At 59.3% G+C, this 52,678-nt stretch carries 42 protein-coding genes and 1 tRNA gene (1 of these 43 only partly in view); 23 read left to right on the top strand and 20 right to left on the bottom strand.

Translation table 11 applies throughout. The features are described 5' to 3' along the window. Positions 1–633: 633 nt before the first annotated feature. Both ACR0L1_RS03490 and ACR0L1_RS03485 read right to left on the bottom strand, forming a co-directional pair. A complete protein-coding gene (locus ACR0L1_RS03490) occupies positions 634–1,536 on the bottom strand; it encodes a hypothetical protein (RefSeq protein WP_480857148.1) in 903 nt (300 codons plus the stop codon). Positions 1,537–1,749: 213 nt separating this feature from the next. Continuing rightward, positions 1,750–1,824, bottom strand: a tRNA-Gln gene (locus ACR0L1_RS03485). Between the two features lie 302 nt (positions 1,825–2,126). Between ACR0L1_RS03485 and ACR0L1_RS03480 the strand changes: the two genes are divergently transcribed. Continuing rightward, positions 2,127–3,035 (top strand): haloalkane dehalogenase, encoded by a 909-nt coding sequence (locus tag ACR0L1_RS03480; RefSeq protein ID WP_480857147.1) that lies wholly within the window; start codon positions 2,127–2,129, stop codon positions 3,033–3,035. A gap of 2 nt (positions 3,036–3,037) precedes the next feature. Here the strand turns inward: ACR0L1_RS03480 and ACR0L1_RS03475 are convergent, their stop codons facing one another. Next, positions 3,038–3,517 carry an SH3 domain-containing protein gene (locus ACR0L1_RS03475; protein WP_237217912.1) on the bottom strand — a complete coding sequence of 160 codons (480 nt, stop codon included), beginning with the start codon at positions 3,515–3,517 and terminating at the stop codon, positions 3,038–3,040. A 179-nt stretch (positions 3,518–3,696) separates the two neighbouring features. On the opposite strand from ACR0L1_RS03475, the gene ACR0L1_RS03470 reads away from it, so the two are divergent. From ACR0L1_RS03470 to ACR0L1_RS03455, 4 genes are all read left to right on the top strand, one after another. Continuing rightward, positions 3,697–4,683 (top strand): 2-hydroxyacid dehydrogenase, encoded by a 987-nt coding sequence (locus ACR0L1_RS03470; RefSeq protein ID WP_170787414.1) that lies wholly within the window; start codon positions 3,697–3,699, stop codon positions 4,681–4,683. A gap of 45 nt (positions 4,684–4,728) precedes the next feature. Further along, on the top strand, positions 4,729–6,522 hold the full coding sequence (gene ggt, locus ACR0L1_RS03465; RefSeq protein ID WP_480549117.1) for a gamma-glutamyltransferase: 1,794 nt from the start codon (positions 4,729–4,731) through the stop codon (positions 6,520–6,522). A 27-nt stretch (positions 6,523–6,549) separates the two neighbouring features. Next, positions 6,550–7,947, top strand: coding sequence for an FAD-binding oxidoreductase (locus ACR0L1_RS03460; RefSeq protein WP_170768962.1), 1,398 nt, complete (start codon positions 6,550–6,552; stop codon positions 7,945–7,947). Between the two features lie 137 nt (positions 7,948–8,084). Further along, positions 8,085–10,592 carry a GcvT family protein gene (locus tag ACR0L1_RS03455; protein ID WP_170768963.1) on the top strand — a complete coding sequence of 836 codons (2,508 nt, stop codon included), beginning with the start codon at positions 8,085–8,087 and terminating at the stop codon, positions 10,590–10,592. A 350-nt stretch (positions 10,593–10,942) separates the two neighbouring features. On the opposite strand, the gene ACR0L1_RS03450 is transcribed toward ACR0L1_RS03455, so the two are convergent. Together ACR0L1_RS03450 and ACR0L1_RS03445 are read right to left on the bottom strand one after the other, a co-directional pair. After that, complete coding sequence (locus ACR0L1_RS03450; protein ID WP_480857143.1) at positions 10,943–11,596, bottom strand: DUF938 domain-containing protein; 654 nt, start codon at positions 11,594–11,596, stop codon at positions 10,943–10,945. Further along, the gene (locus tag ACR0L1_RS03445; protein WP_480857142.1) at positions 11,593–12,666 is read right to left on the bottom strand and encodes an NAD(P)/FAD-dependent oxidoreductase; all 1,074 of its coding nucleotides are present in this window, start codon (positions 12,664–12,666) and stop codon (positions 11,593–11,595) included. The genes ACR0L1_RS03450 and ACR0L1_RS03445 overlap by 4 nt, the downstream gene beginning before the upstream one ends. 142 nt (positions 12,667–12,808) lie before the next feature. Here ACR0L1_RS03445 and ACR0L1_RS03440 point away from each other — a divergent pair, with 142 nt between their 5' ends. Then, on the top strand, positions 12,809–13,177 hold the full coding sequence (locus tag ACR0L1_RS03440) for a hypothetical protein (protein WP_170769817.1): 369 nt from the start codon (positions 12,809–12,811) through the stop codon (positions 13,175–13,177). Between the two features lie 3 nt (positions 13,178–13,180). After that, a complete protein-coding gene (locus ACR0L1_RS03435; RefSeq protein WP_480857140.1) occupies positions 13,181–14,413 on the top strand; it encodes an HlyD family secretion protein in 1,233 nt (410 codons plus the stop codon). A gap of 27 nt (positions 14,414–14,440) precedes the next feature. Here the strand turns inward: ACR0L1_RS03435 and ACR0L1_RS03430 are convergent, their stop codons facing one another. From ACR0L1_RS03430 to xdhA, 8 genes are all read right to left on the bottom strand, one after another. Continuing rightward, the gene (locus ACR0L1_RS03430) at positions 14,441–16,195 is read right to left on the bottom strand and encodes an adenylate/guanylate cyclase domain-containing protein (protein WP_480857139.1); all 1,755 of its coding nucleotides are present in this window, start codon (positions 16,193–16,195) and stop codon (positions 14,441–14,443) included. 117 nt (positions 16,196–16,312) lie between these two features. Then, positions 16,313–17,386 (bottom strand): BMP family ABC transporter substrate-binding protein, encoded by a 1,074-nt coding sequence (locus tag ACR0L1_RS03425; protein ID WP_170768968.1) that lies wholly within the window; start codon positions 17,384–17,386, stop codon positions 16,313–16,315. A 32-nt stretch (positions 17,387–17,418) separates the two neighbouring features. Then, complete coding sequence (locus tag ACR0L1_RS03420) at positions 17,419–18,339, bottom strand: ABC transporter permease (protein WP_170788141.1); 921 nt, start codon at positions 18,337–18,339, stop codon at positions 17,419–17,421. Position 18,340: 1 nt separating this feature from the next. Next, positions 18,341–19,423, bottom strand: coding sequence for an ABC transporter permease (locus ACR0L1_RS03415; protein ID WP_170788142.1), 1,083 nt, complete (start codon positions 19,421–19,423; stop codon positions 18,341–18,343). A 62-nt stretch (positions 19,424–19,485) separates the two neighbouring features. Then, positions 19,486–21,003 carry an ABC transporter ATP-binding protein gene (locus ACR0L1_RS03410; protein WP_170787403.1) on the bottom strand — a complete coding sequence of 506 codons (1,518 nt, stop codon included), beginning with the start codon at positions 21,001–21,003 and terminating at the stop codon, positions 19,486–19,488. Beyond that, positions 21,000–21,935 (bottom strand): xanthine dehydrogenase accessory protein XdhC, encoded by a 936-nt coding sequence (gene xdhC, locus ACR0L1_RS03405; protein ID WP_480857137.1) that lies wholly within the window; start codon positions 21,933–21,935, stop codon positions 21,000–21,002. Before xdhC ends, ACR0L1_RS03410 begins: the two co-directional genes overlap by 4 nt. After that, positions 21,935–24,337: a xanthine dehydrogenase molybdopterin binding subunit gene (gene xdhB, locus ACR0L1_RS03400; RefSeq protein WP_480857135.1), complete on the bottom strand. Its 2,403-nt coding sequence runs from the start codon at positions 24,335–24,337 to the stop codon at positions 21,935–21,937. Before xdhB ends, xdhC begins: the two co-directional genes overlap by 1 nt. Further along, entirely contained in the window at positions 24,334–25,731 is a 1,398-nt protein-coding gene (xdhA, locus tag ACR0L1_RS03395; RefSeq protein ID WP_480857133.1) for a xanthine dehydrogenase small subunit, read from the bottom strand. Before xdhA ends, xdhB begins: the two co-directional genes overlap by 4 nt. Before the next feature lie 344 nt (positions 25,732–26,075). On the opposite strand from xdhA, the gene dnaE reads away from it, so the two are divergent. Continuing rightward, entirely contained in the window at positions 26,076–29,576 is a 3,501-nt protein-coding gene (dnaE, locus tag ACR0L1_RS03390; RefSeq protein ID WP_480857131.1) for a DNA polymerase III subunit alpha, read from the top strand. Positions 29,577–29,786: 210 nt separating this feature from the next. Here dnaE and ACR0L1_RS03385 read toward each other — a convergent pair whose 3' ends face one another. Next, the gene (locus tag ACR0L1_RS03385; protein ID WP_170352274.1) at positions 29,787–29,981 is read right to left on the bottom strand and encodes a SlyX family protein; all 195 of its coding nucleotides are present in this window, start codon (positions 29,979–29,981) and stop codon (positions 29,787–29,789) included. Between the two features lie 124 nt (positions 29,982–30,105). On the opposite strand from ACR0L1_RS03385, the gene hisS reads away from it, so the two are divergent. The 3 genes from hisS to hisG are packed head-to-tail and all read left to right on the top strand — an operon-like array spanning position 30,106 to position 33,371. Continuing rightward, on the top strand, positions 30,106–31,593 hold the full coding sequence (gene hisS, locus ACR0L1_RS03380) for a histidine--tRNA ligase (RefSeq protein WP_480857129.1): 1,488 nt from the start codon (positions 30,106–30,108) through the stop codon (positions 31,591–31,593). 3 nt (positions 31,594–31,596) lie between these two features. Then, positions 31,597–32,685 (top strand): ATP phosphoribosyltransferase regulatory subunit, encoded by a 1,089-nt coding sequence (locus tag ACR0L1_RS03375; protein WP_170788148.1) that lies wholly within the window; start codon positions 31,597–31,599, stop codon positions 32,683–32,685. Beyond that, positions 32,682–33,371, top strand: a complete 690-nt coding sequence (gene hisG, locus ACR0L1_RS03370; RefSeq protein ID WP_480857127.1) for an ATP phosphoribosyltransferase — start codon at positions 32,682–32,684, stop codon at positions 33,369–33,371. The genes ACR0L1_RS03375 and hisG overlap by 4 nt, the downstream gene beginning before the upstream one ends. On the opposite strand, the gene ACR0L1_RS03365 is transcribed toward hisG, so the two are convergent. Further along, the gene (locus ACR0L1_RS03365; protein WP_170788150.1) at positions 33,368–33,799 is read right to left on the bottom strand and encodes a DUF1489 family protein; all 432 of its coding nucleotides are present in this window, start codon (positions 33,797–33,799) and stop codon (positions 33,368–33,370) included. The genes hisG and ACR0L1_RS03365 overlap by 4 nt on opposite strands. A 129-nt stretch (positions 33,800–33,928) precedes the next feature. Here ACR0L1_RS03365 and ACR0L1_RS03360 point away from each other — a divergent pair, with 129 nt between their 5' ends. The 4 genes from ACR0L1_RS03360 (at position 33,929) to ACR0L1_RS03345 (ending at position 38,342) form a co-directional block, all read left to right on the top strand. Then, a complete protein-coding gene (locus ACR0L1_RS03360) occupies positions 33,929–36,211 on the top strand; it encodes an adenosylcobalamin-dependent ribonucleoside-diphosphate reductase (RefSeq protein ID WP_480857125.1) in 2,283 nt (760 codons plus the stop codon). Between the two features lie 180 nt (positions 36,212–36,391). Beyond that, entirely contained in the window at positions 36,392–36,886 is a 495-nt protein-coding gene (locus ACR0L1_RS03355; protein WP_480857123.1) for a hypothetical protein, read from the top strand. Between the two features lie 200 nt (positions 36,887–37,086). Then, on the top strand, positions 37,087–37,707 hold the full coding sequence (gene rpsD / locus ACR0L1_RS03350; protein WP_170325974.1) for a 30S ribosomal protein S4: 621 nt from the start codon (positions 37,087–37,089) through the stop codon (positions 37,705–37,707). Between the two features lie 146 nt (positions 37,708–37,853). Continuing rightward, on the top strand, positions 37,854–38,342 hold the full coding sequence (locus tag ACR0L1_RS03345) for a hypothetical protein (protein ID WP_480857121.1): 489 nt from the start codon (positions 37,854–37,856) through the stop codon (positions 38,340–38,342). 5 nt (positions 38,343–38,347) lie between these two features. Here the strand turns inward: ACR0L1_RS03345 and ACR0L1_RS03340 are convergent, their stop codons facing one another. Further along, on the bottom strand, positions 38,348–38,809 hold the full coding sequence (locus ACR0L1_RS03340) for an Lrp/AsnC family transcriptional regulator (RefSeq protein ID WP_170788153.1): 462 nt from the start codon (positions 38,807–38,809) through the stop codon (positions 38,348–38,350). A 102-nt stretch (positions 38,810–38,911) separates the two neighbouring features. Between ACR0L1_RS03340 and ACR0L1_RS03335 the strand changes: the two genes are divergently transcribed. From ACR0L1_RS03335 to ACR0L1_RS03320, 4 genes are all read left to right on the top strand, one after another. Then, positions 38,912–40,327 (top strand): aminotransferase class V-fold PLP-dependent enzyme, encoded by a 1,416-nt coding sequence (locus tag ACR0L1_RS03335; protein ID WP_480857119.1) that lies wholly within the window; start codon positions 38,912–38,914, stop codon positions 40,325–40,327. Positions 40,328–40,392: 65 nt separating this feature from the next. After that, a complete protein-coding gene (hisC, locus tag ACR0L1_RS03330) occupies positions 40,393–41,478 on the top strand; it encodes a histidinol-phosphate transaminase (RefSeq protein WP_170768985.1) in 1,086 nt (361 codons plus the stop codon). Continuing rightward, positions 41,475–42,389: a prephenate/arogenate dehydrogenase family protein gene (locus tag ACR0L1_RS03325; protein WP_170768986.1), complete on the top strand. Its 915-nt coding sequence runs from the start codon at positions 41,475–41,477 to the stop codon at positions 42,387–42,389. Before hisC ends, ACR0L1_RS03325 begins: the two co-directional genes overlap by 4 nt. Before the next feature lie 2 nt (positions 42,390–42,391). Beyond that, complete coding sequence (locus ACR0L1_RS03320) at positions 42,392–43,201, top strand: extensin-like domain-containing protein (protein ID WP_480857117.1); 810 nt, start codon at positions 42,392–42,394, stop codon at positions 43,199–43,201. Here the strand turns inward: ACR0L1_RS03320 and ACR0L1_RS03315 are convergent. Beyond that, the gene (locus ACR0L1_RS03315) at positions 43,198–44,199 is read right to left on the bottom strand and encodes a DUF2125 domain-containing protein (RefSeq protein ID WP_480503312.1); all 1,002 of its coding nucleotides are present in this window, start codon (positions 44,197–44,199) and stop codon (positions 43,198–43,200) included. The two genes, ACR0L1_RS03320 and ACR0L1_RS03315, sit on opposite strands and share 4 nt — an antisense overlap. 67 nt (positions 44,200–44,266) lie before the next feature. Here ACR0L1_RS03315 and ACR0L1_RS03310 point away from each other — a divergent pair, with 67 nt between their 5' ends. From ACR0L1_RS03310 to ACR0L1_RS03300, 3 genes are all read left to right on the top strand, one after another. After that, on the top strand, positions 44,267–44,797 hold the full coding sequence (locus ACR0L1_RS03310; RefSeq protein WP_480857114.1) for a gamma-glutamylcyclotransferase: 531 nt from the start codon (positions 44,267–44,269) through the stop codon (positions 44,795–44,797). 70 nt (positions 44,798–44,867) lie between these two features. Then, the gene (locus ACR0L1_RS03305; protein WP_480857112.1) at positions 44,868–46,049 is read left to right on the top strand and encodes a biopolymer transporter ExbB; all 1,182 of its coding nucleotides are present in this window, start codon (positions 44,868–44,870) and stop codon (positions 46,047–46,049) included. A gap of 3 nt (positions 46,050–46,052) precedes the next feature. Beyond that, positions 46,053–47,774 carry a peptidoglycan -binding protein gene (locus ACR0L1_RS03300; RefSeq protein ID WP_480857110.1) on the top strand — a complete coding sequence of 574 codons (1,722 nt, stop codon included), beginning with the start codon at positions 46,053–46,055 and terminating at the stop codon, positions 47,772–47,774. A gap of 19 nt (positions 47,775–47,793) precedes the next feature. On the opposite strand, the gene ACR0L1_RS03295 is transcribed toward ACR0L1_RS03300, so the two are convergent. From ACR0L1_RS03295 to gloB, 3 genes are all read right to left on the bottom strand, one after another. After that, entirely contained in the window at positions 47,794–48,681 is an 888-nt protein-coding gene (locus ACR0L1_RS03295; RefSeq protein ID WP_480857108.1) for a YHYH protein, read from the bottom strand. A gap of 158 nt (positions 48,682–48,839) precedes the next feature. Continuing rightward, complete coding sequence (gene clpA / locus ACR0L1_RS03290) at positions 48,840–51,164, bottom strand: ATP-dependent Clp protease ATP-binding subunit ClpA (RefSeq protein WP_170783775.1); 2,325 nt, start codon at positions 51,162–51,164, stop codon at positions 48,840–48,842. Positions 51,165–51,339: 175 nt separating this feature from the next. Next, positions 51,340–52,107, bottom strand: coding sequence for a hydroxyacylglutathione hydrolase (gene gloB / locus ACR0L1_RS03285; protein WP_480857106.1), 768 nt, complete (start codon positions 52,105–52,107; stop codon positions 51,340–51,342). Positions 52,108–52,169: 62 nt separating this feature from the next. On the opposite strand from gloB, the gene ACR0L1_RS03280 reads away from it, so the two are divergent. Continuing rightward, positions 52,170–52,678, top strand: partial view of a class I SAM-dependent methyltransferase gene (locus tag ACR0L1_RS03280; protein WP_170768995.1) — the 5' portion only. It continues 226 nt past the right edge of the window; 509 of the gene's 735 nt are visible here — the first part of the coding sequence; the start codon lies at positions 52,170–52,172; its stop codon lies beyond the right edge, outside the window.

Raw genomic sequence — 52,678 nt, 5'->3', positions numbered from 1 at the left:
TCGTCAGCGGTCGTCTCAGCGCCAGTGAAGGTCCTCTAGCGGTCTCGTAAGCTTACCCCGTCAGCGGCCCCTCTATCGGCCAAAATGCCCCCGAAACCGCCCCAGTTTCTCGGGCTTCGCCAAAAAGCTGATTACAATCATCGGTTGGCAAGGATTGAGCACTAGGATTCCGGCGTCCCCGAGTGATTTTAGATCTCTAGTCGAGCAAGGAATTGACCAGAGCTATCCGGGTTTCCTCACACTAGATGGTGGCGTCAAAGCAGCAGTTATGTACTTTTCCACTGTTTGGGGAATATTTGAGTTTAAAGCACTGAGATTCAATGCAAACCGAACCAGTATCAGGCAGTTCGCAGAGCGGGCCGCACCGTCTCGCGAGCAGTTTCGGGAGTTCCAGCCAGCCTTTGATTACTTCGTGGAAAGATACAGGAACGGACACCAAACTAACCGGCTGTTCAGTACTATGGCTGGCAGGGACACCCTAATTCGGAATGAAATTAGCGATGCTCTGCTAGAAAACACGGCTTCCGACACTGACAAGTTAAACATGCTCCTGCTGATAGCTTATTGTTTTCGCAACAACCTATTTCATGGGAAAAAAATGGGCTTGGGGCTTGGAGGACCAGTATGACAACCTTACAACCGCCACTTTGGTTCTCGTCGAAGCTTTGAGAATTTTCGAAAACACCACCAATGATTAGAACGGCACCACCTCCCTGCCTCCAGACTGAGGAGGGAGACATGGAGACTGCGAAAGTCCACTTCGACGACTGGCGTATCATTTATGAAGATCTTCGACCTCCAGTCACTGTTAATCTGCTGCCACCAGCCGCCATGAAAGCGCCCATTCAGGTTGAAGTCAGAGCGACTGAATATCCGGCGGGTGAACTTATGATGATGATCGGTGGTGACATCATCGACCTTCGGCTCTTCCAAAACAGGGATGTCAATGAAAGCATCAGCGATGACTTGGTTATAGCGCTCAAGCTCAGCCCGCATTCTGATGATCTCGTCGGTATCCTCGTACTCGACCAGTGACTCAGCACTATCCCCTCTGAGAATGATGATTTCTTCACCTTCGACCCGACCAACGTCATCTCGTCGGAATGCCACTTCGGCGAACCATCCTTGCATCACCTCAGAGGCTCGTATCCTCGTCGTTCTGTTACCCCGAGCCAGAGGACCCGAGTAGCTGCCCTTGGCAACATCCAATAGTCCTGCTTCGATTAGAGTGTGAATGATCGGGATGATCTTCTTGGATATATGGATCGCGTTATAGCGGGAAGACGTGTCCCAGTAGTTCGAGGACATGGAGACGCCGATAGACAGTTCCGGGTCTTCCAGCCAAGCGACATAAAGGTCCAGAACCAGCACCCGGAGTTGATGTCTGAAAGCAGTCTTCGGCTTCGGTCCGGAAGTCTTATCACTCGGCAGATAGTCGTCCCAGATGCGGTCGACCAAGGCGGCGACCTCTAGGTGATCCGACCAGCGGTGAACGTCGATTGGCCGCGAGTGCCACGGGTCCTCTATCTCCCCCATAACCTCCTCCTCCCTCTATGTATTATAATCAGGAACGAGGATACTCAGGTCTCTCTATCCTCCGGTTTCTATTCATTACTTATACCTATTCCCCACCCCCATAGAACCCCCGCTAGAGGAGAGGTCAGAGGGCGTCAGAACACCGAAACCACAGGGGCATTTCTCGGAGGGTTTCGCCCCAAGAGCCTACAGTCGTTCCATGTTCTGATGATCTGGCTGGGGTGGTAGGATTCGAACCTACGATACACGGTACCAAAAACCGCTGCCTTACCACTTGGCTACACCCCAACGGTGAGGCGCTATCTACGATTGTTGTTTGGGGGGTTCAAGCCCTTTCCCGCAAAAATATGAACGCAGTCAAAAAAAAATTTGCCAAGATATGTAACCGCTGGAAACATAGCTTTGAGTTGCTTTTCCGTGCCGGTCATTTCGCGGTTTACCAAGAAAACGTCGGCGGCGCAGGTTGCTTGTTTCAAGTAGATGTCGTCGGTACGATTCTGCGGTAAGTTTCCCAGGGGGTATTGGCGCGCCGGGATCGCGAAGACTGGCACTCGGCCAGGCCAGTGAAATTGCAAAAGGATAGACCGGAAATGAAGTTTCTACGCACGCCGGACGAGCGGTTCCAATCTCTGGAAGGTTACGATTTCGAACCGCATTATTCGATGGTCGATGATACCGAAGGCGGAGAACTTCGGGTCCACCATGTGGACGAAGGTCCAGCGGACGCCAACCCTGTTCTGATGATGCATGGCGAACCAAGCTGGTCTTTCCTCTATCGTCACATGATCAAGGGCTTTGTCGCGCGCGGACATCGGGCGGTTGCGCCGGATTTGGTCGGGTTTGGTCGGTCTGACAAACCGACCGAGCGCTCGGATTACACCTATGCGCGCCACGTGTCGTGGATGGGGGACTGGCTGCGCGGGGTGGATCTGACGAATATCACTCTGGTCTGTCAGGATTGGGGCGGGTTGATCGGATTGCGCCTTTGGGCCGAGATGCCGGACCGCTTTGCCCGTATCGTGGTTGCCAACACGGCCCTGCCTACCGGCGATCAGCCGATGGGAGAGGCATTCGAAAACTGGCGTAAATTCAGCCAGGAGGTTCCCGTGTTCCCGGCGGGGGGGATCTTGAAAGGCGGTACGCAAAAGCCGATGTTAGACGACACGATTGCCGCCTATGACGCGCCATTCCCGGACGAAAGCTATAAGGCCGGGGCGCGGCAATTCCCGATGTTGGTGCCAGCATCGCAGGACGATCCTGAGGCTGAGCCAAACAGAAAAGCCTGGGCTCTTATCCGCACTTTGCAGACCCCGGTGTTGACGGCTTTTGGGGCGGATGACAAGGTCATGGCTGGGATAGATACGGTGTTTCAGCGGCTCTGTCCGGGGGCCAAGGGGCAGCCCCACACAATCCTGCCGGACGCCGGTCATTTTCTGCAGGAAGATGTCGGGGCGGAACTGGTCGATCTGACCTGCGATTTCATCGCCCGAACGTCCTGACGCTATTCCCGAACTTCTTCGGGGTCGACGCCCCAGAGGTTGGATTTCTGCGTCCAGCCACGGTGTCCTCCGGCCGAGACATGGCACCAGTCCAATGTGCAGCTGCCCAGGCGCGCAACTACGCCGGATTCGAATTGCGCGCTGATCTGAGCGCTGGAACTGGGGTTGGCATAGACCGGCAACATATCCGTTTCGATCAGAACGGTGCGCGCACCGGACAACAGGGCGTAGTGCACCCAGCCTCCAGCGCCGTCACGGTCCTGGACCCTGCGCCAGTTGCCATATTCGGCGGTGATTTGCAGCGGCATGCCGCGCCGCTTGAACACCCAGTCGATTCGATGAGTCAGGGAGGGCCCGCGCCGCACATTGCCCTCGGCCGCCTTCATCGAGACATAGCGTGGCAGCGGCAGATTCGTGACCGGACCGCGCTTGTCCTGCGCGCTGGCGGCCAGACCTCCGGTCCAGATCAGAAAAACGCTCAACACCGACGCTAAACGGCGCTTTTGGGGTAGAAAACCTCTCACGGACTGCCTGCTCTTGTGCCTGTTGATCTTGTTGCGAAAAAAGCTTGGTTCAATGCCATGGGGTTCTTGTGCCCCGCCTTTTCCTGCGCCACGATGACATGGCGCGCGCAGGTTTGCAAAGCAGTGGGAGTGCACAGGTGCCAAGAGAACGTCTGAGTGTTGTCGTAACGCGACGGTTGCCCGAGGCGGTGGAAACGCGGTTGAGCGAATTGTTCGATGTAAAGCTGCGCGACGATGACGCCCCAATGACGCGAGATGAGCTGGTCGCAGCGGTCAAAACGGCGGATGTTCTGGTTCCCACCGTTACCGATACGATTGATGGCGGGGTGCTGGGGCAGGCGGGTGAAAACCTGCGGCTGATCGCGAACTATGGCGCTGGCGTCGATAATATTGATGTGGCCACCGCGCGTCAGCGGGGCATTCTTGTCTCCAACACGCCCGGTGTGCTGACCGATGACACGGCGGATATGACGATGGCGCTGATCCTCGCCGTGACCCGTCGTATCCCCGAAGGCCTGACAACCATGCAAAAGGGCGAGTGGGAAGGCTGGGCTCCGACCGCCTTACTGGGTGGCCGGATCGGCGGACGTCGGCTGGGTATTCTTGGCATGGGCCGGATCGGTCAGGCCGTGGCGCGTCGCGCCAGCGCTTTTGGAATGCAGGTGCATTATCACAATCGCCGCAGGCTGCGCGCTGAGACGGAACAGGCGCTTGAGGCGACCTATTGGGAAAGCCTGGACCAGATGGTTGCGCGTATGGACGTGATTTCGATCAACTGTCCGTCCACGCCCTCGACTTTTCACCTGATGAACGCGCGGCGGCTGAAGTTGATGAAACCCTCGGCCGTGATCGTGAATACCTCGCGGGGCGAGGTGATAGACGAAAACGCGCTGACCCGGCAGATCCGCGCTGGTGAGATCGCAGGGGCAGGTCTGGACGTCTACGAACACGGCACCGACGTGAACCCGCGATTGCGACAGTTGCCCAACGTGGTTCTGTTGCCCCATATGGGGTCCGCCACGCTGGAGGGTCGGATCGAGATGGGCGAAAAAGTTATCATTAATATCAAAACATTCGAAGATGGGCACCGCCCACCGGATCAGGTGGTTCCTGCCATGCTTTAATCGGCACGGCCGACTGGCCGGGTATCAATTTTTCAGGAGGATACTATGAAACGACGTCTGATTTCCGGCTTGTTCCTGTCGGCTTTGGCCTTTGCGTCACCGGTTTTCGCGCAGGAGGCTGCCGACGCGGTTTCGCCCGAAGGCGGGTCCGTAGGCCAGGTTCAAGGCCTGACCGCCGAGGTCATTGCCGCGCTTGAGGCGAAGATGGAGGGCAAGCCGGTCACTGCGCAGAACTGGATGGTTGCAGCGGCCAACCCGTTGGCGGTTGAGGCCGGGGCCAAGGTGCTGCGGGCAGGGGGGTCGGCTGCGGATGCGATGGTCGCGGTTCAGGTGGTGCTAGGCCTGGTCGAGCCGCAATCCTCTGGTCTGGGCGGTGGCGCGTTTCTGGTCTGGTATGATGCCGCGACTGGCAAGATGACCACGCTGGACGGGCGCGAGACAGCCCCGCTTGAGGCCACTCACCGGCTGTTCCACGACGAAAATGGCGAACCCCTGAAATTCTTCGATGCTGTAGTCGGGGGACTGTCCGTTGGAACACCGGGAACGCCAGCCCTGTTAGAAGAGGCGCATCGCCGCTGGGGTCGAAGCCCGTGGCCCAGCCTGTTTGCGGATGGGATTGCGCTGGCCGAGGACGGATTTCTGGTTTCTCCACGACTGGCGGGGCTGGTCGAAAAGGACGCAGAACGGTTGTCACGCTTCCCTGTGACGGCGGAATATTTCCTGCCGGATGGCAAGCCGTTAGAGCAGGGTCAGCGCCTGATGAACCCCGACTATGCGGAAACACTGCGCACTTTGGCCAGCGAAGGCGCGGCAGGGTTCTACGGTGGCGAGATCGCAGCGGGGATCGTCAGCACGGTGCGTGGGGCGGAAGGAAACCCCGGTGTGCTATCGGGCATTGACCTGGCCCTGTATCAGGTGATCGAGCGCGAGCCGGTCTGTGCCGCCTATCGTGTCTACGAGATCTGCGGCATGGGGCCGCCCTCTTCGGGCGCGCTGACAGTTGGGCAGATTTTGGGCATGCTGGATGGTTATGATCTGGCGGCCATGGGACCGGAAGATGTTCAAAGCTGGCGGCTGATCGGCGATGCCTCGCGCTTGGCTTTTGCCGACCGGGGGCGGTACATGGCTGATCACGACTTTGTCCCGATGCCGACCAACGGGCTTGTTGACCCGTCTTATCTGTCCGAGCGTGGCGGTCTGTTGAATGAGAGCGAAGCCTTGATCGACGTGGCGCCGGGCAACCCGGCCTTCGATCATGCATCAAACTGGGCGGATGATGAATCTCTGGAATTGCCGTCGACCTCGCATATCTCGATTGTCGATCAATATGGCAACGTCCTGTCCATGACGACCACGATCGAGAACGGCTTTGGCTCTCGATTGATGTCCAACGGGTTTCTGCTGAACAACGAATTGACCGATTTCTCATTCAAGACGCATCGCGATGGCGTGCCAATTGCCAACCGGTTGGAACCCGGCAAGCGCCCGCGTTCGTCGATGAGCCCGACAATCGTGATGCAGGACGGCGCGCCTGTTCTGGCTATTGGCTCTCCGGGCGGCAGCCGGATCATTGGCTATGTGGCCAAGTCGATCATCGCGTGGGCGGATTGGGATATGGACGTGCAGCAGGCCCTGTCCCTGCCTCATCTGGTCAACCGGTTCGGAACTTATGATGTTGAGCTGGGAACAGCGGCCGAAGGGTATGCAGATCAGTTGACTGCGCTTGGGTATGAGGTCAATCCACGGGATCTGACCTCGGGCCTGCACGCGATTGAGATCGGGGATGTCCTGATCGGCGGCGCAGATCCACGTCGCGAAGGAATTGCGCTGGGCGAATAGCCCGGCGATCAGGGGGGGAGGAACAGTATGGTGCAGGCAGTCGCTTTGCCTCGGAACGAGGCTGGGATCGAAACGGTCATAGGCGTTCTAAAGCAGAAATTCGGCGACCGCCTGCAAACCGGCCAAGCCATTCGGGAACAGCATGGGCACACGACGACGTGGATTGAAAACCAGTCCCCGGATGCTGTGGTGTTTCCTCAGACCACTGCAGAAGTGTCCGAGATTGTCAAAACCTGCGCCACGCATAAAGTGCCGGTGATCGCTTTTGGCACCGGCACCTCGCTCGAGGGGCATGTCAATGCGCCGGCCGGAGGTATCTCGGTCGACCTGACCCAGATGAACAAGGTTCTGACCGTGAATGCCAGTGATCTGGACTGTGTCGTGCAGCCCGGCGTCACGCGTGAGGATCTGAACACGCATCTTCGCGATCAGGGGTTGTTCTTCCCCATCGACCCCGGCGCCAATGCCTCATTAGGGGGGATGGCGTCAACGCGGGCTTCAGGGACGAATGCAGTGCGCTATGGCACGATGAAGGACAATGTCCTCAGCCTCGAGGCGGTGATGCCGGACGGGCGGATCATTCGCACCGGGCAACGGGCCAAGAAATCCTCGGCCGGGTACGACCTAACGCGGTTGTTGATAGGGGCCGAGGGGACGCTAGGGGTCATCACGGAAATCACTTTGCGGCTGCAAGGCATCCCCGAGGCGATTTCTTCGGCGCGCTGTTCCTTTCCAACCGTGGATGCGGCTTGCCAGGCGGTGATGATGACCATCCAATACGGCGTTCCCGTGGCCCGGATCGAGTTGCTGGACGAAATGTCGGTAAAGGCGGCCAATGCCTATTCCAATCTGACATTGCCCGAAACGCCACTTCTTTTGCTCGAATTCCATGGCTCGGAAAACGGCGCGATCGAGCAGGCAGAAACCTTCGGTCAGATTGCCGAAGAATTCGGCGGTACCGATTTTGCGGCAACCTCGACCACTGAGGAACGCAGTAAGCTGTGGCAGGCGCGGCACGACATCTATTGGGCTTGTCTGCAGCTGCGTCCGGATGCACGCGGGATTTCAACCGATGTTTGCGTGCCCATTTCGCGTTTGGCCGAATGTGTCACCGCCACACAAAACAAGGCAGAGGAACTTGGGTTGATCGCGCCTATGGTCGGCCATGTCGGGGACGGGAATTTCCATACCTTGTTGCTGATCGATATGGAAAACGCCGACGAGGTGGCCAATGCCGATCAGTTTGTCGGCTGGTTGAATGAATTGGCCATTTCGATGGACGGCACCTGCACCGGCGAGCATGGAATAGGGCAGGGCAAACGCCCCTATCTGATCAAGGAGCTGGGGGACGCAACCCGCTATATGGCGGCGATCAAGGTGGCGCTCGACCCGGACAATATCATGAACCCCGGCAAGATCCTGTAGCGGCTTTCACTGCCATTTGAGCGATTGCTGGCGCCAAAAGTCGGTTTTGCACTTTTTTGCGTCGGCTGGACTTGGCGCTTAGGCCTCGGGCTTGGGCATAAACCTTGCAAATTAGACTCAATCCGGAGAACGGGCGAATGAAAACCCAAGTCAAAGCACTGGTCGTTGGCGGTGGTGCCGTCGGGACCTCGATTGCATACCACCTTGCCAAGGCAGGCTGGGACGATGTGATGCTGATCGAACGTGACGAGCTGACCTCGGGCTCCACTTGGCACGCGGCTGGCCTGCTGCCACTGTTCAACATGTCCTACGCGACAACCCACATCCACAAATACTCGGTCGATTTCTACAAGACACTTGAGGAAGAGACTGGCTTGAATGCTGGCTTTGCCGTAGTTGGCAACCTGCGCATGGCGCAGACGCAAGAGCGTATGGACGAATACATGCTTTATGCCTCGACCGCCGAGACCTGCGATGTGGCCTATGAGTGGCTCACACCCGAGCAGATCAAGGAACGCTGGCCGCTGATCGAAACCGGCGATCTGAAAGGTGCGATTTATCACACCGAAGATGGCTACATTAACCCGGCCGACGTGACACAAGCGATGGCCAAAGGTGCCCGTCAGCGCGGTGTTGATATTGTGCGCAAGATGCAGGCTGACGCGTTCCACTGGAACGGCACTCATTGGGAAGTCACCTGCACCAAGATGGTCGAAAAGGGCGGCAACCTGGTGCCGTCGGACGAGCAGGTTGTCATCACAGCCGAGCATGTCGTGACCGCCTCGGGCAACCACGCACAGCGCACCGCCAAAATGCTGGGTATCAAGATGCCCGCCATCCCGGTCGAGCACACCTTCATCGTCATGGACAAAGATCCCGAACTGGTCAAATGGCGCGAAGCAGGCAACCCCGAGCATCCCGTCGTCCGTGACGCCGACAACGAGTCTTATGCGCGCGAGGAACGTGGCGGCTGGATTCTGGGCATCTACGAACACGGCGCGCCCGCACAGTTCGAATATGGTGTGCCGGACAGCTTCCGCGCGGACCTGTTCCCGCTGGATATCGACCGGATTGCCGACCAGTACATGGCGATGGCCGAGCGTGTACCCTCTTGCGCCGAATCCGGCCTGAAAGACGATTTCAACGGCCCGATCTGCTATACGCCTGATGGCAACCCGCTGGTTGGCCCCGCTCCGGGCCTGCGCAACATGTGGCTGGCCGAGGGCTTCTCGTTCGGGATCACTGCCGCAGGCGGCACCGGCTATTATCTGGCGCAGATGATGGTTGACGGTGAAGCCGAGATCGACATGGCCTCGCTGGACCCCAAACGGTATTCGTCGAACTGGATGACCACCGAATTCGCGGCGCGCAAGAACGAAGAATGCTACGAGCACGTCTACATCCTGCACCACCCCGACGAAGAGCGCGAAGCCTGCCGTCCGCTGCGTACTGTTCCGGCCTATGACCGCCAGAAAGCGCGTGGCGCACAATTCGGCTGGGTGAACGGCTGGGAACGTCCGAACTATTTTGGGCCCGTCGATGCGCCGGATAATTTCGACAAGGAAAGCCGCAGCTTCCGTCGCGGTGGTTGGTGGAAACACGCTGTGGAAGAGGCCAAAGCGATCCGCGAAGGCGTTGGCCTGATCGACGCGTCGGCCTTCACCAAGCATGTCGTCAAAGGCCCCGGCGCGACCCAGTTTCTGGATTGGTTCACCTGTAACAAGCTGCCCAAGGTCGGTCGCATCAACCTGACCTACGCGCTGACCTCGCATGGGACCACCCGCACTGAATACACCATCGTCCGCAATGGCGAGAATCACTACTACATCGTCTCCGCAGGTGCCTGGACCGAGTATGACGCGGACTATCTGCGAAAAGCGGCCGAGGACAAGATGGAGGAGTTTGGGTATATCGAGATACAGGATGTGACCACTCAGTGGGGTGTCTTCGCCATCGCCGGACCCAAGTCGCGTGATGTCCTGAAAGCGGTCATCAAAGACGCCGATCCGGAAACCGCACTGTCCAACAAGCGCTTCCCATGGCTGTCGGCCCGTCAGATCGAACTGGGCATGTGCCCCGTGAACGCCATCCGTGTGGCCTATACCGGTGAGCTGGGTTGGGAACTGCACCACCCGATCGAAATGCAGAACTATTTGTTCGATCTGTTGGAAAAGGCTGGTGAGAAACACGGTATGAAGCTGGTTGGTGCCCGTGCGCAGAACTGGCTGCGTCAGGAGAAATCCTATCGCGCCTTCGGCACCGAACTGGGCCGCGACGCGACCCCCCTCGAGGCCGATCTGCCGCGCTTTGTCGACCTGTCGAAAGACTTCTACGGCAAAACCAAGCTGGAAGAGACCGGTGTGCGCGTAAAGTGCTGCACACTGCTGATCGACGGACCAGACGATGCTGACCCGTGGGGTCGCGAAGCGCTCTATACGCCGGAAGGCGCGCGCGTGGGTCGTTTGACCTCGGGCGGGTATTCGGTGGCCTTCGAGAAATCGATCGGCATGGGCTATGTGCCCCCCGAGCTGGCAGTTGAAGGCACCAAGCTACAAGTCAAAATTCAGGACAAGCTGTGGGATGCGGTTGTGACTTGTGACAGCCCCTATGATCCTAAGAACGAAACGATCCGTAAAGACGGTTGATTCTGAGCTTAGCTTTAGGCGGGGCTCCAAAATGGGCCGCCTAAGGCGGCCCATGCCTCCGGCGGAGGTATTTTCAAACAGAAGAAGCGGGGGCTGGTGACATGATCCAGCCCCCTGCTTTTGGCTAGGGGGGCCTTCTCCTGTTACGGCCAACGGCGCCTCCGCCTGTACCGCAAAATCACTATTGCTCATCAGAGTTAACGACCCGTTACTTCTTCTGTTCAAAAATACCTCCGCCGGAGGCAAACCTGCTTAAGCAGGTTTTCGTGGCGCATCTCTGGGGAGAAATATTACGTGGTTTCCGAAGATGGATTGGATAGGGCCCATCCTTGGCAGAGAACTTATTCTCATCAAGTGCCCGAGTTTTCCGCAATGAAAGCGATATTGTTTGCGGGCATCTCTAATATTTTGAGAATCGTTAGACCTCGGGCCTGCAAATACGCGGCAATTTCGGAGTCATTCTTATAGCCGATCTCGGGGTCTTGTTGGACCAGGGCCTGGTGAAACCGTTGATCACCATCGCTGGTCAATTTGCCCGCGCGCATGAAAGGACCGTATAGGATAAATCGCCCTTTAGGCTCCAGCGCCTTTGAAACCTCAGTTAGAATCGTGCAGGTTTCAACCCAGCTGATAAGATGGGTCAGATTAATCAGGACGATAAGATCCTTGCCGCCAAATTCTCGATGCCATCCCTCCGCCGTGGCGTCCAGAGTGGCGGCGACTTTGATGTTCTCTTGCTCGACCGTGTATGTATTGATGCTGGCGCGGCGGTCGGGGTCGATCTCAGTCGGGTGCCAGGTCAGGCCGGGCAGGCGCTGGGCAAAGGCGCTCACATGCTGGCCTGTCCCGCTGGCAATTTCCAATGCGTTCCCGCTGTCAGGGGCCCATTGCGCCAGCAGATCGCAGAGCACATCTGCATTGCGGGTCGCAGCAGGCGCGACCATTCGGGCGCCCTCGACCTGAGTTGCAACGCTGGCGTTAGGAGGAAGGGTTCGTTTGCTCATTGTCGCAGCCTGTCGGGTTTAAGGGCGTTCACAATTTCCGCGTCTAGTTCGGGCGGTGCGCCGATTGCCAAGTCGGCAACTATTTTAGACGCGGCCGCCGCCGTTTGAAACCCGTAGCCACCCTGGCCAGCCGACCAGATAAAATTGGGTTCGATCGGGTCCGGTCCCAGAACCAGCGTCCCATCAGGCGCAAAACTGCGTAGCCCCGCCCAGTTTGTCTCGACCCGCGTGACGGCTTCGGTCACCATTTCTTCATAGCGCGCAAGCCCTTCCGCCAAGACCAAGTCGTCGGCATAAGCGTCTTGCGGTGGTACCAAGTCAGCCTCGGATGGCGAGACGATCAATTTCCCAGCATCGGGCTTTGCGTACCAGCTTTCCCCAGCACCCAGCAGCATTGGCCAATCTCGCAAATCATGACCGCCCGGCGCGGGAAGACGCGCCATCGATCGACGTAGTGGAGATATCCCGATCGGTTTGATCCCTGCTAATGCCGCGACCTGGTCCACCCACGGCCCGGCTGCGTTGACAATTACGCGAGCTTCAAAGCTGCCGTTGGCCTCGACAATCCAGTTTCGATCCCGGCGCAGCGCGGTGACGCGGGATTTCGTCAGAATGTCTCCGCCATTGCGTCGGATCGCTTGTGCAAAGCTCTGCATAAGACGGTCGGTATCGATGTCGAACGCGGCGTCGCTGATTGCTGCAAAGCGAACGGCGTCAGCGTTGAGGATTGGGATTCGATTTACAGCTTCGGCGATTGATATGGGATGCATGTTCAAGGATGCGGTATCATTGGACATTTGCAGGGCTTGATCTGCTCGACCCACCAGCATCAGGCCACGCGGTGTCAGATAACCACCCTTGTCGGTCTTCAGAAAGCTGGCGCTGGCCCGGTTCAAGGCAACGACAGTCTCTGGGCCGTAATTTTCTTCAAATAGTGCAGCTGAACGCCCCGACGCGTGATAGCCCAGGGCGTCTTCGGCCTCCAAAACCACAACCCGTCCATGGGCTGACAGGCGCGCGCCAGCGCTGAGCCCGGCGATACCGCCACCGATGACTAGGAAATCTATCATATCCCTCTCTTCGCAGTGTGCGGGGCGAAGTACACAAGGTTTGCTGCCGATCTACAAGCAGGGTTGAAATTGCACCTCAACCCATACAAAGAATGCCCCATTGATATAGGAGGATAGGGTGACTGGCGATAACTTACACCCGATGGCCACGGGACATATACCGTCCTACGTGACCCAGGCCGATGGCAGCGACTTTCTTTTAACGTTTATGTTCATTTTCACGGTTGGAGTGATCATTTTGATTGGGGTGGGATATTTCACCCTGCATTCGATCCCAGAAAAAATCGCACATGAATCCAACCATCCCCAGTTCCAACTGGTTGGTATTCTAGCGCTTCTTGCGCTGTTTACTCATAATGGTCTGTTTTGGATTGCTGCCATTCTGGTTGCCGGATTCCAGTTCCCTGACATTGGTGCCCCTTTGCGGGCCATCGCAGATGCGATCCGATCGTTGGGTCCGCAAGCGCAAGACCCAGCCACGCCTCCTCGGGCGGAACATCAGGAGCAATAAGGCATGCTTGAAACACTGATGTGTGCACTGATCACGGTGCTGCCTGATTTTCTGTTCCGTCGTTACGTGCAGGGCAAACGGATAGGCCATGAAATTACGCTGTTCACCATGTGGTACGAGCTGCGCTGGGGGCTGACGACCTGTGCCATTCTGGCACTGACGGTGATCACGACGCTGTTTTACTTTCACCCGGCCAGCCGGACGGCAGCGTCGTATTTCCGCACCGTGACGATCCTGCCGCAACTGGGAGGGCGCGTGTCCGAGGTCTATGTGACTAACAACCAGCAGGTGGTCGCAGGTCAGCCGATCTTCCGAATGGAGGATTTTACCCAAACGGCGATGGTCGAGGCTGCTCATGCGCAGATCGCGCAGGTTCAGGCCTCGTTGAAAGTGGCCGAGACAGACCTGGCCGAAGCAACCGCCGGGATTGCGGGTGCCAAAGCCTCATTGGATCAGGCGATTGAAGACCTTGAGCGCAACACCACGCTGCGCGACGAGGGATCCAGCGCCGTGCGTCTGGCCGAGATCGACCGGCTGGAAAACATCGTCGCCGAACGCGAAGCCAAGCTGGTGGCGGCCGAGGCGCAACGGGCTGCGGTTGTGCAACAGATCGAAGAGCTGATCCCGGCGCAGCTGGCCAGTGCAAATGCGCAACTGGACGCCGCCCTGACCGAGCTGGACAAGACAGTGGTTGCCGCGGGCGTGACGGGCCGGATCGAACAATTCGGCCTGCAAGTTGGCGATTTTGTCAGCCCTTTGCTGCGGCCTGCGGGAATTCTGGTGCCGTCGCATTCGGGTCATGACCGGTTTCAGGCGGCGTTCAACCAGATGGCGGCCCAGGTAATCAAGCCGGGCATGGTGGGCGAACTGGGCTGCATGACCAAGCCTTTTACGGTCATTCCTATGGTTGTGGTCGATGTGCAGGACGTGATCCCATCAGGGCAACTCCGCCCTTCGGATGAACTGCGCGATGTGCAGACCAATACAAATCCGGGGTCCATTCTGGTCTATATGGAGCCGTTGTATAAAGGGATGGCTGACGACATTCCTCCGGGCAGCAACTGTTTGGCGAATGTCTATACCAGCAATCATGAACGGCTGGAACATGAGGACCTCGGCTTCTGGCACGCGGCGTTCTTGCACGTGGTTGATACAATTGGAGTGGTTCATGCGGCGGGCTTGCGCCTGCGGTTGATCCTGATGCCGGTGAATACGTTGGTGCTGAGCGGGCACTGATTTCAACTTGGTCTGGCCGGGTGCACGTTATCCGGCCAGACCGTTGCGGTGCAGCCCCGCAAAAACCTTGTCGTTACGGGCGTCGTCGTAGGGCCGCCAGTCCCGCATCCGGTCGACATAGCCCTCGGACAGGCCTTCGCAAGCGGCCAGAGCCTCCTGTGCTTCATCCACGCGGTCCAAGGCGGCAAGGCAGATGGCGCGGCGATACAGCATGTTGGGATCGTTGGGGCGCACATTGACGGCGCGATCTGCCCAGTCCAACGCTTCGATATTTTCACCCGCAACCAAATACATCCGGGCAATTGCCCAGAAATAGAACCCCCGGTCCGGTTCCCGCGGAGACAAGGCCAAAGCCTTGCGGATTTCCTCGGCTGCCTGGGGGCCGATACTGGGATCGGCAAGTTCGGACCGGTTGAAATAGGCCAGTTTAGCGCGTGTAAAAAAGGGGTTCAGGCGGATCGCGTATTCCAATTCCTTCAGGCTTAACGCCTTCTCTCCCTGCCAGACATAGGCTGTCGACATCACATAGTGCGCAAATGGAGATTTATTGGCTAGCTCCAACCCCTTTTGCGCAGCGGCCACACCCTTGGCCAACACGTCCTTTGAACGCTCGGACGCTCCAAACCCATATTCCTTTAGATAGGCCCATCCCATCCCCGCCCAGGCATCACCATAGTCTTCATCCAGTGCCACGGCGGCCTGAAACTCAACCTGTGCCGCTTGCAAATCTTCCAGCCCCGGCTTTCTAAGTCCCGACATCCCCCGCAGGTACCTTTCCCACGCCCCCAGATGGTCGGGGCGTTTACGGCGAATGCGGTCGATCTCTCCCTCGACTAGCTCGGTGTCCAATGCGGTGACGACACGCAAGGTGATGTCGTCCTGAATCTCGAACACATCTTCGAACGGCCGGTCGTATTTCTCGGACCAGAGGGCAAGCCCGGTTGTTCCCTCGATATATTCCACCGTCACCCGCACCCGAGGGCCCGACCGGCGCAATGTTCCAGTCACAAGATACTGCGCCCCCAAAACCCGTGCGGCGTCTTCGACGCTCAGTTCTGGGTTCAGGGACAGGCTGGACGCGCCCGAGACAACCGGCACCCGGCCCATCTGTTGCAGGCCTGAGATGATGTCTTCGGCCAGCCCTTCGGCGAAAAAGGCATGTTCAGGATCGGGGGAGTGGTTCTGGAAAGGCAAGACCGCAAGGGTCGGTGGACCTGTTCGGATTACGGGTTGGGACAGCGCGGGCGACGTCCCCTCGGCCTGCCAGCGAAACACGGTCAGAGGGCGCGAAATGTTCTTGAGCTGATGTTGGCCATCATGTGTCAGGTCTTTTGTTTTGCCCGGCGGCAGCGCATCGACAAATGCCTGCGAGGCGGCCAGCCCCCCGGCGTGGCAAAGGCCTTCCAATCGGGCGGCAATATTGACGCCGTCGCCCAGAATGTCCTGATCGTCAACGAACACATCCCCAAGATGCGCCCCAATGCGCAGCAGGATGCGCGCGTCTGGCGGCTGCTGCCGAGCCTGCGCTGCGGCCTCGGTCTGAATCCGCATCGCAGCGGTCAGCGCGGTGTCAGGCTCCGGGAATTCGGCCAGAAATCCGTCGCCCATCGTTTTGACCAATCGTCCCTGATTTTGTTCCAGCGCGGGCGAGATGATCGTGTTCCGCAGATGGCGTACAGCGCGCAGGGTTCCGACCTCATCGGTTTCGGTCAGATGGGCGTAGCCCAGCACATCCATGGCCAGAATGGCGGCACGTCGTTTGCCGTCCAGAAAATCCTCCATCGCGGTCCCTCGCAAGCCGTGCCTTGGGCAATCTTACGCGGTTTGCGCCATGAATGCATGACAAGAAAAAAGCCCGCCAAACGAGGCGGGCTTTGTCTAATGCTATTTACGCGTGGCTTACTGCGGGATCTCGCCGTCCAGCCCTTCGACGTAGAAGTTCATGCCCGCCAGCGTACCGTCATCAGCGGTTTCGCCATCCGCCAGCCAGTCGCTGCCGTCCTGCTTCTTTAGCGGGCCGGTGAAGGGGTGGTATTCGCCTGCGGCCATCGCGGCTTTCAAGGCCAGCGCCTCTTCCTTTACGTCGGCAGGTACGGCGTCGGAAATCTCACCGATCTCAACCATGCCTTCTTTGATGCCGTCCCAAGTGCTTACGGTCTCCCACGAGCCATCCATGACGGCCTGCGTGCGGGCGATATAGTAAGGTGCCCAGTTGTCGATGATCGACGAAACACGCGGGAAGGGTGCGTATTCGCTCATGTCCGAGGCTTGGCCAAAGGTGACAACATTACCTGCCTCTTGCGCGGCCGCTTGCGGGGCGGTCGAGTCGGTGTGCTGCAGAATCACGTCGGCGCCCTGTTCGATCAGAACGGTGGCGGCGTCAGCCTCTTTCGCCGGGTCGAACCAAGTGTAGGCCCAGACGATCTTGAATTCGACATCCGGGTTCACCTTCTTGGCGTGGATATAGGCCGAGTTGATGCCACGGATCACTTCGGGGATTGGGTAGGACCCGATATAGCCGATGATGTTCGACTTGGTCATTTTGCCCGCGATGTGACCCTGCACCGCGCGGCCCTCATAGAAACGCGCCGAATATGCCGAGACGTTCGGGGCGGTCTTATAACCGGTCGCGTGTTCGAACTTCACGTTCGGGAATTTCTTGGCCACGTTGATGGTGGGGTCCATGTAGCCGAAAGAGGTGGTAAAGATCAGATCTGCGCCTTCCAGCGCCATCTGGGTCATCACACGTTCAGCATCCGGGCCTTCGGGGACGGATTCAACGAACACGGTCTCGACCTTGTCGCCAAAGTGCTTTTCGACCGCCTGACGGCCCTTGTCATGCTCATATGTCCAGCCGCCATCGCCGACGGGGCCGACATAGACAAAGCCGACCTTGGTCTTGTCTTCGGCCATGGCCCCCGTGGCCAGACCCAGCGCCACGGCGGCGCTTGTCAGTAGAGTGGTGAATTTCATGTGTTACTCTCCAAGTTGGTTTTAGTTGGCCCCTAGTGCGAGGCATGGAAGGTTCGGCCCAATGCGGCAGGTGCGCTGCTCTTGTCGGCCGAAAGGATCACAAGCACAAGGATCGTGATGATGTAGGGCGACATTGCCAGATACTCGACCGGAATGGCAACGCCCGCTGCCTGCAAATTCAGCTGCAACACGGTGATACCGCCAAACAAATAGGCGCCCATCAAGGCGCGCCATGGCTTCCAACTGGCGAAGACCACCAGCGCAAGCGCAATCCAGCCGACACCGGCAGTCATGCCCTCGGTCCATTGCGGCACGCGGATCAGGCTGATGTAGGCTCCGCCCAGCCCGGCACAGGCCCCGCCGAACAGGATCGCCATAATGCGGATCTTGATGACTTTGTAGCCAAGCGCATGCGCCGCATCGTGGTTCTCGCCCACGGCGCGCAGAATTAGGCCGACGCGCGTGTATTTCAGCGTGGCCCAGACGGCGGCCGTGAGTGCGATGCCTACATAAAGGATCGGGTCATGCTGGAACAGGATCGGGCCGATCACCGGAATATCGCTGATCACCGGGATATGAATGTCGCCCATGCTGGGGGGCTTGATCCCCACATAGCTTTGTCCCAACAGGGCGCTGAAGCCCAGACCAAACAGCGTCAGAGCCAAGCCGCTGGCCACCTGATTGGCCAGTGCTACCTGCGTCAGCAGAACGAATAGCAGCGACAGCACCGCGCCGCCGATAGCGGATGCGATGAACCCCAGCCAAGGTGAGCCAGTCTCGACCGAAATCGCAAAGCCGCTGATCGCGCCGACGATCATCATGCCCTCGACGCCAAGGTTCAGAACTCCTGCTTTTTCAACGACCAGTTCTCCGATCGCGGCCAGCAGCAGGGGGGTTGCGGCCACCATTAGCGAGGCGACCAGAAGGACGGGATTGATTTCACCAAGGTCCATATCACGCTACCTCGCTACGGGCCGCACGGATGCGGAAGTTTGTTAGAAGATCAAAGGCCAGCAGGAAGAACAAAAGCATCCCCTGAAACACCTGGATGGCAGCGGCAGGCAAGCCCAGTTGGGATTGCGCGATTTCACCACCGATATAGGTCAGCGCCATCAGGAAGCCGGCCAGCAGAATGCCCACCGGATGCAGGCGGCCAAGGAAGGCCACGATGATGGCGGTAAAGCCATAGCCCACGTTAAAGTCGATGCTGACCTGACCGGCAGGGCCGGACACCTCGAACATACCCGCCAACCCGGCCAACATGCCCGACAGACCCAGGCAGAACAGGATCAGCCGTGCCGGATTGACGCCTGCGAATTTAGCTGCACGCGGGGCCTCGCCCGTCAGGCGGATATGAAAGCCCAGCATGTGTCGGTTCAACAGAACATAGGCAAAGATCACTGCAATCAGCGCCGTCACCACGCCCCAATGCATCCCCGATCCGGCAATCAGCTCGGCATTATGGGCGCTGTCATAGGACTGCAGGTTGCGCGAGCCGGGAAAGCCGAATCCTTCGGGGTTCTTCAGCAATCCAAGCGAGACCGAGGCCAGCATCTGTTCGGCCACATAGACCAGCATCAGCGACACGAGGATTTCATTGGTGCCAAAACGTACCTTCAGAAAGGCCGGGATCATCGCCCACAGCCAGCCCCCGAACGCGCCCGCAATCACCATGATAGGAAAGATGTAGATCGCCTCCAGCGGGTAAAAGGCCAAACCCGCACCGGCGCCAAAGATGGCGCCCATGATGTACTGACCCTCGGCCCCAATGTTCCAGATCCCTGCCCGAAACCCCAGCGACAAACCGATGGCGATCAACACCAAAGGCGCGCCCTTCACCAGCAATTGCGGGCGGTAGTAGAATGCGAACTCTCCGAACAGAGGCTCCCAGAATATGGTGCCGATGGCTTCGACCGGGTTCTTGCCCAGCAGGGCGAACAGCAAACCGCCAAACACCATCGTTGCCACCACCGCGACCAGAGGGGTCGCATATGACCACGCTTTCGACGGCTGAGGCCGTTTCTCCAACACAATCATCTGCTCAAACCCCCAGGTCTTCTTCTCGTTCCAAATACGGCCGCCGGAGACGGTTCCACGGCTTACACATGCGCCACCTCCATGCCATGAGCACCGCCCATCATCAGGCCGATCTCATCGACCGTCAGACCGGTGGTTTCTCGCGGCGCACTCAGGCGGCCTTCGTTCAGCGCCGCAAAGCTGTCGGAGATCTCCATCAACTCGTCCAGATCCTGCGAAATGCAGATCACCGCTGTCCCCTTTGCCGCCAAATCCAGAATGGCCTGCCGGATGGAGGCTGCGGCGGCGGCATCCACGCCCCATGTGGGCTGGTTCACCACCAGCACATCGGGGTTTTGCAACACCTCACGCCCAATTACGAATTTCTGCAGGTTCCCACCCGACAAAGACCGCGCCGCGTTCTCGGGGCCAGGCGTGCGGACGTCAAAGGCGCTGATGATTTTCTCGGCAAAGCTTTTGGTCTCGGCCCATTTCAGGAAGCCATTATTTTCCAACCCTTCGCGGACGGATCCTGTCAGCAAGGCGTTTTCCGTCAGGCTCATATCAGGCGCTGCGGCGTGGCCCAGCCGCTCCTCGGGCGCGGTCAGCACACCGAGCTTGCGCCGCGCGGTGGGGCCCAGCTTGCCAATCGGCTGGCCGTTGAACTTGATCGCATCGGCGGCAGTCGGGATTTCGCCCGACAGCACCCCCAGCAATTCATCCTGCCCGTTGCCTGCGACGCCGCCGATGCCCAGAACCTCGCCCTTGCGGACCGTCATGTGAACATTGCGCAGCGCGGTACCGAATTCCGACGGAGACGGTACCGACAGCCCGCTGACATCCAGAGCAACTTCGCCAAAATCCCGCCCTGACCGTTCCGGTGTTTGCAGGGTCGAACCCACCATCATCTCGGCCATGTCCCGCGCCGAGGTCTCAGAGGGAACACACTCGCCCACGTTCTTGCCCAGACGCAGGATTGTCGCGTGGTCGCACAGCGTGCGGATCTCTTCCAGCTTATGCGAGATATACAGGATCGAGGTACCTTCGGCGCGTAATTTGTTCAGTGTTTCAAACAAGATATCGACCTCTTGTGGGGTCAAAACCGATGTTGGCTCGTCCATGATCAGCAGTTTAGGGTCCTGCAGCAGGCAACGGATGATCTCGACCCGCTGGCGTTCGCCTGCGGACAGGTCGCCCACCGTGCGATACGGGTCCAGCGGCAGGCCATAGGTTTCGGACACTTCGCGGATACGTGCGGCCAGATCGCCCATGGGCGGCGGGTTCTCCATTCCCAATGCGATATTCTCGGCCACGTTCAACGCGTCAAACAACGAGAAATGCTGGAACACCATCGCGATCCCATCGGCGCGGGCCGCGCGCGGTTCGGGCGGGGCGAACGGCTGGCCGCGCAGCAGCATCGTGCCGCTATCGGGTTTCACCAGCCCATAGATCATTTTTACCAGTGTGGACTTGCCTGCGCCGTTTTCGCCCAGCAGGGCGTGTACTTCGCCTTCGCCGATATCGAAGGACACCTGATCATTGGCCACGACGCCAGGATAAGCCTTGGTTAGCCCTTGCAGACTTAATAGTGGAGTGGTCACGCGCTCAGGTCCTTCTTCAACTCGGTTTGTCGGGCAGGGCGCAGAAGCTGCGCGGCGACGCCGACGGCGATCATCTGCGGGTGTTTGCCCAAGGCGGGGTCGCCGATTGGGCAAGTGATCCGACTGATCCGTTCGGGGGAATGCCCGAGGGCCGCCAGCCGCGACCGGAATCGCGCCCATTTCGTAGCGGAGCCAATCAAGCCAGCAAACCCAAAACCACGCGTCAACAGTCGATTGCACAGCTCAAGGTCCAGATTGTGCGAATATGTCAGCACAAGATGTTCAGCGTCCTGCGGGGCGTGGCGGACAAGCTCGGCAGGTTTGGCTGCTGGAACTGGTGTGACGCTCGCAGGAATATTGTCGGGAAATCGCTCAGGCCCCGTATCGACCCATGTGATCGCCAGATCGGGCAGGGGGGCCAAAACGTCGACCAGCGCCCGCCCGACATGACCCGCACCCCAAATCCAGAAGTTGCGGGTTGGTTGATGAACCGGCTCGACCATCCAGCCGTCCAGCAGTTGTGGCTCGGGCGCAATGCCCTGACCGCGCGCCTCGGCCAGCAGCCGTTTGACCGACAACGGCATGTCGCCGCCGGTCGGAGATCGCGCGATGACGGTATCGTCCAGCGCATTTACCGCTTTGTGATCATAGACTTCACTGAGCAGCGAAACCGCGCCGCCACAGCATTGACCCATGTCAGGACCCAGCGCGTGATGGGTCAGCCGCGCCGGCGCGGCCTGCGACCTTGCCGCCTGCGCAGCCTGATATTCCAACGTGCCGCCACCGATTGTGCCGCTTTGTCCGCCATCCCAGACCAGCATGGCGGCACCGACCTCACGCGGGGACGAGCCCTTGATCACGGTGATGACCACGCGGACCACGCGTCCGTGGGTATTGACCGCCTCCCTCAAAGCCTCAAGATCAAATCCCATTAGATGCCCCCTTTCATCCGCTGGACGCCGTGCCAGACCTCTTCGGCAGTGGCGGGCGCATCCAAAGCGGGGTAAGCGTCACCGCAGGCTGCCACCGCATTCGACAGGGCCAGCCAAGCCGAGATACCCAGCATGAAGGGCGGCTCTCCCACCGCTTTCGAGCGATAGATCGTGTCCTCGCGGTTCTCGCCATCCCAGAGCGCGACATTGAAGATATCGGGCCGGTCTGAGCAGGCTGGGATTTTGTAGGTCGAGGGCGCATGCGTGCGCAGGTTACCATTTCCGTCCCAGACCAGTTCCTCGGTCGTCAGCCAGCCCGCGCCCTGGACATAGCCACCTTCTACCTGCCCGATATCCAGCGCCGGGTTCAGAGAGGCCCCCGCATCATGCAGTATATCGGTACGCAGAATACGGTTTTCGCCGGTCAGCGTGTCCACCGCGACTTCAGTGACGGACGCGCCATAGGCGAAGTAGAAGAACGGCCGCCCCCGGCCTGCGATCCGGTCCCACTCGATCTTGGGCGTTTTATAGAAGCCAGTCGCCGACAGGCTTATGCGGCCCTGATAGGCCAGAGCAGCGGCTTCGGCGAAGGTATAGCGTTCCTTGCTCACACTCACGTGGCCGTCCGCGAAGGATACGGTTGTGGGATCAGCCTGGTGCCGTTCGGCCAGATAATCGGCCATGCGGTCACGGATCTTGTCGCAGGCGGCCTTTACAGCCATCCCGTTTAGATCGCTGCCCGAGGACGCAGCTGTGGCTGACGTGTTCGGCACTTTGGCCGTGTCAGTGGCGGTGATCTTGACCATCTCAAGGGGAATACCGAACCGCGACGCGGCCACCTGCGCGACTTTCTGGAACAGGCCCTGTCCCATCTCGGTGCCGCCATGGTTCAGGTGAACCGAGCCGTCCTGATACACATGCACCAGCGCTCCCGCCTGATTGAGGTGGGTCAGCGTGAAGGAAATCCCGAATTTGACCGGCGAGAAGGCGATACCCTTCTTTATCACGCCGTTCTTCGCGTTCCACTCGGCGATGGTGGCCTTACGGGCGGCATAGTCGCTGGATGTCAGAAGTGCTTCGGTCATGCCGTGCAGTTCGAAATCGCTGACCTCCATACCGTAAGGTGTGGTGTTGCCGTCGGCGGGTAGGGGGCGAACGGGGGCATTCCCGGTTTCCACAGCACCTCGGCTGGTCAGGTCTTCGTGTGGGTCGGGGTGGCCCAGCAGTTTCGCGTGCAGCGGTTGATCGGCCACCTTATGCGCAGGCTCATAATAGTTACGGCGACGCAGTTCGACCGGGTCCAGCCCAAGCACGTGCGCGGCGTGATCCATCACGCGTTCGATCCCGACCATGCCCTGAGGGCCGCCGAACCCGCGATAGGCTGTGGCGGATTGGGTGTTGGTTTTCAGTCGATGGCTTTCAATCCGGGCATTCGGCAGCAGATAGGCATTGTCGGAATGCAGCATCGCGCGGTCAGCGACGGGCAGCGACAGGTCCTGCGCCCAGCCACAGATGACGTAATGGTGGAAGGAGACACCCTGAACATGGCCGTTCTCATCAAACCCAGCCTTGTAGGCAATGCGGAAGGCGTGGCGCTTGCCGGTGATGATCATGTCATCATCGCGGTCATAACGCATCTTGCAGGCCTTGCCGGTGGCGCGGGCGGCGATGGCGCAGGCGACGGCCAGAGCGTTGCCCTGACTTTCCTTGCCGCCGAACCCTCCGCCCATGCGGCGAGTTTCAACCCGTACGGCGTGCATGGGCACACCCAAGGCATCGGCTACTTTATGCTGAATCTCGGTCGGGTGTTGGGTCGAGCTGTGGACCAGCATGTCCGCGCCTTCATTCGGCAAGGCCAGAGCGGCCTGGCCTTCCAAATAGAAATGTTCCTGCCCGCCGAGTTCAAAGGAACCTTCGATCACGTGGGGGGCCGACGCGATCGCCACGTCCGCATCGCCCTTGGCATAGATGCGGGGGCCGTCCTCGAACCGGCTGTCAGCGGCCAGAGCCTGTTCGATGGTCAGGATCGGGGTGTCTTCGGCATAGTCAATCTTGCCCAGCCGTGCAGCCTTGCGAGCGGCCAGATGGCTGGTCGCCACCACCAGAAACACGGGCTGGCCGATATAATGAACCGTGCCGTCCGACAGCAGCGGCTCATCATGGATCGAGGGCGAGACATCATTGGCAAAAGGCAGATCATCCGCCGTCATCACTTGCACCACACCCTTGGCGGCTTTTACTGCCGACAGGTCCATCGTGGTGATCGTGCCTTTGGCAATCGGGCTGAGGCCAAAGGCCAGATGCAGCGTGCCCCTGGGCGTTGGGATGTCATCCACATAGCGCGCGGCACCTGCGACATGCAGTGGGGCTGCGTCATGGGGGAGGGGTTTAGTCACGCTCATGCCGTCACCTTGAGTACGTCGGTCACTTCGCCCTGATCTTCAAGGAAATACCGCTCCAGCATCGCTTTGGCGGTTTCCAGACGATAGGTGGCCGAGGCGCGCATATCCGTGAGTGGTTGGTAATCGTCAGCAAAGGCGGGCAGCGCGGCCTGAATGGTCGCAGCGGTCCAGGGTTTGCCGATCAATGCGGCCTCGACATGGGTGGCCCGCTTCGGAGTGCCCGCCATGCCGCCAAACGCGATCCGCGCCTGGGTGACGGTGTCGTCTGTGACGGTGATGTTGAAACAGCCGCAGACGGCTGAAATGTCCTGATCGAACCGTTTGCTGAGTTTGTAGGTTTTCAGCCGGTCCGGTTGGCGGGGGAAGCTGACGGCTTCGACGAATTCTCCGGGCGCGCGGTCTTGTTTGCCGTAGTCGATGAAGAAATCTTCCAACGGGATCTGACGGCGAGTGTCGCCTTTGCGCAGATGCAGGGTTGCACCCAATGCGATCAGGGCGGGCGGGTTGTCTCCGATCGGTGAGCCATTGGCGATATTGCCGCCCACGGTTGCGGCGTGGCGGACCTGAACGCTGGCATAACGCCGGATCATCTCGGTGTAAGAGGGATGGAGGTCTGTCAACGTGTCGCACATGCGGTTCATGTCGACCATGGCGCCGATGTGGACTTCGTCATTGGTGATGGCGATGTTTTTCAGGTCGTCGCAGCGGCTCAGGAAGATGACCGGATCCAGGTCGCGCAGTTGTTTTGTGACCCAGAGGCCCACATCGGTTGCGCCCGCGATGAGCGTGGCGTTGGGATTTTGTGCATAGATCGCGGCCAGTTCGTCGGATGAGGTGGGGAGCAAGGGGGGCTCCGCCCCCCCGCCCGCGGCCTCCCCCCGAGGTATTTTTGAACAAGAGAAGGATTGGTCGTCATTAACCCATGCTGGGACTGGCTGGGATTCGGCGGCTTGGGCCGCGCGGATGATGGGGGCGTAGCCAGTGCAACGGCAGAGATTACCCGCAAGCTGGGTGTCGTGGTCGGTGATGCCATTGGTGTGGCCCGCGACCATCGACATGACAAAGCCGGGGGTGCAAAAGCCACATTGTGAACCGTGTAGGTCGATCATGGCCTGTTGCACGGGGTGAGCCTGCTGGTCGGGGCCGTTTGCGCCCTCGATGGTGCGGATGGCTTTGCCGTGTAGTTGTGGCAGGAATAGGATGCAGGCATTCAGTGCTTTGCTGGAACCTTCATCCGTGACCATGACGGTGCAGGCCCCGCAGTCACCTTCGTTGCAGCCTTCCTTAGTGCCGGTCAGGCCGCGATCCTCGCGCAGCCAGTCCAGCAGAGTTGCCGTCGGATTGACGTCCGCCAGCTCCACTGTCTCTCCGTTCAGAAGAAACGTGATGTTCATTCGAGAAACCCGTCGCCTTACCCGGTTGCGCCCTTCGGTGCCCTTCTTCGATGCGACGTAGAAAAAGGGGCGGGCAGAGTGCTTGCCGTCAGATGTTAGAAACAGCGCGCCTTATCTGGCAAGAAAAACTGATTATGTGATGCACCATTGGACCTGAACGATCTGCGATTTTCGCCGTTGTCTAGACATCAGTTGTCTGTAAATAAAGCGCTTTTTGCAGATCGGGTCCAATTGCGGCCGAAGCACCTTCTGAAAAATCCGAATAATAGGTGTTGATTTTTTAGGCATCTCAAAGCGGCGGTTCCTGCTTTTGCCGCGTCGCTGGCTGGGATAGCGTAGCGGGTATGAGCAGTATTCCTCGATTCATTCACCTACGTGTTCACACCGAATATTCTCTGCTGGAAGGCGCTGTGCGGCTGAAGAAGCTGCCCGCTTTGTGCGAGAATATGGACATGCCCGCTGTTGCGGTGACGGACACCAATTCTATGTTCTCGGCTTTGGAGTTTTCCGTGACTGCCAGCGGCGCTGGGGTGCAGCCGATCATGGGGTGTCAGGTTGATCTGACCTATGTGCAGCCGCAGCCAGGCGAGAAGCCCAAAGCTCCTGCGCCGCTGGTGCTGCTGGCGCAGTCCGAGGCGGGGTATGAGAACCTGATGAAGCTGAGTTCCTGCCTCTATGTGGACAAGGGCGGACAGTTGCCGCAGGTCACGTTGGACGAATTGGCCGAGCGCTCGGACGGGTTGATCTGTCTGACCGGCGGGCCGGATGGGCCCGTGGGGATGCTGTTGCAGCAAGGCCAGCGTCCGTCGGCGGAGGCTCTGGTGGATCGCCTGGCTGGGATGTTCCCGGACCGCCTGTATATCGAATTGCAGCGCCATCCGGGCGAAGGGGGCCAGCCCGAGGCAGAGCGTCTAACCGAACGTGGGCATGTCGAGATGGCCTATGCCAAGAATCTGCCTCTGGTCGCCACCAATGATGTCTATTTCCCGACCACCGACATGTATGAGGCGCATGATGCGCTGATCTGTATCGCCGAGGGCGCGTATGTCGACCAACAGGACGGCCGCCGCCGCCTGACCGCGCAGCATTATTTCAAGTCGCAGCAGGAAATGGTGACGCTGTTTGCCGACTTGCCTGAAGCGATTGAGAATACCGTCGAGATCGCGCGCCGGTGCGCTTTCATGGCGTATCGCCGAGATCCGATCCTGCCGAAATTTGCCGATGATGAGGTCGCCGAGCTGCGGCGTATCGCCAATGAGGGCTTGCAGAAACGTCTGACGGTGATCCCGCATGCGGTGACGCCCGAGGAATACCAGGAACGGCTGGATTTCGAACTCGGCATCATCGAGGGCATGGGCTTTCCCGGCTATTTCCTGATCGTTGCCGACTTTATCCAATGGGCCAAGGATCACGACATTCCGGTGGGGCCGGGGCGGGGGTCTGGTGCGGGCTCGCTCGTGGCCTATGCGCTGACGATCACCGACCTTGACCCGCTGCGCTATTCGCTGCTGTTTGAGCGGTTCCTGAACCCCGAGCGGGTCTCGATGCCGGACTTTGATATCGACTTCTGCATGGATCGTCGGGAAGAGGTGATCCGTTACGTTCAGCAGAAATACGGGCGCGACAAGGTGGGGCAGATCATCACCTTTGGTGCTCTGTTGTCGAAGGCCGCCGTGCGCGATATTGGGCGGGTGTTGCAGATGCCCTATGGGCAGGTGGACCGCCTGTCCAAGATGATCCCGGTGGAGGGGGTCAAGCCTGTCTCCATCGAAAAGGCCCTGAAAGACGAACCCCGCCTTCGCGAAGAGGCACGCAGCGAAGAGGTTGTGGACCGGCTTCTGACCTATGGCCAGCAGGTTGAGGGGCTGTTGCGGAATGCCTCGACCCACGCGGCGGGGGTGGTGATCGGTGATCGACCTCTGGATGCGCTGGTGCCGATCTATCAGGACCCTCGGTCCGATATGCCCGCGACCCAGTTCAACATGAAATGGGTGGAACAGGCCGGGCTGGTCAAGTTCGACTTTCTAGGTCTGAAGACTTTGACTGTGATCCAGAACGCGATGGATTTGATCTTCAAATCCGGGCGCGAACTTCATATCGCACCCGATGGCACCGAGTTGTATGAACCCGCCGAAGGCGCGGTGAATGAGATCAACGCCATCCCGCTGGATGATGAGGCGACGTACAAGCTTTATTCGGCGGCCAAAACGGTTGCGGTGTTTCAGGTGGAATCCTCGGGCATGATGGATGCGCTCAAGCGCATGAAGCCGGACTGTATCGAGGATATTATTGCCCTTGTGGCGCTATACCGTCCGGGTCCGATGGAGAACATTCCCAAGTTCTGCGAGGTTAAGAACGGGCTCAGTAAGCGGGACAAGCTGCATCCGTCCATCGACCACATCCTGGACGAGACGCAGGGCATCATCGTCTATCAGGAACAGGTGATGCAGATCGCGCAGGAAATGGCCGGTTACAGCCTTGGCGGCGCAGACCTGTTGCGCCGCGCGATGGGTAAGAAGATTCAGGAGGCGATGGATGCTGAGCGGCCCAAGTTCCTCAAAGGGGCTGCCGAAAATGATGTCGATGAGACCAAAGCGACCGAGGTCTGGAACCTGTTGGACAAGTTTGCCAACTACGGCTTCAACAAATCCCACGCTGCGGCTTATGCGGTGGTCAGCTACCAGACCGGCTGGCTGAAGGCGAACCACCCGGTAGAGTTCATGGCGGGTGTCATGAATTGCGATATCCACCTGACCGACAAATTAGCCGTTTACTTCGAAGAGGTCCGCAAAGGGCTTGAGTTGCCCTATGTGCCCCCTTGCGTGAACCGATCTCAAGCTACCTTCGATGTGGTGAACGGAGAGCTTGTCTATGCGCTGGGCGCCTTGAAAAACGTGGGCGTTGAGGCGATGAACCTGGTGGTCGATGGTCGCGCGGAAAAGCCCTTTGTGAACCTGTTCGATTTAGCCCGCCGGGTTGATCTGAAGAAGGTCGGTAAACGCCCGCTGGAGATGATGGCGCGGGCGGGTGCGTTTGATCAGTTGGATAAGAACCGCCGCCGCGTGTTCGAAAGCCTTGATCCGCTTGTGCAGTATTCGGCGGCTATCCACGAACAAAAGAACTCGAACCAGGTGTCGCTCTTTGGTGAGGCGGGTGACGACCTGCCGGAACCGCGCCTGTCGCCCACGCCCGATTGGCTGCCTGCCGAGCGGTTGAGCGAGGAATTCAAGGCCATCGGGTTTTACCTGTCAGGCCATCCGCTGGACGACTATATGCCCGCGCTGAAACGTAAACAGGTAATGACGCTGGATGAGGTGACGGAAAAGGCGCGCTCGGGGCCCTTCATCGCGAAGATGGCCGGTGTTGTTGCTGGTCGGCAGGAACGGAAATCGGCGCGCGGCAACCGGTTTGCCTTTGCGCAGCTTTCGGACCCCAGCGGCGCGTATGAGGTCACGCTGTTTTCGGAAACGCTGGAGAAATCGCGCGAATATCTTGAAACCGGTGCGCAAGTTGTACTAACCGCCGAGGCGACGATGGAAGCTGATCAGCTGAAGCTGCTTGGCCGGTCTGTCGGCCCGGTGGATACGGTCGTGGCCGAGGCGGGTGCAACCGGCCTGCGCATCTTTGTGGATGAGGAACAGGCGCTGCCTACTGTGGCTAAAGTGCTGAAGGATGCCGCCAGCGCAGCCAAGAACGCCGCGCGCGGGCCTATCCAATTGTTGCTGATGGCCCCCGGATTGCCGGGTGAGGTCGAGATGGACTTGGGTCAGAATTTCCCGATCAACCCCCAGATCAAGGGCGCGATCAAATCGCTGGAAGGCGTGATGTCGGTCGAGGAGTTTTGAGCCCAACCCGATGGTGCCACACAGCTGTGTTGAATGCGCTTAGCTTCATGCGGTTGGAAAGCCTTTTTGCGACCATATCCTCTCTTGGACACGGATGGGCCGCGATCTCGGGGGTGACAATGCTGGCACCAGTTGCTGCCTAGCCGCTGACAAAGTTACTACGCCGGCGTAGCAGGTTTTGCGGTGAAACGAGCGCTAAGGTTTCAGCCCTTAATAATGCGGTGGGCGTTCGTCGCCGAACACAACCCCGCCGGAACCTTCCTGCGCCCGTTCAGCCTCCCGCTGCAACAGCATCTCGACGCGCCGGGTCAGGCGGTCGATCTCGCTCTGTTGGGTTGTAACGACTGTGTTCAACTCTTCGACCGTGCGGGTCAGGTGGGCGATCTGCTCTTCCAGATGCTGCATGGGGCTCTCCTTTGGGCGTGGTCATAGCGGCGCTTTGATCACAACACCAGCGAAAGCGCGCCTTGCCCCGATGCGGGCCATGGGATAGACCGCGCGCGGAACATGAACCGCAAGGACGCCCCACATGGCTAAGCCCAAGAAACAGCCCCGCCCCAAGGCCGTCACGCCGAAAGGGTTCCGCGACTATTTCGGCCAGGAAGTCTCGCAGCGCACCGAGATGCTGCGGACGATTGCGGATGTCTATCATCGGTATGGGTTTGATGCGCTGGAAAGCAGCGCTGTGGAAACCGTCGAGGCGCTGGGCAAGTTTCTGCCCGACGTGGATCGCCCGAATGAGGGCGTATTTGCGTGGCAGGAGTTTGACGAAGGCGGCAACGGTGACTGGATGGCCCTGCGCTATGACCTGACCGCGCCGCTGGCCCGTGTTTATGCGCAGCACCGCAACGACCTGCCGACGCCCTATCGCCGCTATGCGATGGGTCCGGTCTGGCGCAATGAAAAGCCGGGGCCAGGGCGGTATCGCCAGTTTTATCAATGCGATGCGGATACGGTGGGCACGGCCTCGATGGCCGCCGACGCCGAGATTTGCGCGATGCTGTCGGATACGCTGGAGACCGTGGGCATTCCGCGCGGCGACTATCTGGTGCGGGTGAATAACCGCAAGGCCCTGAACGGAGTGCTTGAGGCGATGGGGCTGGGCGAAGACGTAGCCGCCCGCGACAATGTTCTGCGCACCATCGACAAGTTCGACAAAGTAGGTGAAGCCGGTGTGCGCGAGCTGCTGACCAAGGGCCGACTGGATGCCTCGGGCGCGTTTATCGACGGTGTGGGGCTGAGCGACGATCAGGCCGAGCCGGTAATTGCCTTCTTGACCTCGAAGGCTGCGGATACCGCAGGAACACTGGCCAACCTGCGTGCTGCCGTGGGCGACAGCAAGATCGGCGCGGATGGGATTGCCGAATTGGAACATATCGGCGCTCTGCTCGATGCGGGCGGCTATGGCTCGGACCGGATCGAGATTGACCCGTCGGTCGTACGGGGCCTCGGGTACTATACCGGACCGGTTTATGAGGCCGAGTTGACCTTTGAGATTTTCGACGAGAAAGGCCGTAAGCGGCAGTTCGGTTCGGTCTCGGGCGGTGGGCGTTATGACGACCTGGTCAAGCGGTTCACAGGGCAGGAAGTGCCTGCGACCGGCGTGTCTATCGGTGTCGACCGGCTGCTGGCCGCCCTGCGCGAAAAGGGCCGGATCGCGGCGCAAGCCACAGGCCCCGTGGTTGTGACCGTGATGGACCGCGACCGTATGGCCGACTATCAGGCGATGGTGGCCGAGCTGCGTAATGCAGGTATCCGGGCCGAGGTCTATCTGGGTAACCCCAAGAACTTTGGCAATCAGCTGAAATACGCAGACAAGCGGAACTCTCCCATCGCAGTGATCGAGGGGGGCGATGAAAAAGTAAATGGGATCGTGCAGATCAAAGACCTGATCCTTGGGGCCAAGATCGCCGAAAGCGCCACGCTTGAGGAATGGAAAGAACGCCCCAGCCAGTTCGAAGTGCCGCGTGGCGATCTGGTCGCCAAGGTGCGTGAAATTCTGGACAGTCAGGACTGACCCATGCCGAACCGTTCCCAGATACAAGCCCGCGCTGCCATGATGCGCGTGAGGTTCGAGGCCGCAGGCGCACAGGTCGTGGACCCTCCGCTGCTGCAACCGGCCGACACGCTGCTGGACCTTTATGGCGAGGATATTCGCGCGCGCGCCTACGTGACCTCGGACGCGCTGCGGGGCGAGCAGATGCTGCGCCCGGATTTCACCCTGCCCGTGGTGCAGATGCATATGTCCGACGGGGCCGAGCCCGCGCGCTATACCTATTCCGGCGAGGTCTTCCGTCGGCAAGAACATGACCCGGATCGCTCGAATGAATACATTCAGGTCGGATACGAAGTATTCGACCGCAATGATCCCGCAGGCGCGGATGCAGAAGTCTTCTCGCTGCTCGCGTTGCAATTGCGAGGGCTGCCTTTGCGCGCGGCGACCGGGGATATCGGCATCCTGACTGCCGCTGTCGAGGGCCTTAAGACCACAGACCGGCGCAAGGCGGCGCTGATGCGGCACTTGTGGCGGCCTCGTCGATTCCGGGTGCTGCTGGACCGCTTTGCCGGTCGCAAACCGGGACCTGAAGGGCGCGACAGCCTGTTGGATGCAGAAAATCCGCTGGATACGGACATCCCGATGATCGGCAAGCGCCGTGCCTCCGAGATCGAAGCGCGGATCGCTGCCTTGCGCGAAGATCGCGACACACCGCCTATCTCCGACAACGAACTGGTTGGGCTGGAAACCCTGCTGAACGTGCGTGAGACCATGCCCTTTGCGTTGGAGCAGCTGCGCGACGTGGCGGTGGATCTGCCGCAGATCACTCCGGCGCTGGACCGGCTTGAGGCGCGGATTGCCTCGCTACAGGCGCGTGGCGTGGATGTGGAACGTCTGGACTTCGAGGCCGCCTATGGCCGCACCTCGATGGAATATTATGACGGGTTTGTCTTTGGCTTCTACGCTGAGGGTCGCCCCGATCTACCCCCCATCGCCACTGGCGGGCGCTATGACGCGCTGACGCGGCAGTTGGGGAACGGGGCCGAAATTCCGGCGGTGGGCGGTGTCATCCGCCCCGACCTGATGCTGGAGATCGAGGAGGACGCGCAATGAGCCTGAAACTGGGCGTGCCCTCGAAGGGCCGTTTGATGGACAAGACCTTTGGTTGGTTCGAAAAGCGCGGCATCACCCTGTCGCGTAGCGGATCGGATCGGGAATATGCTGGCAAGGTCGAGGGCATCGACGGGGTCTCTCTGATCCTGCTGTCTGCCGGGGAAATCCCGCGCGAACTGGCCGCCGGGCGCATTCATCTGGGCGTCACCGGCATTGATCTGGTGCATGAGAAACTGCCCCGCTGGGAACAACAGGTCGAGGAGATCTCGCAGCTTGGGTTCGGCAAGGCGGACCTGATCATCGCCACACCTGCCTGCTGGGTCGATGTGGATACGTTGGATGATCTGGATGCGGCTGCAGCAGCGTTTCGCAAGACCCACGGGCATCGGCTACGGATTGCCACCAAATACCACCGGTTGGTGCGCGAGTTCCTGACCGATGCGGGAGTTGCCGATTACACTCTGGTCGATAGCCAGGGCGCGACCGAGGGCACGGTGATGAATGAGACCGCCGAGGCGATTGCCGATATCACGTCTACCGGCGAGACGCTGCGGGCGAACCACCTGAAAATCCTGACCGACGGGATGATCCTGCAATCGCAGGCGACCCTGTGGCGCAGTCGGGTGGCGAAATGTGACCCCGAGACAAAGGTCACACTGAACGCATTGCTGGATCGCCTGCGTTAAAGCACACCGATCTCGGCAAGCGCGCGATTCAGATCGTCGGGCAAGGCATCGTCCTGTTCTCGCCCTTCCGGCAGGTCGGCGGGGGTGTCCTCGGGTTTGAGATAGCGCCAGCCTTGGAATGGGCGTTTGAGCGCGGTCTGGGTGCGATGGACCCGCGGGTCCAGCACGATGGCGCAGCGGCGAATGCCGTCTTCGCCGCGCACCTCATCCAGACGCAGGATGCGCTGACGGCATTGGATTACGCCCTTGATCACCCAATAGATTGATCCGCCATTCAAAATCTCAGCCTCGCGCTTGGGCCACATGCGGGTGACATGGCGCGGGCAGCCGTCCGCGTAAAGCGGTCTGCGACTGTCCTGCCACGCCATCAGCGTATCAACGCTTTCCGATCCGACGGACAGTTTGATGAGGTTTACGTACTTATCCACAGCTTTCCCACAGAGTCGTCCCAAGGCCCACCTTTATATTGTAGCTCGCAATGCGACGTCATCAAGGTGTTGTGGTTTGGATGTGAATTGCGGTAATCTGGATACCTCTTTCAAAACAGGGAATCACCAATGAGCCGCTTTGCCGCCCCCATCGCCGAGCAGATCTGGGACATGAAATACCGCTTTAAAGAAGCGGATGGCACGCCCATCGACCAGACGGTCGAGGACAGTTGGCGGCGCATCGCCCGTGATCTGGCGCGGGTCGAGGATGACGCGGCCCATTGGGAAGATAAGTTCTATGAGGCGCTGGAAGATTTCAAATATCTGCCCGCTGGTCGCATCACTGCGGGTGCAGGTACGGCGCGTCAGGTGACCCTGTTCAACTGTTTCGTGATGGGCACCGTGCCCGACAGCATGGGCGGTATCTTCGACATGCTGAAAGAAGCCGCGCTGACCATGCAGCAGGGTGGCGGGATCGGGTATGATTTCTCGACCATCCGTCCACGTGGGGCCGATGTGAAAGGCGTGGCTGCGGATGCTTCTGGCCCGCTTTCCTTCATGGATGTGTGGGACGCGATGTGCCGCACGATCATGTCTGCGGGTTCGCGCCGTGGGGCGATGATGGCGACCATGCGCTGCGATCACCCTGATATCGAACAGTTCATCACCGCGAAATCTGACCCGGCCCGCCTGCGCATGTTCAACATGTCGGTCCTGGTGACGGATCCGTTCATGGAGGCCGTCAAGGCCGATGGTCCGTGGGAGTTGCAGTTCGACGGCAAGGTCTATCATACCGTTCAGGCGCGTGATCTGTGGAACAAGATCATGCAGGCCACCTATGATTACGCCGAGCCTGGAGTAATCTTCATTGACCGCATCAATGAGGCCAACAACCTCAGCTATGTGGAAACCATCGCCGCGACCAACCCCTGCGGCGAGCAACCCTTGCCACCCTATGGTGCGTGCCTTTTGGGCTCGATCAACTTGGCGCGGTTGGTGACAGATCCGTTCGAGGACGCGGCGCGCCTGGATGAGGCCGCTTTGCAAGAATTGGTCGCGACCGCTGTGCGCATGATGGACAACGTAGTAGACGCGTCGAAATTCCCGCTGGCGGAGCAGGAAGCCGAAGCACAAGACAAGCGCCGGATTGGGCTGGGCGTGACCGGGTTGGCCGATGCGCTTTTGATGTTGGGTTTGCGCTATGGGTCCGACGAAGCGGCGCGTCAAACCGAACGCTGGTTGCACGCGATCGCCCGCGCCGCCTATCTGGCCTCGGTCGATTTGGCGAAGGAGAAGGGCGCTTTCCCATTGTTTGACGCCGAGAAATACCTGGCCAGCGGCAACATGCAGCAAATGGATGATGACGTGCGTGACGCGATCCGCGAACATGGTATCCGCAACGCCCTGCTGACCTCGATCGCGCCGACTGGGACGATTTCGCTCTATGCAGGGAACGTGTCGTCGGGGATCGAGCCGGTCTTTGCCTACGCCTACACGCGCAAAGTGCTGCAGAAGGATGGCTCGCGCACCGAGGAAGAAGTCGTGGACTATGCCGTGCAGATGTGGCGCGACAAGTTCGGCGATGTTGCCTTGCCAGACTATTTCGTGAACGCGCAGACGCTTTCCCCGTCTGATCACGTCAAGATGCAGGCCGCCGCGCAGAAATGGATCGACAGTTCGATTTCCAAGACGATCAACTGTCCCGAAGATATCAGCTTTGACGCCTTCAAGGACGTTTACATGCAGGCCTGGGATCAGGGCTGCAAAGGCTGCACGACCTATCGCCCGAATGACGTGACCGGCTCGGTCCTGACAGTGTCCGAAAGCGCCGACAAAGCCCCCGGCGAAAGCGCGGATGCCCCGCATCAGGTGGATGGCGGTGAGGTTGTCTATATGTCCGAACCGCTGGACCGTCCGCAATCGCTGGAGGGGTCGACCTACAAGTTGAAATGGCCCGACAGTGAACACGCGATTTATCTGACCATCAACGATATCGTCATTGGTGGCCGCCGTCGTCCGTTCGAGGTGTTCATCAATTCAAAGAACATGGAGCACTACGCCTGGACGCTGGCGCTGACCCGCATGATTTCTGCCGTATTTCGACGGGGCGGGGATGTGTCCTTTGTCGTTGAAGAACTAAAGGCCGTGTTCGATCCGCGTGGCGGGGCCTGGGTGCAGGGGAAATACATCCCATCGATCCTGGCCGCGATTGGCGGCGTGATCGAGCAGCATATGGTCAATATCGGCTTTCTTGAAGGCGAAGGAATGGGTCTGAAATCCGACCCGCAGGCGCAGGTGGTCAATATGGACGCACCCCGCGGCAAAGCCTGCCCATCCTGTGGTCAGTTCGATATGGCGATGATCGAGGGCTGCATGACCTGCCGAAGCTGCGGTCATTCTAAGTGCGGCTGACGCAGATCGCAGACAATTGCTGTGGCTTCTGGCGGGATCGTTTCCCGCCAGAAGCCAGAAGCTGAATCTCTTTAGCAACATTTTTATGAACGATATGTTAACGTCTCTTTTCTGCCAGAATTTGCCCTGATAAGAACGCCAGCGTAAGCAGTGATACGTTGAAAGGTGCGGGCGGGTATAATGAGAGCCGGGCAAAACGGTCGTATAGCCATTTTATGGAAACAGACGGAACTGGATGGGCTTGAGGCGGCGCCTCTGTCCTTTTTGAATGTTGGGGCTGCGTGGTCCTGGCGCGGGCATGCCGCCTTTGTGGACGGTTCTTTGCCGCACGGCCGAGAGGTACCGCTGAATGTTCTGCATCATTTCATCTCGGAAGACGAATTGGGCAACGGTGCGCAGGGTGTTGTTATCCTGACCAACGGGGCACAGCAATTCTCGGCCCTGTTATATGTTTCGGCGACGCAGGCTGAACCTCTTTTGGTATTCGAAGAAGGATGTCCGGCACGCGAACAGGACTTTTGGGTCGATGAGTTTGTCGAAATCCGTCAGGCTGGCGGCGAATCGGCCAGCCACACGAATACGGTGGTCTCGTTCCCGACTCGTCCACGCATGGACCCCAATCTTCACGCAGTGCCGCGCCTGCCTGCGGCGAATGCGGGACCGTTGGTGGATTGATCCGTTTCAACGGACCGGATTTTTTCAGGACCTGTTGACTCTGACGGAACTGCAGATATAAGCGCGGCTTCATTGGTGTTGGTGGCCCCCGCAAGGGGATGCCTGTCATGGGGGAAACCCCAAGAGGACAACGCCCTTCATAGTAGGCGCCTACTCTTGTAGCAGAGCAGCGCCTTCGAACATAAAGAAGGAGATCAGCCGTGACGAAACGCACGTCTGCCAAGTACAAAATCGACCGCCGGATGGGCGAAAACATCTGGGGTCGTCCGAAATCCCCGATCAACCGTCGTGAATACGGCCCCGGCCAGCACGGTCAACGCCGCAAGGGCAAACTGTCGGACTTTGGTCTGCAGCTGCGCGCCAAGCAGAAGCTGAAAGGCTACTATGGCGACCTGACCGAGAAGCAGTTCCGCCGCATCTACGCCGAAGCCGAGCGTGTCAAAGGCGACACCGGTGAAAACCTGATCGGTCTGCTGGAGCGTCGTCTGGACGCTGTTGTTTACCGCGCCAAGTTCGTGCCAACCGTGTTTGCCGCACGTCAGTTCGTGAACCACGGCCACGTCAAAGTGAACGGAAAGCGAGTGAACATCCCCAGCTACCGCGTCAAAGAAGGCGACGTGATCGAAGTGCGCGACAAGTCCAAGCAACTGGCCGTTGTTCTGGAAGCTGTTGCGCTGGCCGAGCGTGATGTGCCTGACTATATCGACGCCGACCACTCGAAAATGACCGCAACCTTCGTGCGCGCACCGGGCCTGAGCGATGTGCCTTACCCGGTCATGATGGAGCCGAACCTGGTCGTCGAATTCTACGCGAAGAACTAATCTTCGCCGATCTGGAAAGTTTCGAAAACCGCGCCATCCGGCGCGGTTTTTTCGTTTACACAGTTCTGTTGCCATCGCGCTGAAATTCCAACATTTTGGTCCGTGACCAAGCGCATATAAGACAACACAGTGAATTTGAGACCGCTATGACAGCACGTTTTCAGAAAATCCTGACCGCAGCAGGGCTGGCCGTTCTACTTGTCGGTTGCTCCGACGCCACCAGACCGCTGACATCAAGTGGGCTGCGGTCCGAGGACCCGCTTTTGACCGGCATCCTGCAAAGTTTTCAACATGGATGTATCGAGACCGCCCCAACATTCGAAGAATCGCGGGTTCGTGCCGGGTTCAATGCCAATGAGCCGAGACTTGAGCCGGGGATGGAATTCCTTGGGGGCAGTACCAGAGATCGGTCCTGTGAGGTTATCGTGCGTGGATATGGCACGACCCGGCCGGTGCCGACGGTTGGCGATATCAACCGGTTGGCGCGTGCCTTCGCGTCGAACACGCGGTTGGCCTATACCCCTGCGATCCCGGGTGAAACGACGCGGGCTTGGGTTTCGTCCGGAAATCGCTATTTCTTCGTGACCGGTTTTGTGACCGGAGACGGGGATTTGCAGCTGATTGTTGGTGAGTGATCCAGTCAGATCGGCAGCGGTCGCCCCTCGGCGATCGCTTCCATAGCGAAATAGGACGTGACGCTGTCCAGTTCGACCTTTTCGATCAGGCGTTGGTACACCTTGTCATAGGATGCCATGTCCTGCGTCACGACCTTGAGCTGATAGTCATAATCGCCCCCGATCCGGTGAAAATCCACAACCTCGGGGATGGTCAGTACGTGGCGGCGAAACGCCTGCAGCCACTCGGCCGAGTGATGCCGGGTTCGTAGCATCACAAATACCACAAGGCTGAGGCCCAGTTTCTCGCGCGCGATCTTGGCGGTCGACCCGGTGACGACGCCGCTTTCGTTCAGCGCCTTCAGCCTACGCCAGCACGCGTTCTGAGACAGGCCGACCCGATCCGCCAGTTCTCGCTGTGACAGGGTCGCGTCTTTTTGCAGTTCGCGCAGTATGCCTTGATCAATTTGATCTATTCTTTCGGTCATATCAGATCATATGACACGAAAAATAGAAAAACTACCCAAAGAAATGTGAAGTTTATCCAAAAAATAACAATCATATTGTCAGGGTAATACGGAGCCTGAGCCATGACCCTGAACCAATTCCGCGCGTCCATCCAATCCGCCGATTGCATAACCCCCTTTCGTGATGGGCTGATCGGAGAAGGCGTCATGATTCCGGGTCTGCGCGGGGACGTGCCGCTTGTGTATGCGGATTACGTTGCCTCGGGCCGCGCGTTGCGGCAGGTCGAGGATTTTGTGGCTGCGCATGTGTTGCCGTTTTATGCCAACAGCCACACCGAGGCTTCGTATTGCGGCGCGTATATGACGCGCCTGCGCGGAGAGGCTCGCGCAGAGATTGCCCGCATCGTTGGCGCCCAGGAAGAGGATTCGGTGATCTTCACCGGCTCTGGCGCCACTGCGGGTCTCAACCGGCTGGTCAGCCTGATGGGTGTTAACGAGGCGGACCGGCCGGTTGTTTTGTTGGGGCCGTATGAGCATCACTCGAACATTTTGCCGTGGCGCGAAAGCAAGGCGCGGGTGATCGAAATCCCCGAAGCATCGGACGGGGGTGTCGATCTGCAAGTGCTCGAACGTATATTGGTCGATCATTCTGCGTCCGATCTTATCATCGGGTCGTTTTCAACGGCCTCGAACGTGACCGGCATCATCACCGACCCCGATCCGGTGACACGCTTGCTGAAAGCGCATGGTGCGCTGGCAGTTTGGGATTATGCCGGGGGTGGGCCTTACCTGCCGATGGATATAGGGGAAGGCGATACACGTAAGGACGCAATAGTTGTCTCTCCGCATAAATTTCCAGGCGGTCCGGGGGCTTCGGGCGTGTTGGTTGTCAACACGGAGGCCGTGCGTCGGACCTGTCCCAGTTGGCCCGGTGGCGGGACAGTCAGCTTTGTGTCGCCATGGCGGCATGACTACAGCGCTAACCTGTCCGCGCGCGAAGAAGCCGGAACACCCAACGTTATCGGCGATATCCGCGCGGCGCTGGCTTTTATCGTCAAGGATGTAGTTGGCGTAAAGGCGATCGCCAAACGCGAGGTACAGTATAACCAAATGGCGTTGAAAGGATGGGGGGACAACCCGAACCTCACGCTGCTGGGCGTGGATAATCCACATCGCCTGCCGATTTTCTCCTTCCTCGTGCGCGACAACGCGGGGCACCCGGTGCATCAGCAACTGTTCACCCGTATGCTCAGCGATATCTACGGCATTCAGGCGCGGGGCGGCTGTGCCTGTGCTGGGCCCTATGCGCATCGCCTGTTGGGCATCGACAGGGACACGTCCGAGGCGTTGCACGCCGCGCTGTCTGCCGGAGAAGAGATGAAGAAGCCCGGTTGGGTGCGGTTGAACTTCTCATATTTGATGAGCGAACAGACGGTGCAGTTCGTGATCGACAGCGTCAATGACTTGTCGCGCCGCACCGCTGAATTCGCACCATTCTACACGGCCGACCCGGCGACCGCCCGCTTCAAAGCGGCGTGACGGAATTGCCGCTTTTCTCAACGCCTTGAGACAGGTATGAGAGGCTCCAATCAACGGAGCCTCTTATGACCAAGATCACCCCGCAACCCGGCATTATGGACATCGCGCTGTATCAGGGCGGCCAGTCGCATGTGGCCGGGGTTTCGCATGTGATCAAGCTGAGTTCCAACGAAAACCCGTTTGGTCCCAGCCCCAAGGCGATCGAGGCTGTGCGCGACAGTGCCGCCAACCTGCATCGCTATCCCAGCACCGACCACGCGCCCCTGCGCGACGCAATCGGTGTACGGCACGGGCTGGACCCAGCGCGGATCATCTGTGGTGTCGGCAGCGATGAGGTGCTGCAATTCGTGGCGCAAGCCTATGCCGGGCCGGGGGATGAGGTCATCTATACCGAGCACGGCTTTTCCATGTACCCGATCATCGCGCGGATGGCGGGGGCAACGCCGGTGATGGTGCCTGAAAAGGACCGCCGCGTGGATGTTGACAACATCCTTGCCGCTGTGACGGATCAGACGCGGATCGTGTTTGTGACCAATCCGGGTAACCCGACCTCGACCATGATCCCCGAAAGTGAGCTTGTGCGCCTAGCCGAGGCTCTGCCCGACAGTTGCCTGATGGTGATCGACGGGGCCTATGCCGAGTTCGTCGATGATTTTGATGGTGGGGCATCCATCGTGGGTCGGTTCGACAACGTGATCATGACCCGGACGTTCTCGAAAGTGTACGGCCTGGGTGGGATGCGCGTGGGCTGGGGCTATGCCGTGCAGTCGATCATTGATGTGCTCAACCGAGTGCGTCAGCCGTTTAACTTATCACTGACCGCTTTGGCGGCGGCCGAAGCTGCGGTTAAGGACGAAGAGTTCTTGTCTCATTGTCAGGCCGAAAACACACGGCTGCGGGTGTGGTTGTCCGACGAACTGGCCAAGATCGGGGTGCCTTCGGATGCGTCCTGCACCAATTTCATTCTCGCCCGGTTCACCGATCAGGCCGAGGCTGAGGCTTGCGACGACTATTTGAAAACCCAAGGTTTGATCGTGCGGCGTGTGGCGGGATACAACTTGCCAAATGCGCTGCGCATCACCGTGGGCGATGAAGACGCCTGCCGCCGGGTCGTTGCGGCAATCTCCGCATTCAAAGAGGGCGCAGCATGAGCCAGATCTACGACCGTGTTGCACTGATCGGGCTGGGGCTGATCGCCTCGTCCATGTTCTGGGCCATCAAACGCGCCGGGCTAGCGGGGGAAGTGACGGGATACGCGCGGTCCAAGGCGACGCGCGACACCGCGCGCAAGATCGGTCTTTGCGACCGGGTGTGCGATACCGCCCAAGATGCGGCGGAGGGCGCCGATCTTGTCGTTCTCTGTGTTCCGGTCGGCGCGATGGGTGCGGTGGCCGCAGATATCGCACCAATGCTGAAACCGGGCGCGACGGTGTCTGACGTGGGTTCGGTCAAACGTCATGTGATCGAGGCGGTGTCGCCACATATCCCCGAGGGCGTGCATTTCATCCCCGCGCACCCGCTGGCCGGGACGGAACACTCGGGCCCAGAATCCGGTTTTGCCGAATTGTTCGACAATCGTTGGAGTCTTTTGGTGCCGGTTGAAGGCACCGACCCCGCCGCCGTCGCGCGCTTGCGTGCGCTTTGGGAGGGGATGGGATCGAACGTCGATGAGATGGACGCCGACCACCACGATCTGGTGCTAGCCGTTACGTCCCACGCACCGCATCTGATCGCTTACACGATGGTCGGTGTGGCCGATGACCTGCGCCGGGTGACGGATAGCGAGGTTATCAAATATTCGGCTGCCGGTTTCCGGGATTTCACGCGGATCGCGGCCTCGGACCCGACCATGTGGCGCGACGTGTTTCTGACCAACAAGGACGCGACTTTGGAAATTCTTGGCCGGTTCACAGAGGAACTGTTCGCCTTACAGCGGGCCATCCGAACCGGAGATGGTGAACAGCTATTCGACTATTTCACACGCACCCGCGCGATCCGGCGTGGGATCATCGACGCAGGCCAGGATACGGATGCGCCGGATTTCGGCCGGGGGAAATCCTAGCCATGAGGGCGATCCGGCGGACCATTGCTTTTGCGCTTGTTGGGGCCTTGGCTTCAACAGCGCAGGCAGCGCCGGAACAGTCATTGATTCCCGTGGCGCGGCCATCGGTCGAGCAGGTTGTTGGCCCCACAAAGCTTCGCCCCGTGTTGCGTCCTGTTTCAGCACAGGTTCTGGCCGTCGCTGCGCGCCCGACAGCGCTGCCGTTCCTGGGGCCGGACACATCCTTGATGCCTTATCTGCGCCCGAAAGCTCTGGAACAGGAGGCGCTGTTCAAGAAACGCAAGCTGCGCAAGGGTTCGGTCTGCGGGGATATCGACATTCAAGGCAAACCGGTGGGGCAGGTTCCGGGCAAGATCAAGGCCTGCGGGATCCAGGACGCGGTGCAGATTACTTCGGTCGCCGGCGTCAAACTCAGCCGCCCATCTACGATGGATTGCGGAACTGCCATTGCGCTGAACAAATGGGTCGACAAAACGGTCAAGCCAACCTTCAAGCGGCGCGGTCCGGTGGTCGAACTACAAGTCGCGGCCCATTACGCCTGCCGTACACGCAACAATCAAAAAGGCGCGCGAATATCCGAGCATGGCAAGGGGCGCGCGATTGATATCTCGGGTTTTCGAATGGCGGACGGAGAGCTGGTGACGGTTCTAAACGGCTGGCGCAAGAACCCGTCAAAGAAACAACTGACCAAAATCTGGCGCGGCGCGTGCGGGCCGTTTGGTACGGTGTTGGGGCCAAACTCGGACCGCTATCACCGGGATCATTTCCATCTGGACACGGCACGCCACAGACGCGGGCCGTATTGCCGTTAACGCAGAATAAGCCGTGGGGCCGGACCCAGAGGCAGGGGGCCGACCGCAACGAAGCCGTCCCTGAAATTTAACTGCAAATCCAACGCATTGGGGTTGCCGCCCAGTCCGGCCATGAAGTTCAGCGCGCGCGTCACCGGGTCCACGGCCTGATCAGGCAATGCGCCTGCCGCGTTGGCCATGGCGATCATATCTCGCCAGTTCTCGGCTTTGATGGCGATCTCTCCGTTGGGGATGCCTTGCGCGTCCACGTCCAGCTCTCCGGCAGCAAAAAGACGAAGGGCCCCCCATTTCATCTCGGCCAGCCGCAGATCAATTCTGGTGGGTTGCGGGCGACCCTGTTCCAGCGCGGACCGATCCCATGGCTTGTCGAACACGGTCGTCATGTCCAGTTCGAGCGTCTCAAAGGATTGCGGCAGAGTGGTGGCCGAGCGCATGAGCTCGCGCAAGTCGTCACCGGGGGTGAAACCGTCAATCCGGGCGCTGATGGCATAGGTCTCAGGGCTTGCTGTCTGCGCCATGATCAGCTGCAGCGTCTCGCCCGCCGCTTGCGCTTCTCCGTCGTCAGCGATTGACCACGACCCGGAAGTCAGCGCCATCTTCTCAAGCACCAGCGCAATACCGGGTTGCAGTTGCAACTCTGCCACCAAATCCGCCGCCGTGATGGTCGAGGTTTGGTCGAAATACGATAACCGCTGCGGCGTGTCGGCAAATCGCAGCATTTGCTGGCCGGGCCAGATGGCGGGGCTTTGGAATTCGATCCAATCCGCGCTCCAGGCGGTGCCGTTGACTGGATCGGCCAGCGCGGGATTGTCCAGACGGGTGACATGGTTGAACGGATACCCTGCGGTGGCGACCTGCGAATACTCAGCCTGCCAACCCCGGTCCTGTTGTCCGTCGAACCACGCAGTGATGGCATTGCGCAAGCCAAAACCGGCGACAAACCAATATGCGCTCCAGATCACAGTTATGACAATGACTAGCCGTATCAGCCCGCGCATGGCAGTTCGCCCTTTTTCCCGCACCTGAATTGATGTTTATAGGCGCAAACGGGCAAGGACCAGAGCTATGACGATGTGGGTATTCGGATATGGATCGCTGTTGTGGAATCCGGGGTTTCCCGTGGCCCGCAGCGCGCGTGCGACGTTGCACGGATATGCCCGATCCTTCTGCATGAGCTCGATCCACCATCGCGGGACCGAGGATCATCCCGGCCTTGTGCTGGCTTTGGACGAACAGGACAGCGCCCGATGCAAGGGTCTGGCCCTGTCGGTCGAGCCCGGTCACGAAGACCGCACCCTGCACGAGTTGCGCGAGCGTGAGCTCATTTCGTCAGCCTATGTTGAGAAGATGCTGGACGTGCATCTGGAAAGCGGCGAAACGGTCGAGGCCGTCACCTATGTGATCGAAAAAGACCACGTGCAATATTGCGGTGGAATGCCGCTTGAGGAACAGGCTCAGATCATCGCCCACGCCGTGGGCGGGCGCGGGCCGAACACCGAATACCTCTACAACACCGCCGAACATCTGGCCGAGATTGGCCTGCGCGACCCTGATCTTGAGTGGTTGGCGCAACGGGTGCGTAGCATTACCGCATAAACCCTTGGCGTCACCGGCGGATTTTCGCTAGATTCACTGTCAGAGCAGGTAAGAACCGGGAACCACGCGCATGGCGCAGGCACATCAGGGCGCGAGACCGCATTTCTCGCAACCCATTCGTCAGATCGTAACGATGCTGATCGCTATAGGTCTGGCGGGGGCGGGCGTGTTTATGGCGCTGCCCTATGTCTTGCCGGTCTTCTATGCCAACCCGTATCTCAATGGGTTTATCCTGCTGGTCTTTGCGATCGGTGTTCTGGCCTGTTTTCTTCAGGTAACACAGTTAATCGGCTCGGTCCGCTGGATCGAAGCTTTTGTCGGTGGCGTCGTCCGCGAAGATGCGCGCACCCCGCAATTGCTGGCGCCGCTTGCCTCGTTGCTGCGTGAACGTGGCGCGCGGTCTCAGATCAGTTCCAGTTCAACCAGGTCCATTCTGGACTCGGTGGCCGAGCGGATCGAGGAAGAGCGTGAGATCACGCGATATATCACCAACGTCCTGATTTACTTAGGCCTTCTGGGTACATTCTTCGGCCTCGCCACCACGGTCCCGGCCATTGTCGACACGATCCGCAGCCTTAACCCGCAAGAGGGCGAAGAGGGGCTGGCCGTGTTCAATCGCTTGATGGTTGGGCTTGAGGCGCAGTTGCAGGGCATGGGCGTGGCCTTTGGGTCCTCGTTGCTGGGTCTGGCCGGGTCGTTGATAGTCGGCTTGCTGGAGCTGTTTGCGGGCCATGGTCAGAACCGGTTCTACCGCGAGATGGAGGAATGGCTGTCCTCGATCACACGGGTCGGCTTTGCGCTGGGTGATGAAGGCAGCAGCGCAGAACTGGCCGTACTGTCCCCGGTGTTGGATACGATGTCAGAACAGATGGACGCCTTGCAGGACCTGTTCTCGGCACAGGAGGGGGATCGGGCCGAGCTGTCCGCCAAGCTGGGTCAGTTGGTGGACGTGATCACCGATATGAACCTGCGCCAATCCGAAAACGAAGGCGTCACCGCCGCGCTGGAACGCGTGGCGCTGGGACAGGATGCCCTGCTGGATCACATGCGCGAACAGGGCACCGGCGACGGGATCGACGCCGAAAGCCGGATGCGCCTGCGGTCGATGGATGTGCAACTGTTGCGCATCCTCGAAGAAATCTCGGCCGGTCGCCAGGAAAGCATGAGCGAGATGCGCAAGGATATCGAGCTGCTGGTCAAGGCCCTGACATTGCCGCGCGGTGCTGTACGCACGACGCCGGGCGGAGAATAAAAGATGGCCCTGTCCCGTCGCACAGGTCAACGGTTTCAGGGCTCGGTCTGGCCCGGCTTCGTGGATGCGATCACCGGGCTTTTGATGGTTTTGACCTTCGTTCTGACGATCTTCATGGTGGTTCAGTTCGTCCTGCGGGAAACGATTTCGGGGCAGGAAGACGAGCTGACAGCGCTGTCTGACGAAGTTGCCGCGTTGGCCGGCGCGCTGGGGTTGGAAGAACGCGAAAACAGCCGACTTGAAGCTCGGCTTGGGGCGCTGAACGCGACATTGTCTGAAACCGAAGATGAGTTGGCTCAGGCCGAAGATAGCCTTTCGGAGGCGCAATCGCGGATCACGGGTTTTGAGGCGCAGGTTGCGGCATTGCTGGCCGATCAGGATCGCGCGCAAGATGTCATAGCCTGGCTTGAAGCGGAACGGCAGGGGTTTCAGGACCAACAGGAACAGTTGCTATCGGATCAGGATGCGTTGAATCTTGCGCTTGCTCAAAGTCGCGCGGAGATTGACGCGCAAGCCGAGGCTGCACGGTTGGCTGCGGCCCGCCGCGAAGCACTGGAAGCTCTGGTTGCCGATTTGGAGCAAAGCGAAACTGCCCAGGCGGCGCTGATCACGGAACTTGAAGATCAACTTAACGCTGAAGAGGCCGCGCGACTGGCTGAGGCGGCGGCGGCTGAAAACCTGCGCGACCGATTGCAGAACGCCGATGCCGAACTGACTGCGATGACACTGGCGTTGGAAGCGCAGCGCAAAGAGGCCGAGGAAACGCTGACCCTTTTGGCTGCCGCCCAAGCCGCTCGTGCCGAGCTTGAGCGTCAATTTGGAGAGCTGAATACCGAAGAGCTTGAGGCGCAGTTGCAGGCTGCCCTTGCCGCACAAACTCAGGCGCAGACGGATGCACAGGAACAACGCACATTGGCCGAGGAGCGCGCTGCCCTGCTGGCCGTGGCCCGCGAAGCGATTTCGACTGAAAAAGAAGTATCTGAGCAGGCGCAGCGTCAAACCGCTTTGTTGAACCAGCAACTCGCTGCGCTGCGTCAACAATTGGGCGGGTTGCAGGCGCTGCTGGACGATTATGAAGAACGCAACGCCGCCGCCGATATCCGCATCCAAACGCTGGGGCAGGATCTTAACGCGGCTTTGGCCCGCGCGGCCTCGGAAGAACGTCGCCGCCGCCTGCTGGAAGAGGCCGAACGCGCCCGTCTGGAAGCTGAAGCCGAAGCTCTGTCAGGCCAGAATGAGGAACTGGCCGCGCAGGCCGAGGATTTGCAGCGCTATCGTTCTGAATTCTTCGGCAGATTGCGCGATGTTCTGGGGGATCAAGACGGGGTGCGGATCGAAGGGGATCGGTTCGTCTTTTCGTCCGAGGTTCTGTTTGACACCGGCTCGGCCGTGCTGTCGCCCGAAGGCCAACTCGAGGTCGCCAAAGTGGCCAACATCCTACGCAGCGTGGCCGCTGAAATCCCCGAAGGGCTGAACTGGGTCATTCGTGTCGACGGCCACACGGACAATGTCCCCCTCGCGGGGTCGGGGCGCTATCGCGACAACTGGGAACTGAGCCAGGGTCGCGCCCTGTCGGTGGTTCTGTATATGGTTGAGGCGCTGGGTATTCCGCCCAGCCGGCTTGCGGCAAACGGCTTTGGAGAGTTCCAGCCCGTCAATCCGGCCGACACACCCGAAGCACGGGCCCAGAACCGGCGCATCGAGCTGAAGCTGACGGAACGATAACTAGCGCTTTGCCTTGTGCTCAGCGACGCCCAAAGCGAAAGCTGTCGTCTGGCGTACCAGTGAAACACCGTGGGATGACCGGGTAGTTATCAGTTAGGAAATAGGCGTATGTTCCAGACGGATATTCGGGTGAGACCGTGATGCCTCCGTTGCATTCGTCCAGATTTCCGGTTCCTGCGCGGTAAACATAGTCCTCATTGAAGGTGCCATCAAAGTTTCCGTCTGGTGCGCTGCCTCCGGGTCGATTGCCGTTCTTCAGTTGGTAGGATGAGGACATTTGCGTCACGTTCCCATCCTCAATACCAGTCATCGCATAGATCGGGAAACCATCTGCGGCATATCCGACCAGAGGCGAATGTCGGGTCGGCGTGTATTCCAATAGTTCGATCAAGCCGGTCGGGATACCGTGATAGTGGTACTTTCCTCCGGGGAGAACATGGGCGTGGTTTTCATCAAGACCCAGCGAAATTGCACCGCCAAGTGCGTTGTAAGACCAACCCGATCTTGGATCTCCATTCCAGTATTCTGCCGCCAGCGGATCAAACACCACACCGTCTATCGACACGCCGAAATTCCAACCCAGCTCCAGAGGCTTAGGCATGCGACTTGGTTTTGGGCGCGCGGGTACGCTGAGATTGACTCGTTGCTCGGAAAGGCCGTGCGGGTTGCCTCGGTTTGGAAAGCGACCGACCAGATAGTCCGGTATTCCATTTGCGGAAACGCTTACGCGATTTTTGGCTTCGGTGAGATCAGCGTAACTGACCCCCGGATCAATCGTGGCCGGTTGCAGAATTAGTGGCCGCGTTGTCGTTTCATCTTGATAGCGAAACCTGTGTTGTGCGGTCGTTATTGTGGCGATCACGGCAAAGGTTAAGGAAGAGCCCCAAAGGACGGGGGGTTTAAGCATTCGACTCTCCAATTCGCTTCAACGGTGATTGTGAAACGTGCGCGAGAAGTCGTTCAGTCGAAAAACGCGCCCACGGGCGCGCAATCGTCTGGCGTTGATGCAAAATCGCCCGGATGCAGGTGCAACCGGGCGATCAATGTTTCTAAACGCTTGTGCAATCAGTCTGCTGTTAGCAGCGGCGGCTTGTCGCCCGGAATGCGGGGCTGATCGGGGCCCAGAATTTCCAGGTTCAGATCGCCTTTCTTAACCGAAACGCGAACCACACCACCCTTGGCCAACTTACCGAACAATAGCTCTTCAGCCAGAGGCTTCTTGATGTGTTCCTGGATCACCCGGCCCAGAGGGCGTGCGCCCATCTTGTCGTCATACCCTTTGTCCGCCAGCCATTCGGCGGCCTTGGGTGTCAGGTCAAAGGTCACATTGCGGTCCATCAACTGTGCTTCCAGTTGCAGGACGAATTTCTCGACCACTTGCAGGATGACCTCTTTCGGCAGCGGTGCGAAGGAAATCACCGCGTCCAGACGGTTGCGGAATTCCGGCGTAAAGGTCCGCTCAATCGCAGCCGTATCTTCACCTTCGCGGCGATCACGGCCAAAGCCGATCGCGGCCTTGGCCTGTTCCTGTGCACCCGCGTTCGAAGTCATGATCAGCACCACGTTGCGGAAATTCACCGTGCGACCGTTGTGATCGGTCAGCTCACCATGGTCCATCACCTGCAACAGGATGTTAAACACATCCGGGTGCGCCTTCTCGATCTCGTCCAGCAGCAGCACGCAATGCGGATGCTGGTCAACGCCGTCGGTCAACAGACCACCCTGATCGAACCCAACATAACCCGGAGGCGCACCGATCAGGCGAGAGACCGCGTGCTTCTCCATGTATTCCGACATGTCAAAGCGCAGCAGTTCAACACCCAGCGTATCGGCCAGCTGTTTCGCCACTTCGGTTTTGCCCACACCGGTCGGACCTGCGAACAGGTAATTGCCGATGGGCTTTTCAGGCTCACGCAGGCCAGCCCGCGCCAGTTTGATCGCGCTGGAAAGCGCGACAATGGCGTCGTCCTGACCGAAAACCACCCGTTTTAGCGAGGTCTCAAGGTCTTTCAGAACCTCGGCATCGTCCTTGGTGACGTTCTTGGGCGGGATGCGGGCGATCTTGGCAACCACGGCCTCGATCTCTTTCACGCCAATGGTTTTTCGGCGCTTGCTTTCCGCGACCAGATGCTGAGCTGCACCGGCTTCGTCAATCACGTCGATGGCCTTGTCAGGCAGCTTGCGGTCATTGATATAGCGTGCCGACAGTTCCACCGCCGTTTTGATCGCGTCCGCAGTATATTTGATCGCGTGATGTTCTTCGAAATAAGGTTTGAGGCCGCGCAGGATTTTCACGCTGTCTTCCACCGAAGGCTCATTCACATCAATTTTCTGGAACCTGCGGCTGAGCGCGCGGTCTTTTTCGAAGTGCTGACGGAACTCCTTGTATGTGGTCGAACCCATGGTGCGCAGCTTGCCACCCTGCAGTGCAGGTTTCAGCAAGTTCGACGCATCCATCGCGCCTCCCGATGTGGCGCCTGCGCCGATGACCGTGTGAATTTCGTCAATGAACAGCACCGCATCGGGATGCTCTTCCAACTCGGTCACAACCGCCTTCAGCCGTTCCTCGAAATCACCGCGATAGCGCGTACCGGCCAGCAGCGCGCCCATATCCAGCGAATAAATCGTTGTCTCGGACAGCACATCGGGGGCTTCGCCCGCGACGATTTTGTGCGCAAGACCTTCGGCAATAGCCGTTTTGCCCACGCCCGGATCGCCAACCAGCAACGGATTGTTTTTGCGGCGGCGGCAGAGCACCTGGATACAGCGCTCAACCTCGTCCGAGCGCCCAATCAGCGGATCAACGTCACCCGCGCGGGATTTGGTGTTCAGATCGACACAGTACTTTCCAAGAGCGCTTTCTTTTTGTTCGCCTTCGCCCGTGCCAGACTGCGGTTCCTCTTCAACCTGATCCGCGCCCGAAACCGAGCGGTTTTCGCCGTAAGCAGGGTCTTTAGCGACGCCGTGAGCGATGAAATTCACCGCGTCATAGCGTGTCATGTCCTGTTCCTGCAGGAAATAGGCTGCGTTGCTTTCACGTTCCGCGAAGATGGCGACCAGAACATTGGCGCCCGTCACCTCAGTCCGGCCAGAGCTTTGCACGTGGATCGCGGCGCGCTGGATCACGCGCTGGAAAGCGGCTGTTGGCACGGCTTCTGACCCGTCAATGTCGGTGACGAGGTTGGATAAATCTTCGTCAATGAATTCGACCAGAGTGCTACGCAAGTCCTCAAGATCAACGCTGCAGGCTTTCATGACGCGGATCGCATCCGGTTCTTCCAGCAGCGCCAAAAGCAGATGCTCCAGCGTGGCGAATTCGTGTCGCCGTTCGTTCGCTGCCGCAAGGGCCGCGTGAATGGCTTGTTCTAAAGTGCTCGAGAATGAAGGCACGCGGGTGCTCCTCTGTCTTGGGTCGGAAGGGGCGCGGGCTTTCGGCCGGATCCCCATCCCAACCATGTCCTCATACTATTAGAGTTTGGTTGATCATGGCCCGGCTTCAAGGGTTTTCTTTCACTTGACAGTCACATTTATTGTGACCGTGGCTGTGAAGTTGGGGAAATAGGCATCAAAAGCGGTCTTTTCTAGCCCGGATTTCCGCAAATACAGCCGCCGGATCCGCGCCCGCCATGCCCAGATGCGCCTGAATCGCCGGATCTGCGGCGCGCAGGAAAGGATTTGTTGCGTTTTCCAAAGCCAATGTCGAGGGCACCGTTGGTTCATTCGCTGCCCGCGCGCGGTCGATATCGGCAGCGCGGTCTTGCAGCGCAGCATTGTCCGGATCGACCGTCAGGGCAAACTTGGCGTTCGATTGTGTATATTCGTGACCTGAACACACTATAGTGTCGTCGGGCAGGGCGGCCAATTTCGACAGGGAGGCCCACATTTGAGGCGCTGTGCCTTCGAACAGACGCCCGCAGCCGAGGGCCATCAGGCTGTCTGCGGTAAAAACGGCAGCACTTTGGGGCATGTAAAACGCGATATGTCCGACCGTATGGCCTGAGACATCCAACACCTGAACTTGCTCTCCGCCCAGTTCAAACGTATCGCCATCGCTGACATGTTGATCCAACGGTGGCAAGCGGTGCGCGTCGGCAGCGGCCCCGATCACTTTGGCGGTGTGCTTTTCCAGAATGGCCGGCAAGTCGTCCACATGGTCATAGTGGTGATGAGTCAACAACACGTGGCTGAGCGTCCAGCCGCGCCGGTCCAGCTCGGCCAGAATGGGTCCTGCTTCGGGCGCGTCGATCAAAGCGGTGTTGCCGCTTGCGGCGTCATGCGCCAGAAAAGCGTAGTTATCGCTGAGACATGGAATGGTGACGATTTCAAGAGGCATGGCCTTTTGCCCTTTCGTTGCTAGACTGCGCCGAAGCTAAGCCGATTGACCGGGTGTCCGCAATGCATCTTGATGTGCAGGATCTGAGGAATTTCTACTACCGCAGCACATTGGGGCGTGCGGCGCAGGCGGCGATCCGGGGCCGGTTGATCGAACAATGGCCCGAAGCCAAAGGCCAGACAGTCGCCGGGTTTGGCTTTGCCGTACCCTTGCTGCGCCCTTACCTGGCAGATGCCCGGCGGGTGATTGGGCTGATGCCTGGGCCGCAAGGCGTTATGCCGTGGCCTGCGGGGATGCCCAATGTCTCGGTCCTGACGGAAGAGACGATGTGGCCAATAGAGACCGGGCACGTGGACAAGCTGGTGGTGATGCACGGGCTTGAGACCTCGCAGCGGCCAAGCGAACTGTTAAATGAATGCTGGCGGGTTCTGGGCCCCGGTGGGCGCGCGTTCTTTATTGTGCCCAACCGCGCGGGATTGTGGTCACGGACGGATCGGACGCCGTTTGGCTTTGGACGTCCGTATTCAGCATCGCAGCTAGAAAACCAGCTCCGGGCGCATCATTTTGAACC

The sequence above is a fragment of the Ruegeria sp. J8 genome (genome assembly GCF_056531925.1).
This window is presented reverse-complemented; position numbering and strand designations above follow the sequence as displayed.

What these genes read in the sequence shown, in the direction of transcription:
- ACR0L1_RS03490 (WP_480857148.1), bottom strand. Translation starts at nt 1,536, where the DNA reads ATGGGGGAGATAGAGGACCCGTGGCACTCGCGGCCAATCGACGTTCAC.
- ACR0L1_RS03480 (WP_480857147.1), top strand. Translation starts at nt 2,127, where the DNA reads ATGAAGTTTCTACGCACGCCGGACGAGCGGTTCCAATCTCTGGAAGGT.
- ggt (WP_480549117.1), top strand. Translation starts at nt 4,729, where the DNA reads ATGAAACGACGTCTGATTTCCGGCTTGTTCCTGTCGGCTTTGGCCTTT.
- ACR0L1_RS03460 (WP_170768962.1), top strand. Translation starts at nt 6,550, where the DNA reads ATGGTGCAGGCAGTCGCTTTGCCTCGGAACGAGGCTGGGATCGAAACG.
- ACR0L1_RS03455 (WP_170768963.1), top strand. Translation starts at nt 8,085, where the DNA reads ATGAAAACCCAAGTCAAAGCACTGGTCGTTGGCGGTGGTGCCGTCGGG.
- ACR0L1_RS03450 (WP_480857143.1), bottom strand. Translation starts at nt 11,596, where the DNA reads ATGAGCAAACGAACCCTTCCTCCTAACGCCAGCGTTGCAACTCAGGTC.
- ACR0L1_RS03445 (WP_480857142.1), bottom strand. Translation starts at nt 12,666, where the DNA reads ATGATAGATTTCCTAGTCATCGGTGGCGGTATCGCCGGGCTCAGCGCT.
- ACR0L1_RS03440 (WP_170769817.1), top strand. Translation starts at nt 12,809, where the DNA reads ATGGCCACGGGACATATACCGTCCTACGTGACCCAGGCCGATGGCAGC.
- ACR0L1_RS03435 (WP_480857140.1), top strand. Translation starts at nt 13,181, where the DNA reads ATGCTTGAAACACTGATGTGTGCACTGATCACGGTGCTGCCTGATTTT.
- ACR0L1_RS03430 (WP_480857139.1), bottom strand. Translation starts at nt 16,195, where the DNA reads ATGGAGGATTTTCTGGACGGCAAACGACGTGCCGCCATTCTGGCCATG.
- ACR0L1_RS03425 (WP_170768968.1), bottom strand. Translation starts at nt 17,386, where the DNA reads ATGAAATTCACCACTCTACTGACAAGCGCCGCCGTGGCGCTGGGTCTG.
- ACR0L1_RS03420 (WP_170788141.1), bottom strand. Translation starts at nt 18,339, where the DNA reads ATGGACCTTGGTGAAATCAATCCCGTCCTTCTGGTCGCCTCGCTAATG.
- ACR0L1_RS03415 (WP_170788142.1), bottom strand. Translation starts at nt 19,423, where the DNA reads ATGATTGTGTTGGAGAAACGGCCTCAGCCGTCGAAAGCGTGGTCATAT.
- xdhC (WP_480857137.1), bottom strand. Translation starts at nt 21,935, where the DNA reads ATGGGATTTGATCTTGAGGCTTTGAGGGAGGCGGTCAATACCCACGGA.
- xdhB (WP_480857135.1), bottom strand. Translation starts at nt 24,337, where the DNA reads ATGAGCGTGACTAAACCCCTCCCCCATGACGCAGCCCCACTGCATGTC.
- xdhA (WP_480857133.1), bottom strand. Translation starts at nt 25,731, where the DNA reads ATGAACATCACGTTTCTTCTGAACGGAGAGACAGTGGAGCTGGCGGAC.
- dnaE (WP_480857131.1), top strand. Translation starts at nt 26,076, where the DNA reads ATGAGCAGTATTCCTCGATTCATTCACCTACGTGTTCACACCGAATAT.
- ACR0L1_RS03385 (WP_170352274.1), bottom strand. Translation starts at nt 29,981, where the DNA reads ATGCAGCATCTGGAAGAGCAGATCGCCCACCTGACCCGCACGGTCGAA.
- hisS (WP_480857129.1), top strand. Translation starts at nt 30,106, where the DNA reads ATGGCTAAGCCCAAGAAACAGCCCCGCCCCAAGGCCGTCACGCCGAAA.
- ACR0L1_RS03375 (WP_170788148.1), top strand. Translation starts at nt 31,597, where the DNA reads ATGCCGAACCGTTCCCAGATACAAGCCCGCGCTGCCATGATGCGCGTG.
- hisG (WP_480857127.1), top strand. Translation starts at nt 32,682, where the DNA reads ATGAGCCTGAAACTGGGCGTGCCCTCGAAGGGCCGTTTGATGGACAAG.
- ACR0L1_RS03360 (WP_480857125.1), top strand. Translation starts at nt 33,929, where the DNA reads ATGAGCCGCTTTGCCGCCCCCATCGCCGAGCAGATCTGGGACATGAAA.
- ACR0L1_RS03355 (WP_480857123.1), top strand. Translation starts at nt 36,392, where the DNA reads ATGAGAGCCGGGCAAAACGGTCGTATAGCCATTTTATGGAAACAGACG.
- ACR0L1_RS03345 (WP_480857121.1), top strand. Translation starts at nt 37,854, where the DNA reads ATGACAGCACGTTTTCAGAAAATCCTGACCGCAGCAGGGCTGGCCGTT.
- ACR0L1_RS03340 (WP_170788153.1), bottom strand. Translation starts at nt 38,809, where the DNA reads ATGACCGAAAGAATAGATCAAATTGATCAAGGCATACTGCGCGAACTG.
- ACR0L1_RS03335 (WP_480857119.1), top strand. Translation starts at nt 38,912, where the DNA reads ATGACCCTGAACCAATTCCGCGCGTCCATCCAATCCGCCGATTGCATA.
- hisC (WP_170768985.1), top strand. Translation starts at nt 40,393, where the DNA reads ATGACCAAGATCACCCCGCAACCCGGCATTATGGACATCGCGCTGTAT.
- ACR0L1_RS03325 (WP_170768986.1), top strand. Translation starts at nt 41,475, where the DNA reads ATGAGCCAGATCTACGACCGTGTTGCACTGATCGGGCTGGGGCTGATC.
- ACR0L1_RS03320 (WP_480857117.1), top strand. Translation starts at nt 42,392, where the DNA reads ATGAGGGCGATCCGGCGGACCATTGCTTTTGCGCTTGTTGGGGCCTTG.
- ACR0L1_RS03315 (WP_480503312.1), bottom strand. Translation starts at nt 44,199, where the DNA reads ATGCGCGGGCTGATACGGCTAGTCATTGTCATAACTGTGATCTGGAGC.
- ACR0L1_RS03310 (WP_480857114.1), top strand. Translation starts at nt 44,267, where the DNA reads ATGACGATGTGGGTATTCGGATATGGATCGCTGTTGTGGAATCCGGGG.
- ACR0L1_RS03305 (WP_480857112.1), top strand. Translation starts at nt 44,868, where the DNA reads ATGGCGCAGGCACATCAGGGCGCGAGACCGCATTTCTCGCAACCCATT.
- ACR0L1_RS03300 (WP_480857110.1), top strand. Translation starts at nt 46,053, where the DNA reads ATGGCCCTGTCCCGTCGCACAGGTCAACGGTTTCAGGGCTCGGTCTGG.
- ACR0L1_RS03295 (WP_480857108.1), bottom strand. Translation starts at nt 48,681, where the DNA reads ATGCTTAAACCCCCCGTCCTTTGGGGCTCTTCCTTAACCTTTGCCGTG.
- gloB (WP_480857106.1), bottom strand. Translation starts at nt 52,107, where the DNA reads ATGCCTCTTGAAATCGTCACCATTCCATGTCTCAGCGATAACTACGCT.